The sequence below is a fragment of the Streptomyces sp. NPDC048825 genome (assembly GCF_043198355.1).
GTDB classification, from domain to species: Bacteria; Actinomycetota; Actinomycetes; order Streptomycetales; family Streptomycetaceae; genus Streptomyces; species Streptomyces xiangluensis.
This window is the reverse complement of record NZ_JBICUR010000011.1, coordinates 170,727-227,578: the sequence shown is the minus strand read 5'-3', so window position 1 is coordinate 227,578 and position 56,852 is coordinate 170,727. Positions and strand designations below refer to the sequence as shown.

The window sequence follows — 56,852 nt, the reverse complement described above, 5'->3', positions numbered from 1 at the left end:
CAGCGAGACGATCGGCCCAGCCAGTACCTCGCTGACATCGGGCAGTGGTCCGCCCGCGGAGACGGCGGCGACCGCGGAGTCGACCCCGGGACGCAGTGCGAAGACTGTGGCGGTCATCGTGGCCAGAGTCAGCCAGAACTTCGTGTAGACCCATCGATGCCTCGTCAGACCCCACGAGGTGCCCAGGGACAGCACCAGACCGCTGAGGAACGTAAGGAACGCCAGGGGAAGCAGGAGCCAGTCGGCGAAGAGCTTCATGGCACGGACGGAAGCCTCCACGGTCACTGCGGAACCGGTGGTGGTCGCAGTGATCCCGAGCACGAGCAGGCCGAGCGTGAGCCCGAGCCAGCATGCGGAGGCGGCTACATGGACAACGAGGGTGGCCCGGCGTGCGGGGCGACTTAGTTTCACGTGAAACACCGTGCCGGGCCGGATCGGCGAGGACGTCTGACAGCGGGAGTAACCCCACGTACTAGCCTCGGCGTACATGGCGAGACTTCATCTCTTCGATCTGGACGGGACGTTGCTGCATGGCAGCTCGGCACCCGTGGAGATCTCCCGGCAACTCGGACTGGAAGCCCAGACGGTGGCCCTCGACAAGGCGCTCGGCGAGGGGCGCATAAGCCCGCCGGAGTACGCGTCTCATGTGCATACCCTCTGGGCGGAACTCACGGAGGCCCATGTGGCGGCGGCCTTCGCGGGGGCTCCCTGGCTGTCCGGCATTGAAGACGTCTGGGCGGAGATCAGGGGGAGCGGCGATTACTGCGCCGTCGTCTCGCTTTCGCCGTCGTTCTTCGTGGAGCGGTTGACGGAATGGGGCGCGCATGCGGCGTACGGTTCACGCTTCCCTGCCGTGCCGTTCACCGAGCCCGTGGATCCGGCGGGGATTCTGAGCGCCGCCGCCAAAGTGCAGATCGCGGACCGACTCTGCGCGGAGTACGGGTTGGGGCGTGCGGACTGTGTTGCGTACGGCGACTCGATGTCGGACAAGGACCTGTTCGAGGCGGTTCCGGTATCCGTAGCCGTCAATGCGGATCAGCATCTGACGGGTCTGGCCACGCACTCCTATGTGGGGCGTGATCTGGTGGATGCCTATCAACTGACTCGGGATTCCCGTTAATTGAAGGAATTGACGGTTCGTTCCCGCGCAATTCTGAGCGCAGTGAGCTGGGGACTTGTGCGGCGGACCGTGACCGGTAGGGTCGACTCCGGTTCCGGTGTGATGTGTGCGTGTGTCGCGTACGCGTCCCGCAGGGAACGAGCGCAGGTCAACGCAGCCTAACGGGACGGAGAGATCGAAGACCCGCATTCTCCGTAATGCGGCCAGGGTGTTGGTGAAGGGTGGGACGCTGCCATGGCGGTGGTGCGGCCATTGTCACATTCTTGCCTTACTTGTCCGTAGGGGGCGGGATTTCGGGTTTCAATGTGCCCGAATTGGCCGACGGGACAGAACGGAAAAACAAGCCGTCTGCGGGGGAAAGCAGGCATCTTCCGACCGAGGAAGTGCGCAGACCGACCGAAAGATGTTCGAGGCGAGGCACACCATGGACGCTCCGACCACCACGTCGGCCGACAACGGCACTTCAGGGGGCAGCGGCGAGGGCGGCTGGTTCACGCCGCGCAGGCAGCCGGAGCCGCCCGCGGGCGGCGAGCAGGAGACGACCGAGGGCAGCCGTCTGGCCGCGTTGCGCCCCGTGGGCAGGCCCGCGAGGAATGGCGGCGAGGCAGCGCAGAAACGAATATCTCCCGTCGCGAAAGCCGGCCCGGCCGACGTCGGCACCACCGAGGCCAGAGCCGACACGGTCAGCGCCTCTCCGAGCGACACCTCCACCCCACCGCAGCCGGATTCCCAACCCCGCGTCCCCGAACAGAGGTCAGCCCCCTCCCGGCCGGCGTCCCCCGACGCCGTCCGTGTCCGCCGCACCATGGCCGAGGTGGCCCCCATAGCCGACAAGGTCACCTCGTACTTTTACGCCTTGCTCTTCGTGCGCCACCCCGACCTGCGCCCGCTGTTTCCGGCCGCGATGGACACCCAGCGGGACCGGCTGCTCAAGGCGCTGCTGACCGCGGCCGAGCACATCGACAACACCGAGGTCCTGGTCGCGTATCTGCAGAACCTCGGCCGCGGGCACCGCAAGTACGGCACCCGCCCCGAGCACTACCCGGCCGTCGGCGAGTGCCTCATCGGCTCCCTGAGCCGGTACGCCTCGGCGGTGTGGGACGAGGAGACCGAGGCCGCCTGGGTCCGGACGTATACGACGATCTCGCAGATCATGATCGATGCCGCGGCCGCGGACGAGCTGCTCGCGCCGGCCTGGTGGCACGCCGAGGTCGTCTCGCACGACCTCAGAATCTCCGACGTCGCCGTCATCACGGTCCGCCCCGACCAGCCGTACCCCTTCCTCGCCGGGCAGTACACCAGCCTGGAGACGCCCTGGTGGCCGCGGATCTGGCGGCACTACTCCTTCGCCTCGGCACCCCGCTCCGACGGGCTGCTGTCCTTCCATGTGAAGGCGGTCCCGGCGGGCTGGGTCTCCAACGCGCTCGTGCATCATGCGCGGCCCGGCGACATTGTCCGGCTCGGCCCGCCGGCGGGCTCGATGACCGTCGACCACACCACCGACAGCGGGCTGCTCTGCCTGGGCGGTGGCACCGGGATCGCCCCGATCAAGGCACTCGTCGAGGACGTCGCCGAGCACGGCGAGCGGCGCCCGGTCGAGGTTTTCTACGGTGCCCGCACCGATCACGACCTGTACGACATCGACACGATGCTGCGGCTCCAGCAGATCCACCCCTGGCTCGCGGTCCGCCCGATCGTCGACGAGCAGGCGCATGTCCAGCTCCCCGACGCCATACGGGAATACGGGCCGTGGAACGAATTCGACGCGTATCTCTCGGGCCCACCCGGCATGATCCGCAGCGGTGTGCACACGCTGAGAGACATCGGCATCCCGTCGGAGCGGATACGCCACGACTCGGTGGAGGAACTCGTCGCCGCCGTGGACTGACCCCGCTGCTCACCCGACGAGCGGAGCGTCAGCCCAGGTCAGGCGCGTGCATTGCCAGTACGCCCTCGATGTTGCCGTCCAGATAGTGCCGTAGCGACAGCGGTACGAGATGGACGGAGGCGATCCCCACCCGGGTGAAGGGAATGCGTACGATCTCGTACTCGCCGCTCGGCTCGTCGATCTCGGGGCCATGGCGCTGGGAGGGGTCCATCGACTCCAGCCGGCACACGAAGAAGTGCTGGACTTTCACGCCGGTCGCGCCGCCGTCCTCGCCGATGTGCTCGACGGTGTCGACGAAGCAGGGCACCACGTCGGTGATCTTGGCGCCGAGCTCCTCGTGCACTTCACGGTGGAGTGCGTCGACGACGGTTGTGTCCTCCGGCTCGACCCCTCCGCCGGGCGTCAGCCAGTAAGGATCCATGCCGGGCTTGGTTCGCTTGATCAAGATCAGGTCATCGCCGTCCAGCAGGACGGCGCGGGCGGTGCGCTTGACCACGGGTCGGACGGTCATGGGAGGAATGTGGCCCAGCTGGTTCCACGTGAAACATCTCCCTCAGGACCAGTCGGTGGCGACCTGAAGCAACCATTCGTGCGCCCGCGCTATATGCGGCATGGCGAGCGTGCCGGTGCGTACCACCAGGAAGTACGTACGCAGCGGGGGCACCGGGGGTTCGAGCAGTGCCACCACGTCGCCGCACTCCAGCGCCGTTGCGCACAGATAGCGGGGCAGTACTGCGAGCCCCGCGCCGTTGATCGCGCAGGCGAGGACCGCGCGCAGGTCAGGGACGATGACGGTGCCCGACGCTGCCGGGCGCGAGTCGAAGACGGCGGCCCAGTAGCGGGCGACGAACGGCAGCGACTCGTGCACCTCCACCACGGGGAAGTTCTCCAGGGCGGGCGCACCTTCGCACAGCAGCTTGTCGGAGGCGATACGGGCCTCCCAGCGCGGCGAGGCGACCAGGACGTGCTCCTCGTCGCAGAGCGGAGTCGCCGTGAGCAGGGCACCGCGCGGACGGGCCGTACTGATGGCCAGATCGTGATGCCCGGCGGCGAGTCCCTCCAGTGTCTCCTCGGCATTGCCGAAGGAGGCCCGCAAAGCAAGGCCCTGGCCATCCTCTCCGGCCAGCTCCGTCAGCGCGGGCAGGGCGAGCTCGGCGGTGAACTCCGGCGGCCCGGCCAAGTGAAGGGTGCGCACAGAAGAGGCTTCGTCGAGGCCGGTCTCGGCGATCTCCACAAGAGCGTCCAGATGCGGGGCTGCCTTGTGGGCGAGTTCGTCGCCGATGGTCGTGGGGGTCACGCCGCGGGCCTGGCGCAGGAAGAGGGGCCGCCCCAGCTGACGTTCCAGGGTGCGGATCTGGGAGGTGACGGCCGGCTGCGAAAGGCCGAGCAGCGCGGCGGCGCGGGTGAAGGAGCCGGCCCTGTGCACGGTCACGAAGGTCCGTAGTAAGGCCAGATCCATGGTGTGTCGCCCCTCTCTCCAGCCCCACGGCAGCGCTCAACTATAAATAAGTCGATAGGTCTCTGTCGCTACTGTGATTGGACACTGACACAGAGTCAACTAGCCTTGTTGGCGCGGTTCTTCGCGCGCAGAACCGGGACGGTCCGAGCCACGAGGGGGGAGGTTCGGGCCGTCCGCCGTCCGTATCCGTGTTACTGACCGGTTGCTCAGGAAGCCGTCACCGCGCCGACTCATCGAGGGCACGCAGCACATCCGCCACCAGGTCCCCGGGATCCTCGGCGCCGACCGAGAACCGGATGAAGCCCTCCCCGACCGCGTCCCCGCCCCACCGGCCGCGCCGCTCAGCCGTGGACCGTACCCCGCCGAAGCTCGTCGCCTCGTCCACCAGGCGCAGCGCCTCGAGAAAACGGTCGGCACGCGCGCGCGTGGGCAACGAAAACGACACCACACACCCGTAGCGCCTCATCTGTTGCGAGGCGATCTTGTACGAGGGGTCGTCGGGCAGCCCCGGATAGCGCAGCTGCGTCAGCTCGTCCCGGTCGCGCAGCGCCTCGGCCAGGGCCAGGGCAGTGGCGTTCTGCCGGTCGACGCGCAGCTGGAGCGTGGCGATGGAGCGGTGTGCGAGCCAGGCCTCCATCGGCCCGGGAATCGCGCCGACGATCTTGCGCCATCGCCTTACGGCTGCCATGGCCGAGGCGTCGCCACCAGTGACGTACCCCAGGAGGATGTCCCCGTGCCCGGTGAGCTGCTTGGTGCCGCTGGCCACCGAGAAGTCGGTGCCGAGTTCCAGCGGGCGCTGTCCGAGCGGGGTCGCCAGCGTGTTGTCGACGGCGACCAGGCAGCCACGCGCGTGTGCCGCCGCAGCGAGCCGCTGGATGTCGCACACATCGAGTCCTGGATTCGACGGGGTTTCGAGCCACAGCAGCTTCGCGCCGTCGAGCGCATCGAGCTGGGCGTTGCCGCCGGTCGGCGCGGTGCGCACCTCGATGCCGTACTCCTCGAGCTGCTCGCGGACGAGTGGCAGCACCTGGTAGCCGTCGCTGGGCAGGACGACCGCGTCACCCGCGCGCAGCTGTGAGAAGAGGACCGCCGAGATGGCCGCCATACCGGAGGCGAAGACGAGCGTTTCGGCGCCGTCCTGTCCAGGCGCCTCCAGCTCGCCGATGGCGCGCTCAAGGCTGGTCCAGGTCGGGTTCTCGTCGCGGCCGTAGGTGTACGGGCCCGTGGGGTCGCCCGGCAGGTGGTAGTAAGCGGCGAAGACCGGCCCCGGGAGGGTCGGCTCGTGCTTGACAGGGTCGGGCAGCCCGGCCCGCACCGCGCGCGTGCCGTCGCCCGGCCCCGTAACGGCATCCGTCATGCCGCCTCTCCCTCCAGGTGGTCCTGAACCGCGGCGAGCAGACCGACGCTCGCCGCCTCCACCATCTCAAGGCACTCCTCGAAGCCGTCCATGCCTCCGTAGTAGGGGTCCGGTACGTCGAGGTCGTGGCCTGCGGATTCAGCAGGGGCGTGCGAAGTACCCGTTGAGGGGTGGTGGTCGGGCGACGGGCGGACGTACGACCGCAGGAGCTGGACCTTCTCCGCGTCCGCCGAGGTCGGCGCGAGGCGTCGCAGGGCCTCCAGGTGGCCGCGGTCGAGTGCGATGACCAGGTCGAGCCGGGAGAACCACGAGGCCCGGAACTGGCGGGCCGTGTGGTCGCTGTCGTAGCCGTTCGCCTCCAGGACGGAGACGGTACGCGGGTCGGCGGCGTCCCCCTCGTGCCAACCGCCGGTGCCGGCACTGTCCACCTCGATCAGTCCGTCGAGCCCGGCCTCCGCCACGCGCGCGCGGAAGACGGATTCGGCCATCGGGGAGCGGCAGATGTTGCCGGTGCAGACGAAGCACACGCGATAGGGCATCAGGTTCGCTCAGTCCTTGTCGGGGAGGACGACGTTCAGCGCCCAGGAAACGACCGAGATGATCAGGCCGCCCAGGACGGCGGTCCAGAAACCCTCGACATGGAAGCTCAGGTCTAGCTTGTCCGCGAGCCATGAGGTGAGCAGCAGCATCAGGGCGTTGATCACCAGAGTGATCAGGCCGAGTGTGAGGATGAACAACGGGAAGGTGAGCACCTTCACAATCGGCTTGACCAGGAAGTTCACCAGGCCGAAGAGCAGCGCCACGACAAGCAGTGTGCCGATCTCCTTGCCCGTGCTGTCGCCGGTCAGGGTGATCTTGTCGAGTATCCAAACGGCGACGGCGAGAGCGCCCGCGTTGGCGATCGTCTTGACTACGAAATTCTTCATGTGTCTGATCGTGGCAGACGAGATCGGTAACGAGTGCGGACGAGGGCGATGAAGGCATTCCGGCTGGACGAACTGGAGGCGGAGCGCGCCGCCAACGACGGTGCGTATCTCCAGTTTCTACGCGAGAAGAACATGTCGGTCGGCCTGTACGCGCTGAACGCGGGCACGCAGGACCCGCAGCAGCCCCACCGCCAGGACGAGGTGTACTTCGTCGTGAGCGGCCGTGCTGCCATCACGGTAGGCATGGAGACGACCCAGGTGGCGCGCGGCAGTGTCATCTATGTGCCCGCGGGGGTGGCCCACAAGTTTCACCACATCAGCGAGGATCTGCGGGTTCTGGTGGTCTTCTCTCCGCCCGAGAGCTGAGGTCCCGCCTCAGGGTTCCCTAGGGGAACGATCAGGGGAGGACAAGGGGTGCCGGGCCCCCGTCGGGACCCCTGCCGCGCCTAGCATCGAAGGCAGGACATTCGAGACTCGTCGGCCCCTCAGCAGAGGGGCGGCGGGCAGAGAGACAAGGAACAAGGGCGATGCGTGAAATCTTCGCGGGGATGCCGTGGTGGGTGAAGTGGGTCGCGGTGCCGGTCATCGCTCTGGTCGTGTTCGGCGGCGTGATAGCGAGCGTTGTCGGGTTCGTGATCGGCCTGCTCTTCAAGGTGCTGGTGTTTGTGGCCCTGGTCGGCGGAGTCATGTACGTCGTACGGAAGTTCATGGCGAGCTCGTCGTCACGAAGCGACTGGTAGAGCGCTTGGTGGAGCAGGTCGTACGCGGCGGAAGCGGGCGGAGGGGCTTCCGCCGGGGGTTGCCGACAACGGGTCGGCAATAACAGGAATCAACCATTCCCTCGGGGGAGGGAAGTTTCGGAGCAGGCCGTCCGCGAGCGGTGGCGGACGGTTAAAGTCCGGAACTCGACGCGGGGTTGATCCCCGCGGGCGGCGCACAGACCCCTCCCGTGACACCCCTGCACGGGTGGCCCCCTCGCGCTTAGGGAGTGACCCTTGGCCACTGCTGACACCGCAACCCCAGGACCGAACGCCCCCTCGACCGAGCCGCACCCCACGACACTCATCGGATCCGTGCAGCGTGCGCTGCGCCTCCTGGAATCCGCCGCCCGGCACGAGCACGGGGCGCCCGCCAAGCAGCTGGCCCGCGAGGCCCAACTCGCGCTGCCCACGGCGTACCACCTGCTGCGCACCCTGGCGCACGAAGGGTATCTGCGCCGCGAGAAGGGCCTGTTCTTCCTCGGCGAGGCGGCCGAGCGACTCAGCAGCAGCGCTGCCCGGCAGAAACGTCGCAGCACGGTCGTCGACGCGCTCGCCCAGTGGCGCGATTCCATCGGTGTGCCCGTGTACTACGCCGTCTACCGAGAGGGCGAGATCGACGTCCAGTGTGTCGCCGACACCCCGGCCAATCCGGCGGTCGAGGAATGGGCCGACTTCCGCGAGACCGGACACGCCCACGCGATCGGCCAGTGCCTGCTGTCCCAGCTCGACGAGGAGGCCCGCCGCGACCACCTCGACCGGTATCCCGTGCAATCGATCACTCCGTACACGGTGCGTGACGATCACATTCTGTTGCGGCGCCTCGAAGGGACCAAACGCATGAAGCCCGTGATCGAGCGTCAGGAATACGCGTTGGGGACGGTCTGCGCCGCCATCCCGATCATCGCGGGCAACACGGTCGGCTCAATGGCCATCTCACTGCCCGCCCACCACGCGGACCGACTGCTGCCCGCGGCGCGGCAGTTGCAGAAGGAGATCGGCAGGCTGCCAGGGACGCTCGCCGTCTCTATCAGCATCTGAAAACTCACTCCTTGTGATCTGGTGTGTACGTTCAGCAAGATGCCAGCAGTGTCAGGTGGATGGTTCCTGGCCAGTCGACGGCAGACGGCGGGGTAGGCGATGCGCGAGTCAGTAGTACAGGCAGAGATCATGATGAGCTTTCTCGTGTCGGAGGAGCTCTCCTTCCGCATTCCGGTGGAGCTTCGATACGAGACATGTGATCCCTATGCCGTGCGTCTGACCTTCCACCTGCCCGGCGATGCCCCGGTGACCTGGGCCTTCGGCCGGGAGCTGCTGATCGATGGGGTGGGGCGGCCGTGTGGGGTCGGCGATGTGCACATTTCGCCCGCCGGCTCCGAGGGGTTCGGCGATGTGCTGATCCGGCTCCAAGTGGGCGCCGACCAGGCGCTGTTCCGCTGCGGAGCGGTGCCGCTCGTGGCGTTCCTCGACCGCACGGACAAGCTGGTGCCACTAGGCCAGGAGCACTCCCTTGCCGACTTCGACACACATCTCGACGAGGCCCTGGACCGCATCCTGGCGGAGGAACAGAGTGCGGGCTGAATCGTACGGTGCTCAGGGTGCCGTAACGCTTCAGCGCTTGCGGCGGCGGCCCCTCCCCCCGAGTACCGGCGTCCTGACGCCCGCCTGGGGCTGCTCCGGTGGTGGCGTCTGAGCCGCAGACGCGGATCCGGGGCGGTCCGCCGAGACCACGAGAGCGGCCAGGGCCGTAGTGACCGGTACGGAGGCGACCAGGCCGATCGAGCCGACGAGCGTACGCACGATCTCCACGGCGACCAGCTCACTGTTGGCCACCGTCCCCACGCTGCTCTGAGCGATCGAGAACAGCAGCAACAGGGGCAGCGCGGCGCCCGCATACGCGAGGACGAGCGTGTTGACGACGGACGCGATGTGGTCCCGGCCGATACGGATGCCCGCCCGGTACAACCCGCGCCGGCCCATCGACGGATTGGCCGCGTGCAACTCCCAGACCGCCGATGTCTGCGTCACCGTCACATCGTCGAGCACACCGAGCGAACCGATGATGACGCCCGCGAGCAGCAGACCGCTCATGTCGATGCTCGGATACAGGCCATGGATCAGACCGGTGTTGTCATCCGTGTTGCCGGTGAGCGCGGACCAGCCGATGAACAGTGAGCCGAGCACCCCGATCAGCAGCAGCGAGAGCAGTGTTCCGAGCACCGCGACCGATGTTCGGGCGGACAGTCCATGGCAGGCGTAGAGCGCGATCAGCATGATCGCGCTCGCCCCGACGACCGCGACGACCAAGGGGTTCGAGCCCTGCAGGATCGCAGGCAGGATAAAGAATGTCAGGAGGAGGAAGCTGACGGCCAGCGAGATCAGCGCCATGACACCGCGCATCCGGCCCACCACGACCACGGCGAGCGCGAAGATCCCTGCGAGCAGCGCCATCGGGAGCCTGCGGTTCACATCGGTGACCGAGTACTGGAGGTCCCTGGGAGCGTCGGGCGCGTACGCCACGATCACATCCTGCCCCTGGCTCAGCTGCCGAGACGAGTCCGGCTGGACGATCTCCGTGAAGGTACGGCCCTTGTCCTTGCCGGTGTCGACCCGGACCGTCGCCTTCTTGCAGGTGCCGGTCGCCTGCTGCTGAGCGGACGAGCCCTCCGCGGTCGAGGTGTCGCCGGTCGGGGTGCCCCCGGAGGCGTTGACGGACTTGCAGTCCACCTCGTCGACCTTGGTCACCGTGGCCTCTTGCGTCTGCCGGTCGAAGCCGACGCCGGTGCGTTCGTGGGGTGGGGCGCCTCCTGGCCACAGCACGGCCAGGCCTACGACGACCGCCGTGGCGAAGGGAATCAGCACCGCGGCGATGACCTTGCGCAAGTGTTTGGACACGGGGGCTGGAGGGCCATGGCCATGGCTATGCGCATGGCTGTGGCCATGACCGTCACCAGAGCCGTGGTTGTCACCGGGGCCGGGCCCGTGCGGCGGTTCGGACGGGGGAAGCGGGGGCTGATGCGTTGTAGTCACCGACCGATCATCGCAAGAACGAAAGGGGCCCACTGTTCAGCGCGCCCAGTATGACGCTAGCGTGGAGGGACCTTTTGCACACGCGGGAGCTCGGAGCACCGGGCTGAGAGGGCGCTGACCTCCGTCCCAGCGATGTTTCACGTGGAACATCGCCGTACGGAAACCGCTGCGTCGACCGCTGAACCTGTTACCGGGTAATGCCGGCGTAGGGAGTAGGTCTCATGACCAACAAGGACGTACGTACGCCTGCCTCCAGCCAGACGGACGAGGACTCAGCCTCGTCCGGGAACGGCGAGGCCGGGAAATCCATCGGCTGGCACAAGGCTTATGTCGAGGGCTCGCGCCCCGACCTACGGGTGCCGGTCCGTCAGGTGCACCTCACCAACGGCCAGTCGGTCACCCTGTACGACACCTCCGGCCCGTACACCGATCCAACTATCGACACCGATGTCCGCAGGGGCCTGGCGCCGCTGCGCGAGAACTGGATCATCGCCCGCGGCGACACCGAGGAGTACGCGGGCCGTCCCATCCGCCCCGAGGACGACGGGATCAAGCACACCTCGCCGCGTGGCGGACTGCGCAACCTCGACGCCGTCTTCCCGGGACGTCCGCGCCAGCCGCGCCGGGGCATCGGCGGTACGGCCGTCACGCAACTCGCGTACGCACGACGTGGCGAGATCACACCGGAAATGGAGTTCGTGGCAGTCCGCGAGAACGTCGACCCCGAGGTCGTACGTGAGGAGATCGCCGCGGGGCGGGCCGTGCTGCCCGCGAACGTCAACCACCCGGAGATCGAGCCGATGATCATCGGCAAGCGGTTCCTGGTGAAGGTCAACGCCAACATCGGTAATTCGGCGGTGACTTCCTCCATCGAGGAGGAGGTCGAGAAGATGACCTGGGCGACCCGTTGGGGTGCCGACACGGTCATGGACCTGTCCACCGGCCGGAACATCCACACCACCCGGGAGTGGGTGCTGCGCAACTCCCCCGTCCCCATCGGCACGGTGCCGCTCTACCAGGCGCTGGAGAAGGTCGACGGCCGTGCCGAGGAGCTGACCTGGGAGATCTACAAAGACACGGTCATCGAGCAGGCCGAACAGGGCGTGGACTACATGACCGTCCACGCGGGCGTGCGCCTGCCGTACGTACCGCTCACCGCGAACCGCAAGACCGGCATCGTCTCGCGTGGCGGCTCGATCATGGCGGCCTGGTGCCTGGCGCACCACAAGGAGTCGTTCCTCTACGAGAACTTCGAAGAGCTGTGCGAGATCCTGGCCGCCTACGACGTCACGTACTCGCTCGGTGACGGGCTGCGGCCCGGCTCGATCGCGGACGCCAACGACGAAGCCCAGTTCGCGGAGTTGAGGACGCTGGGGGAACTCAACACGATCGCCAAGCGTTTCAACGTACAGACCATGATCGAGGGCCCGGGACATGTCCCGATGCACAAGATCAAGGAGAACATCGACCTTCAGCAGGAGATCTGCGATGAAGCTCCGTTCTATACGCTCGGCCCGCTGACGACGGACGTCGCGCCGGCGTACGACCACATCACCTCCGGCATCGGTGCCGCGATGATCGCCTGGTGGGGCACGGCCATGCTCTGCTATGTCACGCCCAAGGAACACTTGGGCCTGCCCAACCGTGACGACGTCAAGACCGGCGTCATCACCTACAAGATCGCCGCCCACGCAGCCGACCTCGCCAAGGGGCACCCAGGCGCGCAGGAATGGGACGACGCGCTGTCCGACGCCCGCTTCGAGTTCCGCTGGGAGGACCAGTTCAACCTGGCCCTCGACCCCGACACGGCCCGAGAGTTCCATGACGAAACCCTCCCGGCCGAGCCCGCCAAGACGGCCCACTTCTGCTCGATGTGCGGGCCGAAGTTCTGCTCGATGAAAATCTCTCAAGACATCCGCCGCGAACACGGCGGTACGCAGACGGAGATCGAGGAAGGCATGGCGCAGAAGTCGCAGGAGTTCGCAGCTGCGGGTAACCGGGTGTATCTGCCGCTCGCCGATTGACCTGATCCGGGCGCGGCAGCAGTGCACCGCTCCGGGCTCCGGCCCTCGACTTCGTCGTCGTGGGCCGGAGCGGCCGTGCGGCTTGTCCGTCCGGCCGGGACTCGGGGTCCCGGCTCGGCTGCTTCTGGTCTTGCCTCGGCCGCGCCCCTACTCCGGCTGATGCTCCGGGCCCCCGAAGTCCGGGCTTGAGAAGTCCGGGCTCGAGTAGCTGGGGCGGGGGCCTGCCGCGGGGCCGCCGTCGGGGCTGCTGAAGCCCGGGCGGTTGTAGCCGAGATGGGGGATTCGGCTGGTCGGCTGCGGCGATGTCGTACGGTCGAGGGCCGCTGAGCCCGGGTCGGCGAGTGCCTCTCGGAGGAACGGCATGATGCCGCGCTCCAGGAGGGCCTCGCGCCAGGCTTCCCTCGCCCGGCTCAGTTCCTCGCTCTGCTCACCCCGCGTGCCGGCCTGGAGCGAGCTCTCTCCGTTGCGCAGGGCGGTGAGCAGCAGACCGACCGCGGCGATCAGGATCGCGGCCGCGGTCACCGCGCCGAAGACCCACCCAGTGGTGAGGAGGGTCCGGGCGAACGCCGGCTCGGGGTTGAGCATCTTCAGGAGGTAGCCGACGAGCAGGAAGATTGCCGAGGCGGTGCCGGCGAGGACCGGAGTGAGTACCGCGGCGACGGCGACGGCGCCCGCCCCGGCGGGCTCGGTGGCCTCCCCCACCGTGGCGGCGAGCCCCACCGCGCTCGTGCCCGGGTCCGTGGATCCGGATCCTTCGTGGACGCGTGGCGTGGGCGGCGCCGGCCGGCGCAGTTGCTCGCGGACCTTTACGTAGTGCTGGTATTCGGTCGCCGCGGCCGCCGTGATGAGAGCGGAGGCGTTGAGCGCCATGGTGCGCAGTTGTTCGGGGTTGAGCCGCTGGCCGACAGCGGCGAGTTCCGGACGGTGTGGTGCGGAGCGCAGCGCCTCATCGAGGACCCGCTCGTACTCTTGGCGGTCCTCACTCAACAGGTGCTGCGGAACGCTGTTCATGTGCATCCCCCGATGCTCCGTAGGGCTTGGGGCTCGGCATGCTGACGAGCCGTCGGGCAGAAACGGAGGGGAGCCTGCTACGGATAAGCCGATGGTAGAGCGGGGACGGTACGAGGTGACAGGGGGTTTCCAGAAATTGCCCCTCGATAGGCCCCGTTCTCGGTGGAAGAACGCCTGCCCGGAAAAGGGTCAGCTATCCAGGGGCAGTTGCTGGACCAGTAGCTTTCCGGCCATGGTCACGCCGCCGTCCATCGCGATGGCCAGCCCGTCCGCGTACACATGCGGTCCTTCGACCACAGGGCCCGCGGCATCGTCGCTGTCCTCGGAGCCGACCTCGCCGAGGAGGTACGGAATGGGGCTGTGACCATGGACGATGCGAGAGCCACCGTACATGTCAAGGAGTTCGCGCACGGCTTGTGCGCCCCCGTCGTCGCGGAACGCGAATCGCTTGGTGAACTTGCGGAAGAGGTCCCAGCATTCGTCCGCGTCGTTGCGCGTGAGGGCTTCACGGACGGTGTCGTTGACCGCTTCGATGGAGTCGCCGTAGTCGAGATAGGCGGTGGTGTCGGAGTGCACCAGCAGGTGCCCGTCCGCCAGCTCCATCGCGTCGAGGCGGGCCATCCACTGCAGATGGTGATCCTCGAGGCGCTCCATATCGGTCTTCTGGCCGCCGTTGAGCAGCCAGGCGGCCTGGAAAGTGGCCGTACCGGCACCGGAGTTGACGGGAGTGTCGCCGAATCGCTTGGCGCCGAGCAGCAGCAGCTCGTGATTGCCCATCAGCGCCTTGCAGTAGCCGCCGGCCGCGGCGGCCTCGGCGGACAACCGCATCACGAGGTCGATGACGCCGATGCCGTCGGGCCCTCGGTCGGTGAAGTCCCCGAGGAACCACAGTCGTGCGGTGCCCGCCGACCAGTGGCCGTCGATGTCGATGAGGCCCTTCTCGCGCAGTGCGGCGACGAGTTCGTCGAGGTAGCCGTGTACGTCGCCCACGACGTACAGCGGGCCCGGCCCGGCGGTGGACTGCGGGACGGTCGTGGCTTCGGGGCTGACCGGCACCTGAAGGGTGTCACCGCGGTTGATGACGGGCAGATCGCGCTGCGTCGGCGTGTAGCCCTCGGCGTCCTCGACCGGTCTGGTGCCCTCACCGGGAGGCATCTGCTGCGCATGAGGGCGCTGTTGCGGATGAGGTCCGGGCTGGGCGTACGGGCCGGGCTGCGCATACGGATCGGCTTCGTGGACGTACGCGGGCACGCGGAAGTCGCGCACCGTCGGCGTCCGCACCTCGGGTCCCTGACCGGCCCCCTGAGTCATCGACCCCTCCACCACCATCGCGCCGCATCTGCACCGCACTGGACTGCCTGGTCGCAGCGGCCCGCGGTGTCGTGCGCCCATCATAGGAATGCGGATCGCGCCATGTGATGACCCAGGGGTGGTGAATCGGGGCAGGACCCCAGTTCATCGTGGTTTTCTCCCGAATTGGGAGCAGCTTTCTCACCTGATGCCACCGCCTGACGTCACCTCTCCTCGGGTGATCGGGGCGGGCTGACGGTCGTACGGGGCGGCCGTCGATCGGAGGAGGTCCGCACGATCAACTCCGTCGGTATCACCTGCTCGACCGGTTGGTCCGATTCGACCCCTTCGATGGCGTCGATGAGGAGCTGGACCACGGCCGTGCCGATGTGGCGCGGCTTGAGTGAAAGCGTGGTGAGGGGTGGCTCGGTGTTGGCGTACACCGCGGACTCGCTGCAGCACACGAGCAGCAGATCCTCCGGTACGCGCAGACCGTAGCGGCGGGCGGCCGTGAGGAGGTCGGTGCCGTTCGGGTCGAACAGTCCGTACACGGCGTCAGGCCGGTCGGGCCGGGCGAGCAGCCGGTCGGCGGCGGCGGATCCCGCGCAGGGATCGTGCGCGGGGTAGGCCTCGTACACCGGTTCCTGGCCGACGCGCTCGCACCAGTGCAGGTACGCGGTCGTCGACAGATGCGTGTACGTGTCCGTCGAGGTCCCGGTGAGCAGGCCGATCCGGCGGGCGCCCGCGTCAGCCAGGTGGTCGAGGATGCCCAGGACCGCGGCTTCGTGGTCGTTGTCCACCCAGGCGGTCACCGGCAGCGAGCCGGCCGGGCGGCCGTCGGAGACCACCGGCAAACCCTGGCGGACCAGTTCGCTGACGACGGGGTCCTGGTCGGAGGGGTCGATGACCACGGTTCCGTCCAGGGCCACGTTCGACCACACGTCGTGGCGCGAGGTGGCGGGAAGGATGACCAGGGCGTAGCCACGGGCGAGCGCGGCCGAGGTGGCGGCTCTGGCCATCTCCGCGAAGTACGCGAACTCCGTGAAGGTGAAAGGTTCATCCCCGTAGGTCGTCACGGTCAGGCCGATGAGGCCCGACTTTCCGGTACGGAGCGTGCGGGCCGCGGCGGAGGGGCGATAGCCCAGCCGGTCGGCGACCTCGCGGACATGGCGTCGGGTGGCGTCCGGGAGCCGGCCCTTGCCGTTGAGTGCGTCGGACACGGTCGTGATGGAGACCCCGGCGGCGGCGGCTACGTCTCTGATGCCCGCCCGGCCCGGCCGACTGCCTCGACGGGAGGTCTCCGCCCGGCTCACCTGGTGCTTCCCTGCTGCTGTCATGGCGAGCCGATAGTAGGGCTCATGCGGTGGGGTAGTGCGGACGCATATTCACTCGTTGACAGGCACGTTTCTGCATGGTCGATAGTGCTCAATTTCCTTGGAACATAAGGTAGTTGAGCGATTCAATGACAGTACGTCACTTGTGGGGGCGCATGAGCCTGCCGAATGGGTCATGTTTCGAAGAGGTCTCAACTCACCTGCATGGGGGATGCGCGCCACGGCGTGAGCCACCGGCGCTTGAACCGGACAGCGGCGCGCCCCCCGCTTCGTACGCCTCCGTCGGCCCGATGCCAGGGGCCGCCTACGCGGTCGGTCCCGGGCCATACGCAGCGGCGCCGAATCCTCATAAGGTGAGGAGTATTGGAAGCCGGTGGTGGTCATGAGGAGGACTGCGGTGAGCGAGACGAGCCCCAAGCTGCGTGCCGAGCTGGAGGGTATCCCCACGTACAAGCCGGGGAAGCCCGCCGCGGCCGGCGGTCGGGTGGCGTACAAGCTGTCCTCCAACGAGAACCCGTATCCGCCGCTGCCCGGGGTGATGGAAACCGTGGCCGCCGCGGCGGGGTCCTTCAACCGTTACCCGGACATGGCGTGCACGGCGCTGATGAGTGAGCTGGCGGACCGGTTCGCGGTGCCGCTCACGCATCTGTCCACCGGCACGGGCTCGGTCGGCGTCGCCCAGCAGCTGTTGCAGGCCACGAGCGGTCCCGGTGACGAGGTCATATACGCCTGGCGGTCCTTCGAGGCGTACCCGATCATCACGCAGATCAGCGGTGCGACGTCGGTGCGGGTGCCGCTCACGTCGGGGGACGTGCACGATCTTGACGCGATGGCGGACGCGGTCACCGAGCGGACGCGGCTGATCTTCGTCTGCAACCCCAACAACCCCACCGGCACCGTGGTGCGCCGGGCCGAGCTGGAACGCTTCCTCGACCGGGTGCCGAGCGACGTCCTCGTGGTCCTCGACGAGGCGTACCGCGAGTTCATCCGCGACCCCCAGGTGCCGGACGGCGTCGAGATCTACCGCGCGCGGCCGAACGTCTGCGTACTGCGTACGTTCTCCAAGGCGTACGGACTCGCCGGACTGCGGGTCGGCTTCGCTATCGCCCATGAGCCGGTGGCCGCGGCGTTGCGCAAGACCGCCGTGCCCTTCGGTGTGAGCCAGCTCGCGCAGGACGCGGCGGTCGCCTCGCTGCGCGCCGAGGACGAGCTCCTCGGCCGGGTGGGCTCGCTGGTGTGCGAGCGAATTCGCGTCGTCGAGGCCCTGCGTGCGCAGGGCTGGACGGTGCCGGAGACCCAGGCGAACTTCGTCTGGCTGCGGCTCGGCGAGCGTACGGTCGACTTCGCGGCGACCTGTGAGCAGGCCGGGGTCGTCGTGCGGCCTTTCCCGGGGGAGGGCGTGCGCGTGACGATCGGCGAGACCGAGGCGAACGACATCTTTCTGAAGACGACGGAGGGGTTCCGCAAGGAGCTCTAGCCTCCCGCGGCCGGCAGGGTTCCGTCGGGGACGGGGCTCTGCCGGCGGGTCTCCTGCCCTCTCTTCGCGTCACAACGCTCTGACCTGCGCTTCCGCGCCAGAGGCCGGATGGTCCAACCTTAGGGACCCCCCACCTCTCACGCCTCGAACGGTCATGCGTCATAATTGCTTGTGAATGTGAACGCGTTCACAAGCTTGCCCGGTTGGTCCCGTGATGTCTGCGACAAGCTGGGCAAACTGCCGCTGTGACCACGGCGACGTAAGGAGACTGACGACGTGGACCTGGCTCTGGCGCCGGAGACCCTGGCGCGATGGCAGTTCGGCATCACCACCGTCTACCACTTCCTCTTCGTCCCCCTGACCATCTCACTCGCCGCGCTCACGGCCGGCCTGGAGACCGCCTGGGTGCGTACGGGGAACGAGAAGTACCTCAGGGCGACGAAGTTCTGGGGGAAGCTCTTCCTGATCAACATCGCGATGGGTGTCGTGACAGGCATCGTGCAGGAGTTCCAGTTCGGCATGAACTGGTCCGACTACTCGCGCTTCGTCGGTGATGTCTTCGGTGCCCCGCTCGCCTTCGAGGCGCTGATCGCGTTCTTTTTCGAGTCCACGTTCATCGGCCTGTGGATCTTCGGCTGGGACAAGCTGCCGAAGAAGATCCACCTCGCCTGCATGTGGATGGTCTCGATCGGCACAATCCTGTCGGCGTACTTCATCCTCGCCGCCAACTCCTGGATGCAGCACCCCGTCGGCTACCGGATCAACGAGCAGCGGGGCCGTGCCGAGCTCACCGACTTCTGGCTGGTCCTGACGCAGAACACCGCGCTCGCCCAGGCCTTCCACACCCTCTCCGCGGCCTTCCTCACCGGTGGCGCCTTCATGGTCGGCATCGCAGCCTTCCACCTGGCCCGCAAAAAGCACATCCCCGTGATGAAGACCTCGCTGCGGCTCGGCCTGGTCACCGTGGTCATCGGCGGTATGTTCACCGCGATCAGCGGCGATGTCCTCGGCAAGATCATGTACGAGCAGCAGCCGATGAAGATGGCGGCGGCCGAGGCGCTGTGGGACGGCGAGGCGCCCGCGCCCTTCTCGGTCTTCGCCTACGGGGACGTCGAAAAGGGCCACAACAAGGTGGCCATCGAGATTCCGGGACTGCTGTCCTTCCTCGCCAAGGACGACTTCAGCTCGTACGTCCCCGGCATCAACGACGTCAACAAGGCCGAACAGGAGAAGTACGGCCCGGGTGACTACCGGCCCAACATCCCGGTCGCGTACTGGGGCTTCCGCTGGATGATCGGCTTTGGCATGACGTCCTTCGCCATCGGTCTGGCCGGGCTCTGGCTGACGCGGAAGAAGTTCTTGCTACCGCAGCACCTGCGCGTGGGTGACGACGAGGTGCCGCATCTGGTGCTGCTGCCCAAGAAGGCACTCGGCCCGACGCTCACCAAGTGGTACTGGCGCATCGCGATCCTGACCCTGGGCTTCCCGCTGATCGCCAACTCCTGGGGCTGGATCTTCACCGAGATGGGCCGCCAGCCGTGGGTCGTGTACGGCGTGCTGCAGACCCGCGACGCGGTCTCCCCCGGCGTCTCGCAGGGTGAGGTCCTCACTTCGATGATCGTCTTCACGGCTCTGTACGCGATCCTCGCCGTCATCGAGGTCAAGTTGCTCTCGAAGTACATCAAAGCCGGGCCGCCCGAACTCACCGAGGCCGACCTCAATCCGCCCACCAAGATCGGCGGCGACTCCCGTGACGCCGACAAGCCGATGGCCTTCTCCTACTAGGCCCAGGGAGCTGCAGAGTCATGGAACTTCACGACGTCTGGTTCGTCCTCATCGCCGTTCTGTGGATCGGCTACTTCTTCCTGGAGGGCTTCGACTTCGGGATCGGCGTCCTCACCCGGCTGCTCGCCCGTGACCGGGCCGAGAAGCGGGTGCTGATCAACACCATCGGGCCGGTCTGGGACGGCAACGAGGTCTGGCTGCTCTCCGCGGGCGGCGCGACCTTCGCCGCCTTCCCCGAGTGGTACGCCACGCTCTTCTCCGGCTTCTATCTGCCGCTGCTTCTCATCCTGGTCTGCCTGATCGTCCGTGGAGTCGCTTTCGAGTACCGGGCAAAGCGGCCCGAGGATAGCTGGCAGCGCAACTGGGAGAGTGCGATCTTCTGGAGCTCGCTGCTCCCCGCGTTCCTGTGGGGCGTGGCCTTCGGCAACATCGTGCGGGGCGTGAAGATCGACCGGGACATGGAGTACGTCGGCAACCTGTGGGACCTGCTCAACCCGTACGCCATCCTGGGCGGCCTGGTCACGCTGACGCTGTTCACCTTCCATGGGGCGGTGTTCGCCGCGCTCAAGACGCTGGGCGACATCCGGGAGCGGGCGCGGAATCTGGCGTTGCGGCTCGGTGTGGTGACGGCTGTGCTCGCGTTGATCTTCCTGGGCTGGACCCAGGCCGACAAGGGCGACAGCACGAGCCTCGCCGCACTGATCGTCGCGGTGGTCGCGCTGGTCGCGGCGATCGGGGCGAACCAGGCCGGGCGTGAGGGCTGGGCATTCGCTCTGTCCGGCATCACCATCGTGGCCGCCGTGGCGATGCTCTTCCTGACCCTCTTCCCGAATGTCATGCCGTCCTCGCTCAATGACGACTGGAGCCTGACGGTCACCAACGCCTCGTCGAGTCCGTACACGCTGAAGATCATGACCTGGTGCGCGGTGATTGCGACACCGATCGTGGTGGTCTACCAGGCGTGGACGTACTGGGTCTTCCGGAAGCGGATCGGTACGCAGCACATCGCTGAGGCTGTGCACTGAGTTCGATCGCCACTGAATCCAGGGGCATGTTTCACGTGAAACGTGCCTGTTGAGGAGAAGGTGTGTTTCACGTCAAACACACCTGCTTGACCCGAGGGTGTGTTTCACGTGAAACCAATCGACCCGCGACTGCTCCGGTACGCCCGCGCCACTCGCCACTTCCTGGTGGCGGTCGTGGTGCTGGGCGCTGCCGGGGCGGCGTTGGTCATCGCCCAGGCGATGCTCATCGCCGAGATAGTGGTCGGCGCTTTCCAGCACGGGCTGGAGGCCGCCGAACTCCGCGCCCCGCTCCTGCTATTGGTGGCGGTCGCGGGTGGTCGGGCGCTCGTCTCCTGGCTCACGGAACTCGCCGCGCACCGGGCCGGGGCAGCGGTCAAGTCGGAGTTGCGGGGGCGGCTGCTGGAGCGCGCGGGCGCGCTGGGCCCGGGGTGGCTGAGCGGGCAGCGGACGGGGTCGCTGGTCGCACTCGCCACCCGCGGAATCGATGCGCTCGACGACTACTTCTCGCGCTACCTCCCGCAGTTGGGGCTCGCAGTGGTCGTGCCAGTGGCGGTTCTGGCGCGGATCGTCACGGAGGACTGGGTCTCGGCGGCGATCATCGTCGGCACACTGCCCCTCATCCCGATCTTCATGATCCTCATCGGCTGGGTCACCCAGTCCCAGATGGACCGCCAGTGGCGGCTGCTGTCGCGACTCTCGGGGCATTTCCTGGACGTGATCGCGGGTCTGCCCACGCTCAAGGTGTTCGGGCGGGCCAAGGCGCAGGCAGAGTCGATCCGGCGGATCACCGGTGAGTACCGGCGGGCGACCATGCGAACCCTGCGGATCGCCTTCATCTCGTCCTTCGCGCTGGAGCTGCTCGCCACGATCTCGGTCGCCCTGGTCGCGGTGACCATCGGGATGCGGCTCGTCCATGGCGAGATGGATCTGTACGTGGGGCTGGTCATCCTCGTTCTCGCGCCCGAGGCGTATCTGCCGCTGCGGCAGGTGGGGGCGCAGTACCACGCTGCGGCGGAGGGGCTCGCCGCAGCAGAGGAGATCTTCTCGGTGCTGGAGATGCAGGTGCCGGACTCCGGGACCGCGATCGTGCCGCCCTCCGGCGGGATTCGCTTCGAGGGGGTGACGGTCCGGTACCCAGAGCGGTCGTCCGACGCCGTGTCGGATGTGTCCTTCGCGGTCGAACCCGGCGAGACGGTGGCGCTCGTCGGGCCCAGTGGCGCGGGCAAGTCGTCGCTGCTGAACGCGCTGCTGGGGTTTGTGAAGCCCACGTCGGGCCGGGTCCGGATCGGGGGAGTCGACCTTGCCGAGGCCGACTTGGCCAAGTGGCGTTCGCAGGTGGCCTGGGTGCCGCAGCGTCCCCATCTGTACGCGGGGTCCATCGCCGAGAACGTACGGCTGGCACGGCCGGACGCGGACGACGCCGATGTGGCCAGGGCGCTGGGTGACGCCGGCGCGCTCGAGTTCGTGGACGCGCTGCCCGACGGGATGCGGACCGTACTCGGGGAGGAGGGGGCCGGACTGTCCGCGGGGCAGCGGCAACGGCTCGCGCTGGCCCGGGCGTTCCTCGCGGACCGACCCGTGCTGCTGCTCGACGAGCCGACGGCTTCGCTGGACGGGGAGACCGAGGCCGAGGTGGTGGAGGCCGTCCGGCGCCTGGCGGTGGGGCGGACGGTGCTGCTCGTGGTGCACCGGCCGGCGTTGCTGGGGGTGGCGGATCGGGTGGTGCGGCTGGAGTCCGCAGTGCCCGTCGCGGGAGCCGGATCCGCGCACCCTGGTGGTACGGAAGCGCGCCGCACAGAAGCGGCGGTGTCCACAGCCGACCAGGACGAGCTGCCACTCTCCACTCAGGAGCGAGACAGCGTCCTCGCCCGCGTCCGCGCCATGGCCGGACCTCGGCGAGGTCGGCTCGCGATCGCTCTCGCGCTGGGCAGCCTCGCGCTCGGCAGTGCCGTGGGGCTGATGGCCACCTCGGGGTGGCTGATCTCGCGGGCCTCGCAGCAGCCCCCCGTGCTCTATCTGATGGTCGCCGTCACGGCCACGCGGGCGTTCGGGATCGGGCGGGCCGTCTTCCGGTACGCCGAGCGGCTGGTGTCGCACGATGCCGTGCTGCGGATGCTGGCCGACACCCGCGTCGCCGTGTACCGGCGACTTGAGCGGCTCGCTCCCGCGGGGCTGCGGACCGCCCGGCGCGGAGACCTGCTCTCGCGGCTGGTCGCCGATGTCGACGCACTCCAGGACTACTGGCTGCGCTGGCTGCTGCCCGCCTCGGCCGCGGTCGTCGTTTCCGCCGCATCCGTGGGATTCACGGCATGGCTGCTGCCTGAGGCCGGGGCCGCCCTCGCTCTCGGGCTGCTCGCCGCCGGAGCCGGTGTCCCACTGGTGACCGGCGCATTCGCGCACCGCGCGGAGCGCAGGCTGGCCCCCGCCCGCGGCGTCCTGGCGACCCGCGTGGCCGACCTCCTCACAGGGACGGCCGAGTTGACGGTCGCCGGTGCGCTGCCCGCGCGCACCGCCGAAGCGCGGCAGGCCGATGCCGCGCTGACTCGCATCGCGTCGCGCACCGCGACCGCCGCCGCGCTCGGCAACGGGCTCATCGCGCTCGTCTCCGGACTCACCGTGGCGGTCACCGCGCTCGTCGGCGCCCGGGCGGTCGCCGACGGCCGCCTCAGCGGCGTGCTGATGGCCGTCGTCGTCCTCACCCCGCTCGCCGCGTTCGAGGCCGTCCTGGGGCTTCCGCTCGCGGTCCAGTACCGGCAGCGGGTGCGTAAGAGCGCGGAGCGCGTGTACGAGGTCCTGGACGCCCCCGATCCCGTACGCGAACCGGAGAGGCCGCGAGAGGCACCGGCGTCGCCGTTCCCGCTCGTTCTCCAAGCGATGTCCGCCCGCCACCATGGGCAGGACCGGGACGCGCTGGCCGGGATCGACCTGACGCTCGCACGCGGGCAGAGGATCGCCGTCGTGGGGCAGTCCGGGTCCGGCAAGACGACCCTCGCGCAGGTGCTGCTGCGGTTCCTGGACGCGGGGGCGGGGACGTACATGCTGGGCGGCGTGGACGCGTACGACCTGAGTAGTGACGACGTACGACGCCTGGTCGGGCTGTGTGCGCAGGACGCGCATCTCTTCGACAGCTCGGTACGCGAGAACCTGCTGCTCGCGCGGAAGGACGCGACCGAGGACGAACTGCGTGACGCGCTCGGACGGGCCCGGTTGCTCGACTGGGCCGACGGTCTGCCCGAGGGGCTCGACACGCTGATCGGCGAGCACGGGGCGCGGCTGTCCGGTGGGCAGCGGCAGCGGCTGGCGTTGGCCCGTGCGCTGCTCGCCGACTTCCCGGTCCTCGTCCTCGACGAGCCCGCGGAGCACCTCGACCTTCCGACGGCCGACGCGCTGACCGCCGATCTGCTAGCCGCGACCGAGGGCCGTACGACGCTGCTGATCACCCACCGGCTGGCGGGTGTGGAGGCCGTGGACGAGGTGATCGTGCTGGCGGACGGACGTGTCGTGCAGCGGGGCCCGTACGGCGAACTGGCTGCCGTGGACGGTCCACTGCGGGAGATGCGGGAGCGGGAGGAGGCGTCGGAGCTGCTGGCAGCGGTTCGCTGACCCCACTGAGCCGCCCTACGCAGCAGCTCCGCTGACGATCCACTCAAGTGCCGTGGACCAGGCCGCTGTTCGGAGCAGCAGAATGGTCCGTCCGAGGCATTCGATCCCCCAGGCGTACGACTTGAACAGGACCGCGGCCCGGGCGCGGGACACGATCCGTTGTATGCGCCCACTTCGCCGCCATCCCCTGCTCGTACCGGCGCTGCTGTGCGCGCTGGCCCTTCTGGCGGCCGGGCCCACGGCGGCCAAGGGGGACGCGGGCGATCCCGGTGGCCTGAGCACCGAGGTGGTGCGGCTCTTCGAAGAGGCGTCCGCCGCGACGCGGCGATACGAGGAAGGGCGCAAGGAGGCCGAGGTGCAGCGGGCCCGGGCACAGCGGCTGGAGCGGCTTCTCGCGCGGGAGCAGCGGAGCATTGCCGCACTGCACGGGGACCTCGGCCGGATCGCGCGCGCCCAGTACCGCAGCGGTGGGGGGCTTCCGCACACCGCGCAGTTGCTGCTCGCGGACAGCCCCGAGGAGTTGATGCGCGGTCAGCGTGCGGTGTGGCAGGCGGACCTGGCGGTCAACAACGCCGTCACCAAGAGCCGCCGCGCCGAGGCACGGCTCGCCGCCGACGAGGCGAAGGCCGCGAAGGCCTGGCAGACGCTGGAACGGCGCAATGCCCGACTCGCCGAGATGAAGCAGGGGATCGAGCAGAGGCTCGAAGCGGCGCAGTCGACGCTTCAGGGGCAGGCGGACGCCTCGGTCGCAGCGGGTGCGTGCCGGGGCGCGGTCCGGCTCGACCAGTCGGAGCCAGGCTTCGCGGCTGCGTGGGTCGCGCCATTGGAGACGTACGAACTCTCCGCGGGCTTCGGGAGCGGTGGTGAGCGCTGGGCGAGTCGGCACACGGGGCAGGACTTCGCGGTGGACATCGGCGCGCCGGTGCGCTCAGTGGGCGAGGGGCGCGTGGTCAAGGTGTCGTGCGGCGGTCCGTTCGGTGTCGAGGTCGTTGTGCGGCACCCCGGGGGCTACTACACGCAGTACGCGCATCTCGCGTCGGTCGCTGTTGACAAGGGGGAGCGGGTGGCGGCCGGGCAGTGGGTCGGCCAGTCGGGCACGAGCGGCAACTCGACTGGACCGCATCTGCACTTCGAGGTGCGTCTGACGCCGTATCACGGCTCGGGCGTCGATCCGATGGGGTGGCTGGCCGAGCGCGGGGTGCAGGTCTCCTAGGAGAGAGCCAGCATCCGTTCGATCACGACTGCCACACCGTCCTCGTTGTTGGCGACCGTGCGTCCGGAGGCCGCGGCGATCACGTCGGGGTGTGCGTTGCCCATCGCGTACGACGTGCCTGCCCAGGTGAGCATTTCCACGTCGTTCGGCATGTCCCCGAAGGCGACGACCTCCTCGTGCGAGATGCCGCGCTCGGCGCAGCACAGCGCGAGCGTGCTGGCCTTGGAGACGCCGGGGCCGCTGATCTCCAGCAGTGCGCTGGGGCTGGAGCGGGTCACGCCTGCGCGGTCGCCGATGGCCAGGCGGGCGGTCATCAGGAAGTCGTCCGGGTCGATCTCGTGGTGGAACGCGAGAATCTTGAGCACCGGCTCGTCGGCACCGGGGCCGTCCGGCGCCAGGAGTTTCTCGGCGGGCGCGAGAGTGTCCGGGATCTCCATGTGCATCTTCGGGTACGACGGCTCCTGGTAGAAGCCGTACGTCTGCTCAATGGCGAACACGGTCCCCGGCGCGGCCTCGCGGAGCAGCCGCACGGCATCGAGCGCGTTCTCCCGTGCCAACTCCCGGACCTTGACGAAACGGTGGTTGCCGGCGCCGCCGTGCAGGTCGACCACGGCGGCGCCGTTCCCGCAGATGGCGAGGCCGTGGCCGTGGACATGGTCGCTGACGACATCCATCCAGCGGGCGGGGCGGCCGGTCACGAAGAAGACCTCGATGCCCGCCTCCTCCGCGGCGGCCAGAGCGGCGACCGTGCGCTGCGAGACGGAATGGTCGTCGCGCAGCAGGGTGCCGTCCAGATCCGTTGCGATCAGCCGGGGCGGAAGGGTGGAGGCCGGAGTCTGGGGCCGGCGGGTCGCTGAGGTCACGCCGCCATTGTCCCGCAGATGCCCGCACGACCGTGCGACGGCCCGCACACACGGGCCCACGCCAGCCCAAACCCGCCGAGGCCGCAGGTCAGTGCGGCTCGGGAAACCGCAGGTAGCGCGGCGGCACGGCGGCAGTGAGCCAGACGTCGTTGGCGCTGACCCGGAAGACGTGGCTGTCGCGGTGCATGGCGGCGGCGTCCACGGAGAGTACGACGGGACGGCCGCGGCGGGCACCGACGCGGGTCGCGGTCTCGCGGTCCGCTGAGAGGTGCACATCGTGGCGGTTCATGGGCCGGAGGCCCTCGGCGCGGATCGCGTCCAGGTTGCGGGCGACGGTCCCGTGGTAGAGGTACGCGGGCGGCGTCGCCGGGGACAGACCGAGGTCCACCTCGATGGAATGGCCCTGGCTGGCGCGGATCCGGGTGCCCTCGATCGCGAAGCGCCGCTTGTCGTTGGTGGCCACCACGTGGTCGAGCTCGGCCCGCGTGAACCGGAAGCCGTGGGCTGCCGTCGCGGCCATCAGCGTCTCGATCTCGACCCAGCCGCCTTCGTCGAGCGTCAGCCCGATCAGCTCGGGCTGATGCCGCAGGTGTTTCGAGAGGTACTTCGACACCTTCACGGTGCGGCGTTCATCGATCTCGGAGAGTGTCCTGGAATCGATCTCGGCATCCGTCTCGGATTCGTTCATGACGCCAGAGTGCCTGGCGAGACGCTGATCACGCATTTTATTTGAGTGCGGAGGTTTGATCCACAGCCAAGTGCGTTATCCACAGGGCAAGTTGACGTTACCTGTGGACAACTCTCCGTCCCTTTCGTTGTTTTCCTCCGGCATGTCCTTACAGCGGTGGCTCTATCCGTCCGATCGCGCGCAGCGCCCTGGGCGTGAAGCGGGCCATGAGGTGGGCACCACGGGCCTCGGGGGTCACAGGCACCACGGGCTGGTTGCGGACCACCGCGCGCAGGACGGCGTCGGCGACCTTCTCCGGTGGGTAATTGCGCAGCCCGTACAGCCGCGCGGCCTTCTTCCGGCGCTGCTTTTCCTCCTCGGCGTCGACGCCCGCGAAGTGCGCGGTTGAGGTGATGTTGGTGTTGACGAAGCCGGGGCAGATCGCCGAGACGCCGATGCCCTGGTCCGCCAGCTCCGCGCGCAGGCATTCGCTGAGCATCAGCACCGCCGTCTTGGAGGTGCTGTAGGCGGGCAGCGCCTTCGAGGGCAGATATGCCGCCGCCGACGCGGTGTTGACGATATGGCCGCCCTGTCCGCGCTCGACCATCTGCTTGCCGAAGAGCCGACAGCCGTGGATCACACCCCACAGGTTGACGTCGAGGATCTTCTTCCAGTCCTCCGTCGTGGTGTCGAAGAAGGAGCCGGAGAGTCCGATCCCGGCGTTGTTCACCAGTACGTCGACCACCCCGTACTCGGCGGCGACCTTGTCGGCGAACTTCTCCATGGCCTGTTCGTCACCGACGTCGACCGTCTCGGCCCACGCTTCGCGCGCCCCGCCCTGACGTGACAGCTCCGCGGTGCGGGCCACGCTCTGTGCGTCCCGGTCGACAGCCACCACGCGTGCGCCGGCCTCGGCGAACGCCAGGGCGGTGGCCCGCCCGATGCCGCTGCCTGCCCCGGTGACCAGCACGAGCTGCCCACCGAAGCGGTCCGCGTACTTGCCGGTCGCCATCGGTGCGGGCCTTCCACTGTCGATCGAGGTCACGAACTCGGTGATCCAGGCGGCCAGTTGATCCGGCCGGGTGCGCGGGATCCAGTGCTTGGCAGGGAGCGTGCGGCGGACCAGCTGCGGGGCCCATTGCTCCAGGTCGTCGTAGAGCCGTTCGGACAGGAAGGCATCGTCCAGGGGAGTGATGAGCTGCACGGGCGCGTGTGCGTACGCGTCCGGGCGCGGATTGCGCAGCCGCGGCCGCATGTTGTCCCGATACAGCCATACGCCGTGTGCCGCGTCCGAGGGCAGCGATGCGGTCGGGTACTCGTCCGTGGGGATCTTCTCGATCCGCCGAAGGATCTTCGGCCACTGCTTGCCGAGTGGGCCGCGGCAGAGAAGTTCGGGCAGGACGGGGATGTGCAGCGCGTAGATGTACCAGGACTTGGTTCCCTGGCCGAGGAGTTGACCGAGCCTGCGCGGGGTCGGGCGTGACCTGCGCTTCTTGATCCAGTGCCCGAAGTGGTCCACGGAAGGCCCGGACATCGACGTGAAGGAGGCGATCCGCCCTTCGGTGCGCCCGACCGTGACGAATTCCCAGCCCTGGCCCGAGCCCCAGTCATGCCCGACCAGATGCACCGGCCGGTCAGGGCTGACCGCGTCCGCGACCGCCAGGAAGTCGTCCGTCAGCTTCTCCAGAGTGAACCCGCCGCGCAGCGGCTGCGGCGCGGTCGACCTGCCGTGGCCCCGGACGTCGTACAGCACCACGTGGAATCCGCGCTCGACGAGGCGTGGAGCGACCTCGGACCACACCTCCTTGGTGTCCGGATAGCCGTGGACGAGCAGGACGGTGGGCTGCGAGGGGTCCCCCAGTTCGGCGACGCACAACTCGACCCCGCCCGTCCGCACCCAGCGTTCGCGCGCGCCCTTGAGCAGACCTTCGCCTGTCACGCGGTCCCCCTTGCTCATACGGTCTCGCTTGCTCACACGCCCCGCTTACTCATGCCGGTCAGACCCGTCAGCGATCGCATGCCGGGCCCTGTCGAATGTTCCAATTGTTGGAAGCCGCGTCAACGGGCAGGCGCGGGGCCTGTGGACAACTCGCCCAATGGGGAAAACAGCCGGGTGCGGACGACCGCCCTCGGTTGTTCGACTTCAGGGTGACCCTTACGGGCCCGTAATACCGGAGAGTGACACCGATACAGCTCCCTGGGGTGACGTCCCATTGTGGCCTGCGCCACTACCTTCGAATCGTGACTGTGATCGCGACCGAAAGCCTGAGCAAGCGGTTCCCGAGGGTGACCGCTCTTGACCGGCTCTCCGTGGATGTCGGGCCCGGTGTGACGGGACTCGTCGGAGCCAACGGAGCCGGCAAGTCCACACTGATCAAGATCCTGCTGGGTCTGTCCCCCGCCACCGAGGGCCGCGCCGAAGTGCTCGGCCTCGATGTCGCCACGAAAGGCGGTGACATCCGCGAGCGGGTCGGGTACATGCCCGAGCACGACTGCCTGCCGCCCGATGTCTCGGCCACCGAGTTCGTCGTCCACATGGCGCGCATGTCCGGCCTGCCCCCGGCGGCGGCCCGCGAGCGCACCGCGGACACGCTGCGCCACGTCGGTCTCTACGAGGAGCGCTACCGCCCCATCGGCGGCTACTCGACCGGCATGAAGCAGCGCGTGAAGCTCGCGCAGGCCCTCGTCCACGACCCCCAGCTGGTCTTCCTCGACGAGCCGACCAACGGCCTCGACCCGGTCGGCCGCGACGAGATGCTGGGCCTGATCCGCCGCATCCACACCGACTTCGGCATCTCTGTCCTCGTCACCTCGCACCTGCTGGGCGAGCTGGAGCGCACCTGCGACCACGTCGTCGTCGTCGACGGCGGCAAGCTCCTGCGCTCCAGCTCCACCACGGACTTCACCCAGACCACGACGACCCTCGCGATCGAGGTCACCGACACCGACGACCACCCGGACGGCACGCGTGCAGTGCGCGAGGTGCTGCAAGCGCGCGGGATCGACACTCACGACGGCAGCGGACTGCCGGGTGCCGGTCACATCCTGCTGCTCACGGCGGACGGCGAGGAGACGTACGACCTCGTGCGTGACGTCGTCGCCGACCTCGGCCTCGGCCTGGTCCGTATGGAACAGCGCAGGCACCACATCTCGGAGGTCTTCAAGGACGCCGACGACGCGCGGGACGAAGAGCGGAAGGAGGCGGTCGGCCATGGCGGTTGAGCAGACCCCGGCCCGGGCCGGCGAGCAGACCCGGATCCACAACATCGGCTACCGCAACTACGACGGCCCACGCCTGGGCCGCGCCTACGCCCGCCGCTCGCTCTACTCGCAGTCCCTGCGCGGCTCGTACGGCCTCGGCCGCTCGGCCAAGTCCAAGGTCCTGCCGATGCTGCTCTTCGTGGTGATGTGCGTACCCGCGGCCATCATGGTGGCAGTCGCGGTCGCCACCACGGCGAAGGACCTGCCGGTCGACTACACGCGCTATGCGATCTTCCTGCAGGCGGTCATCGGCCTGTACGTGGCCTCGCAGGCGCCGCAGTCCGTCTCGCGCGACCTGCGCTTCAAGACCGTACCGCTGTACTTCTCGCGCCCCATCGAGACCGCCGACTACGTCCGCGCCAAGTACGCGGCGCTGGCCTCGGCGATGTTCATCCTCACCGCCGCACCCTTGCTCGTGCTCTACGTGGGCGCACTGCTCGCCAAACTTGACTTCACCGACCAGACCAAGGGATTCGCACAAGGGCTCGTCTCCGTTGCACTGCTTTCACTGCTCTTCGCCGGTATCGGCCTGGTCATCTCGGCGGTCACCCCGCGCCGCGGCTTCGGCATCGCGGCCGTCATCGCCACGCTGACCATCTCCTACGGGGCGGTATCCACCGTCCAGGCCATCGCGTACGAGCAGAACAGCACCGATGCGATCGCCTGGCTCGGCCTCTTCTCGCCCATCACGCTCATCGACGGAGTACAGACCGCCTTCCTCGGCGCCTCGTCCTCCTTCCCCGGAGAAGTGGGCCCGTCGAACGGCGAGGGCGTCGTCTACCTCCTTGTCGTCCTGGGCCTCATCGCGGGCTGCTACGGCCTCCTGATGCGCCGCTACCGAAAGGTCGGACTGTGACCACGCTCAACATCGACCACGTATCGCGCTGGTTCGGCAACGTGGTGGCCGTCAACGACATCACGATGACGGTCGGTCCGGGAGTCACCGGCCTGCTCGGCCCGAACGGCGCCGGAAAGTCCACCCTCATCAACATGATGGCCGGCTTCCTCGCCCCCTCCACGGGCTCCGTCACACTCGACGGCGAGCCGACCTGGCGTAACGAACAGATCTACAAGAAGATCGGCATCGTCCCGGAGCGCGAGGCGATGTACGACTTCCTCACCGGCCGCGAATTCGTCGTCGCCAACGCCGAGTTGCACGGCCTCGGCAAGAAGGCCGCTCAGAAGGCCCTCGCCACGGTCGAGATGGAGTACGCGCAGGACCGGAAGATCTCGACGTACTCCAAGGGCATGCGGCAGCGCGTGAAAATGGCCTCCGCGCTCGTCCACGGGCCGTCACTGCTGCTGCTCGACGAGCCCTTCAACGGCATGGACCCACGCCAGCGCATGCAACTGATGGATCTGCTCCGCCGCATGGGCGACGAGGGCCGTACGGTGCTGTTCTCGTCGCACATCCTCGAAGAGGTCGAGCAACTCGCCTCACACATCGAGGTGATCGTCGCCGGACGGCACGCCGCGAGCGGCGACTTCCGGCGCATCCGGCGCCTGATGACCGACCGCCCGCACCGCTACCTCGTGCGCTCCAGCGACGACCGCGCGCTCGCGGCCGCGCTCATCGCCGACCCGTCGACCTCCGGCATCGAAGTGGACCTCCAGGAGGGCGCGTTGCGCATCCAGGCGGTCGACTTCGGGCGCTTCACGGCACTGCTGCCGCGGGTGGCCAGGGACCACGGCATCCGGCTGCTGACTGTCTCGCCTTCGGACGAGTCCCTCGAGTCCGTCTTCTCGTATCTCGTCGCGGCGTAGGAGGCCAAGATGTACGACCCCACAGTCGCCCGGCTCACCTACCGGGCCCTGCTCGGCCGCCGCCGGGCCCTCATCCTGGGCGCGCTGCCCTTGCTGCTGATCGTGATCTCCGTGGCGGTCCGTGCCTTCACCGGCACCGACGACCAGGTGGCCGCCAACCTCCTGGGCGGGTTCGCGCTCGCCACCATGGTGCCGATCATCGGCGTCATCGCCGGTACGGGCGCGATCGGGCCGGAGATCGACGACGGCTCGGTGGTGTACCTGCTCGCCAAGCCGATCAAGCGGCCCACGATCATCTTCACCAAGCTGATCGTCGCGATCGCCGTGACCATGGCGTTCTCCGCGATCCCGACGTTCCTCGCCGGGATGATCCTCAACGGCAACGGTCAGCAGATCGCCGTCGCATACACCGTGGCCGCGCTGGTCGCCTCCATCGCGTACGCCGCCCTCTTCCTGCTGCTCGGCACGGTGACCCGGCACGCGGTGGTCTTCGGGCTCGTCTACGCCCTCGTCTGGGAGGCCCTCTTCGGGTCCCTCGTGTCCGGGGCGCGCACGCTCAGCGTTCAGCAGTGGTCGCTGGCCGTGGCCCACGAGGTCACGGGCGGGGACCTTGTCACCTCCGATGTGGGCCTTGCGACGGGCACGGTGCTGCTGATCGTGGTGACTGTGGCCGCTACATGGTTCGCGGGGCAGAAGTTGCGGTCGCTGACGCTGGCCGGCGAGGAGTAGGCACTCCGGGGAGTCGGGGCGGCCCCACGCGCGCGTACTTGCTGTTGGGGTGCACGCGCGTGGGGCCTCTTTTGATCTTGAGATCGGTTTTACGCGCGCAACGGCACACTTGTCCAAAGGGATGCACGGCAAGGAGGAACGGGGATGGCACGGCAGGCACCGCGAAGCGACGGTCAGGGGGAGTCCGAGGACAGCTGGGACGACCTCGTCCTGGACGAGGACTTCATACGGTCCGCAGAGACGGCCGAGCCGTCGGCACGCGCCCGTATGCTCGCGGCCCGCTGGCGCAATGGAGGTCCCGAACCGCAGCCCTGGCGGTCCGACGAACCGCCCGCGGGCTGGTTCTTCAGCAAGGCGCGACGACGCAGGTGGCGCCGCAACCGGTAGCCGCTCCCGGGCCTCCCGCCGCGGAGCGCACTTTTTATTCGGTGGCGCCCAACTCGGTACGGGCAGAGTAGTTATGTCCAGGTCGCCGGGTTTCCTCCGGCGCCGCATTCTGGGAGAGGAGCGCGACGATGCCCATCAGTAGCAGTCCGTCGAGCTCCCGACAGGGCAGCCCGCGGCGCACTCCGGAGTAGCTACCGCTCCGTCGAGTCCGCCCCGCACGGGGAGCTGCCCGGGGCGGCCGCTTCGAGCGCGCGTCTTGCGCGGGCCGCCCCTCCCGACGTTGCCGGAACGCTGTCGCTGTGACATGCCCAATACCAGGTCACAGCGGCAGCGTTGCGCGCTCAGCTCAGCAACCGCTCCAGCACCACCGCGATCCCGTCCTCTTCATTGGACAGGGTCATCTCGTCGGCGACCGCCTTGAGTTCTTCATGGGCGTTGGCCATGGCCACGCCGTGGGCGGACCAGCCGAACATCGGGATGTCGTTGGGCATGTCGCCGAACGCGATCGTCTCGGCCGCCTTGACGCCCAGACGGCGGGCCGCGAGCGAGAGCCCCGTGGCCTTGGAAAGACCGAGGGGGAGGATCTCGACGATGCCCTCGCCCGCCATGGTGACGGACACCAGACCACCCGCCGCCTGACGTGCCGCGTCCGCGAGTTCGTCGTCGGTCAGACGCGGGTGCTGGATGTACAGCTTCGTCAGCGGCTCGGCCCACAGTTCCGCGAGGTCGGTGAACGGGACGGCCTGCAGCAGTCCCTGGACCTGATAGCCGGGGCCGATCAGGACGTCGCCGTCGAGGCCGTCACGGCTCGCGGCCAGGGCCAGCGCGCCGACCTCCGCCTCGATCTTGGCGAGCGCCAGGCCGGCCAGCTGCCGGTCGAGAGTCAGCGTGGTGAGCAGCCGGTGCGCCCCCGCGTCGTACACCTGCGCGCCCTGAGCGCACACCGCGATCCCGTCGTACCCGAGTTCGTCCAGGATGTGGCGGGTCCACGGCACCGCCCGCCCAGTGACGACGATGTGCGCAGCGCCCGCCGCGGTGGCCGCGGCCAGCGCCTCACGTGTGCGCTCCGAGACCGTGTCGTCGGAGCGCAGCAGCGTTCCGTCGAGATCGGTCGCGACGAGTTTGTAGGGGAAGGCGGGAGCGGAGTCGCTCACTTGGCGGCCTTCGCGACCGGCTCCAGGATCTCCCGGCCACCCAGGAACGGCCGCAGCACCTCGGGCACGCGTACGGAGCCGTCGGCCTGCTGATGGTTCTCCAGGATTGCCACGATCGTGCGCGGTACGGCGCACAGCGTTCCGTTCAGCGTCGCGAGCGGCTTCACCTGCTTGCCGTCCCGCATACGGATCGCCAGACGGCGCGACTGGAACTCCGTGCAGTCCGAGGTCGACGTCAGCTCGCGGTACTTGCCCTGGGTCGGGATCCACGCCTCGCAGTCGAACTTACGGGCCGCCGAGGACCCCAGGTCCGCCGAAGCCACGTCGATCACCCGGAACGGCAGCTCCAGCGAGGTCAGCCACTGCTTCTCCCAGTCCAGCAGGCGCTGGTGCTCGGCCTGCGAGTCCGCCGGGTCGACGTACGAGAACATCTCGACCTTGTCGAACTGGTGCACCCGGAAGATGCCGCGCGTGTCCTTGCCATGCGAACCGGCCTCGCGGCGGAAGCACGGCGAGAAGCCCGCGTAGCGCAGCGGGAGGCGGTCGCCGTCGATGATCTCGTCCATGTGGTACGCGGCGAGCGCCACTTCGGAGGTGCCGACCAAGTACAGGTCGTCATTGTCCAGGTGGTACACGTCCTGCGCGGCCTGGCCGAGGAAGCCCGTGCCGGCCATGGCCTGCGGGCGGACCAGCGCCGGAGTCAGCATCGGCGTGAAGCCGGCGGCCGTGGCCTGCGCCATCGCCGCGTTCACCAGCGCGAGTTCCAGCAGGGCGCCCACGCCGGTGAGGAAGTAGAAGCGCGAGCCGGAGACCTTGGCGCCGCGCTCGACATCGATCGCGCCGAGCGTCGTACCGAGCTCCAGGTGGTCCTTCGGCTCGAAGCCCTCCGCCGCGAAATCACGGATCGTGCCGTGCGTCTCCAGGGTGACGAAGTCCTCCTCGCCGCCGACCGGGACGTCGGGGTGCACGAGGTTGCTCAGCTGGAGCAGCAGCTCCTGGGCCTCGGCCGCGGCCTCGTCCTTCGAGGCATCGGCAGCCTTGACGTCGGCGGCGAGCTGGCCCGCCTTCTTCAGGAGCTCGGCCTTCTCGTCGCCGGAAGCCTTGGGGATGAGCTTGCCGAGGGCCTTCTGCTCGGCGCGCAGCTCGTCGAAGCGGACGCCGGACGACCTGCGCCGCTCGTCGGCGGAGAGCAGGGCGTCGACGAGCGCGACGTCCTCTCCACGGGCGCGCTGCGACGCACGCACACGGTCGGGGTCCTCACGGAGCAGGCGAAGGTCAATCACCCCTCAAGGCTACCGGTGCGGTGTTCTGGCCCACGACCCGGTATTCCGATCTGTCGCTGCTGACCGCTATGCGGAAATTGATCAGCTCTGTCAACAAAAGAAGCGCAACTCCCCGGAATGGGATAGTCGGGATACCGCGAGTTGACCCGATTCCCTTGCGGGAAAAGAGATTTGGAGAGTGGGTTGTCCACAGGGGCTCACACCCTTCGAAGAGTTATCCACAGGCTGTGCGAAAGATCTGTGGACTTCGCAGGTGATCGACTCGAACGCGGCATGCCGGGACGAAAAACCCCCAAGCTTGACGCCCTCTCCGCCCACTTTTGGGTGGAAATGGTTCACTCCAAAGGGTTGACGGAGGGAAACGGGTGGACGAAGCACGACCTGCTGTGCTGTGGGCTCAGTTGGGGCCGTAGGGTGATTTGTCGACTGCATCACGCCCCGTTGTCGACTTGTCCCCAGGTCGAGAACAGGTCCTGTGGATAACTTCTGTGGATGAAGAAGAGCGGCTGGTAGGACCGGCTTGGACGGGCTAGAACCGGCCGTCCTGGCAGCGGGCCAGCCAGTCGGAGGCCGCCGCGAACTCGCCGTCGGACGTGCCCGCCCCCGGTGCGCGTACCTCCCTGGCGTCGACCTCGGCCCGCGGATAGGACCCGAGGAACCGCACCTGCGGACACCTCCGCTTGAGGCCCATCAGCGCCTCGCCCACCCGGCGGTCAGCGATATGACCCTCGGCGTCGATGGCGAAGCAGTAGTTGCCGATGCCCTCACCGGTCGGCCGGGACTGCAGCAGCATCAGGTTGACGCCGCGTACGGCGAACTCCTGGAGCAGTTCGAGCAGGGCGCCCGGGTGGTCGTCGCGCTGCCAGACGACCACGGACGTCTTGTCCGCGCCGGTCGGTGCCGCGGGCCGGGCGGGCTTGCCCACCAGCACGAACCGGGTCTGCGCGTTCTCCGCGTCGTGGATCCCGGTCTCCAGCGGCTCCAGGCCGTACCGCTGGGCCGCGAACTCACCTGCGAAGGCCGCGTCGTAGCGTCCCTCCTGCACCAGGCGCGCGCCGTCAGCGTTCGAGGCCGCCGACTCCCAGATCACGTCCGGGAGGTTGTTCTTCATCCAGATGCGCACCTGCGGCTGGGCGGCCGGGTGCGCGGTCACCGTCTTGATCTCCGAGAGCTTTGTGCCCGGCCTGACCAGCAGTGCGAAGGTGATCGAGAGCAGCACTTCGCGATAGATCATCAGCGGTTCGCCGGCGACCAGTTCGTCGAGCGTCGTGGTGATACCGCCCTCGACGGAGTTCTCGATCGGTACGAAAGCCGCCTCGGCCTCGCCGCCTCGGACTGCGTCGAGTGCGGCGGGTACGGACACCATCGGGACGAGTTCCCGGGTGGCGGTCTCCGGGAGTGTGCGCAGGGCGACTTCGGTGAAGGTGCCCTCGGGGCCGAGATACGCGTAGCTGGCTGGCATGGCTTCACCCTAATGCGCCGTAGGCAGCCAGGGCTCACGCCTCTGGCCCCGGCCGCCCCAGGCGGTTTTCTCACCCCTCCAGCAACCGTTGGCCCACGTACTCCCCCTCCGCCGCCCCGCCCGGCACCGCGAACAGTCCGCTTGCCTCGTGCCGGATGAACGCCGACAGCGCGTCTCCCCGGTCGAGCTTGCGTTGCACCGGTACGAAGCCGCGCAGCGGGTCGGCCTGCCAGCAGACGAAGAGCAGGCCCGCGTCCGGTACGCCGTCCGTGTCGAAGCCGTCGTGGAAGGAGAACGGCCGGCGCAGCATGGCGGCGCCGCCGTTCTGGTCGGGCCGCGTGATGCGCGCATGTGCGTTGATCGGGATGACGAGCTTGCCGGAGGCGTCTGTCTTCTCCAGCTTCGGCTCGGTGGTCTCGGTGCCGCCGGTCAGCGGTGCCCCGTCCGACTTGCGTCGCCCGATGACGTCCTCTTGGTCCTTGAGCGAGAGGTTCTCCCAGTCGTCGAGGAGCATGCGGATACGGCGTACGACGGCGTAGGAGCCCCCGGCCATCCACGGGGGCTCGCCCGAGTCGGGTACGAAGATCCGTTGGTCGAAGTCTGCTTCGGACGGCTTCGGATTGCGCGTGCCGTCGATCTGGCCCATCAGGTTGCGGGCCGTCATTGGCTGTGCGGTGGCGCCCGGAGAGCGGTTGAAGCCGTTCATCTGCCAGCGGATCCGGGCGGCGGAGCCGGCGTCCTTCTGGATCGCGCGCAGGGCGTGGTAGGCGACAAGGGCGTCGTTCGCGCCGATCTGCACCCACAGGTCGCCGTCGCTGCGCGCCTTGTCGAGGTGGTCCGAGGAGAAGTCGGGCAGCGGGTCGAGGGCGATGGGGCGCTGCTTCTCCAGTCCCGTACGGGCGAAGAAGCTGTGCCCGAAACCGAGGGTGACGGTCAGGGACGACGGGCCCGCGTCGCGAGCGACATCCGTGTCCTTGCTGTCGGCCGGTTCGCCCGTCATCAGCCGCTGGGCCGTGGCGGACCAGCGGCGCAGCAGCGCGGCGGCCTCCTTGCGGCCCGCGCCCGCCGCCAGGTCGAAGGCGACGAGGTGGCCGCGTGCTTGGAGGGCGGTGGTGATGCCGGGCTGATGTTTCCCGTGAAACATCACCTCGTCCGCGCCGAGCGAGCTGAGGGGCATGGCCCGGTCGGCGGAGGGCGCCGCGGCATAACCGGCGGCCCCGCCCGCCGCGCCGAGCGCGAGCCCGCTGGCACCGGCGGTACCGAGCAGCCGCCGCCGCGAAATGATCCCCTTGGGAGAGGTCTCCGGAGTGGACTGTTCAGCCATGGTGTCGTTCAGCCGATCTGCGCGTTCTTGTCGACGGTCACCTGGTCGATGTCGGAGGTTCGCACGGTGACTGCGATGTTCCAGTTGCCCGTCATGGGGATCTGCACCCCGCGCGCCGTCCAGTGCCCGGTGGCGATGCGGTCGGGGACCACGGGCAGGGGTCCGATGTCCTTCGCCTCGAGGGTAAGGGCGACCTTGACCTCGGGGATGTCGAAGGCCTTGCCGTTGGGCCGCTCTACGTAGACATGCATGTCGTTGCCGCCGACGCGGGCCGGGTCGAGTTCCAGCCGTGCGATGCCCTTGCCGTCCTGGCCGCCCGTGTCGAACGGCATCTCCAGGGACAGCGCTGCGGACTCCGGCTGTGAGGCGGCGGTGGCGGCCTTGGCGTCCTCCACCGTGCGACCGGGTTCGGTGGACGTCAGTACGGTTGTCACGGCGAGCACGACCACGGCGACACCCGCCTCGGCGAGCACCGAGCGGCGCAGCCCCGAGCGACGCGGATCGGCGTCGCGGGCGCGCTTCTCGCGTGCGGTGGCCACGGCGGCCCGCTGCCGGGCCAGTTGGGCCGCACGCTTGCTGTCCCCGCCGCCCACGTGTGCGGCGGCCGGTTCCTTCTCGTCCGTACGCTCCTCGGCGTCTTCAGTGTCTGCGGGGTCTTCGGTTTCCATCTCGGCTTCAGGAGCCGATGTCAGCCGGGCGGTCCAGCGCCGGGAGATCCACGCGACGCCGACGAGCACGGCCACCAGCCCGATCTTGACGAGGAGCAGCTGCCCGTACGACGTTCCGGTGAGCGCCGACCAGGAGCCGAGCTGCCGCCACGACTGGTAGATCCCGGTGGCGGCGAGGACGGCCACGCTGCCGAACGCGACGCCGGAGAAGCGGCGTACGGCGGACGAGTCGATCGACGGCGCGCGGTAGAGCGCCACCAGGAGCGCCGACAGGCCACCCAGCCAGGCGGCGACGGCCAGCAGATGCAGGACGTCCACGGGCATCGCGATCCCGGTCTGGATGCCGGTCGAGGCGTGCTCGGCAAGCGCCCAGGTTCCGGCCAGGCCCGCCGCCACGACGGACCCGCCGATGGCCAGTCCGAAGGTGAGGTCCTGCTTCTCCTTCTCGTCCTCGCGCTTCTCGAAGGCCCCGAAGAGTACGGCGATGAACAGCGCGCCCGCGGCGAGCAGCAGCAACCGCGAGACCAGCGCCGCGCCCGTCTTGGTCTGCAGCACCTGGCTGAGCAGACTCAGGTCGAAGATGTCCCCGACCTTCCCGGAGCCGGCGTAGGAGCCGCGCAACAGCAACATGGCGAGCGTGGCCGCGGTGAGAGCGAGCCACCCGGAGACCACAAGCCGCTGCATCGGCCGCACGCCGGCACCGCGCTGCCAGCAGGCGAGCACGAAGGCCGCGCCGCCGACGAAGAGTACGAATCCCGCGTACGCCACATAGCGTGCGAAACCGTAGAGCCCGCCCACGACTCCGCCGCCCGCCTCCTGGTCCGACAGCGAGACGGTGGTCTTCGAGGGCGCACCCACGGAGAAGGTGAAGGCCCCCGAGACGGGGTGGCTGTCCGCCGACACCACCTGGTAGGTGACGGTGAACGTGCCGTCGGGCAGGCCCTCGTGCAGATTCACGGCGTACGTGTTGCTGCCCAGGTCGGTGGTCTTGCCCGTGTCGACCTGCTTGCCCTTCGGGTCGAGGACGCGCACCGAGCCGTCGGACATCGCGACCTTCTCGGAGAAGGTCAGCGACACCTGGGAGGGCGCCTGGTCGACCACCGCTCCCTGCTGCGGGTCGCTCCCGGTCAGCGCGGCGTGTGCCGAGACGGGTGCGGCCTGGGCGAACAGCGCGCCGGTGACGGCGAGGAACAGCAACAACAGGAGCCGTACGCGGGGAGCGATGGCCTGCCTCACGGTGATCCCTCCCTCAGTGATGCGAACTCGAGGACGTCGACGACGACTTCGAGGACGTGGGCTGGTACGTGACGGACTTCACCGGCATCTCGACCGTGATCGGGTCGGTCTTGGTGAAGCGCAGCTCCACGGACACCGTCTCGCCCTCCTTGGGCCTGCGCTTCAGCTTCTCGAACATCAGGTGGTTGCCGCCGCTTCCGAGGACGAGCCGGCCGCCCGCGGGGATCTCCAGCGAGCTGGCCTCCTTCATCTTCTGACCGGACGTTTCATGGACGGTGACGTCTTCGGCGATGTCGCTGGTGGCGGAGACGAGGTCGTCGGAGCTGTCGCTCTTATTGACGACGGTCAGGTAACCGGCCGCCAGGGAGTCCGTGACCGGCTGGCGCATGTAGGCGGACTGGACCGACAGGTCGGGTGCCGCGTCGCCACCGTCGGCCGAACCGCCGCAGCCCGTAAGGGCCAGACAGCCTGCCATGAGGACGGCCGGCGCGATGGGACGCCTCACGGTGTCTGCCCCTTGATCAGCTTGGGGAGGTCCTTGGTGTAGTCGTCGACGGTGGCGTCCTCCCCGTACAGCACATAGCCCGCGTCGGTCTTCGGTGAGAAAGCGACGACCTGGGTGCCGTGCATCGAGGTGACCTTGCCGTCCTTGTCCTTCGTCGGCGGCTCTATGGAGATGCCGAGCTGCCGGGCGCCCCCCTGGATCGTGGAGAAGGAGCCGGTGAGGCCGACGACGGCGGGGTCGATGCCCTTGAGCCACTTGCCGAGCTCGGAGGACGTGTCCCGCTCCGGGTCGGTGGTGACGAACACGATGCGGAGCTTGTCCTGCTCGGCCTTGGGCAGCTGCTTCTTGGCGACGGCGATGTTGTTCATCGTCAGCGGGCAGACGTCGGGGCAGTTGGTGTAGCCGAAGTAGATCAGCGTCGGCTGCCCCTGGGTCTCCTTGCGGAGGTCGTACGGCTTGCCCTGGGTGTCATTGAGGACGAGGTCCGGCTTCTCGAACGGCTTGTCGAGGACCGTCGCGGCCTTCTGTGAGCCGGTCTCGGCGGAAACCTCGGCTACCGGCGAGCTGTCGCTGTTGTCGCTGCTGCCGCAGGCGGTCAGGGTCAGTGCGGTCGCGGCGACCAGGGCGGCGGCGAACGTCTTCTTGCGCATAGAAAAATGTCCCAGATGTGAGAGCTGCGGCCCACAGCGGGGTCGTACGGCGATGTACGACCCCGAGGGCACGCAACTGAGGTGTGTTGGTCCTCAGGCGTCGGAACGCCGACGGCTGGCCAGAACGCCGTATGCGACGCCCGCCACACCGACGACGATGCCCACGATGCCCAGGACGCGGGCTGTGGTGTCGCTGGTGTCGGAGGAGGCGGCGGCCTGCTCGGTCGACTCGTTGACGACGGCTTCGGCGTCACCGGAGTCGGTGTCGGAGGCGGCCGAGCCGTGGTGGCCGTCCTCGGCGGCGGACAGCGCGAGCACCGGCGCCGGCGCCTCGGGCTCCTCCTGACCCTCCTGCGGGACCTCGATCCAGCGCACGACCTCCTTGTTGGAGTACGTCTGGAGCGCCTTGAACACCAGCTCGTCGGTGTTCTCGGGCAGCGCACCGATGGACAGCGGGAACTTCTGGAAGTAGCCGGGCTCGATGCCCTTGCCGTCGGCGGTCCAGGTGACCTTGCTGACGGCCTCGTCGATCTTCTCGCCGTGCAGTTCGACGGGCTTGGCGAGCTTGGACTTGGTGACCTGGATCTTCCAGCCGTCGACGGGCGCCGGCATGACGGAGGCGAGCGGGTGCTCGGTCGGGAAGTTCACTTCGAGCTTGGTGGTCGAGGCGTCGTCGCGCTCGTTCGGCACCTTGAAGTTGACCGTCGCGTATCCGCCCTTGGCGGCCGTGCCTTCCGGATTCACGGTGACGTGCGCGTAGGCCGGGGCGGACAGAACGAGGACGGCCGACGCGGCGAGTACACCGGCGGCGATATAGGAGGCCTTCATGGCAGGGAGCACTCCACTTTCGACAGTGGTTCGTTGAAAGAACGGGGTTGCGCATGCGAAAAGACGGGCAGGCGCGTGCCGCATGACGGCACCCCTAGGAGTGGTGGTGCGTCGCGTCAGGCGGCGAGGAGGAGGTCCGCGTCCGACGGCGGCCCGCGTCTGATCACCGAGTGCTGGAGAACGGTCGCACGCGGGACCGGCGGCCCGGGCTGAGTGGCGCGCGCTGCGCACATCGCCGCCTCGGGCGTACTCGGAAGTCCCGCCAACAGGACCCGTACGAGCGCGAGTGCCCGGCGCAGCGCGCGGACCGGGCCCTCGCCGTGCGCCGACAGCTGCATCAGGCGCCGCAGCGCGCGGTCCCCGTGGCGCAGCAGCCACCCGGCGGCGACGCCCGCGAGAACGTGGCCGAGCAGCATGGGCAGGGAGGGCAGCACCGACATCGAGGGGTCCCCGGCGGCCGTGACGGCCTCCGCGGAGTGTTGGTGCGCCAGGCGCCCCGCGCCGGTGCTCGCACCGGCCCCTGTACCTGTCCCCGGGTCGATTCCCGCGTTGATGAGGATCCGCTGGGCCTGCGCTGGGCTGATTGCCGCGACGGACGTGCCGCACACGAGTCGCGCGGCCCGCGCCACGAGCGAGGCGTCCACGCTCCCGGGCTGCACAGCCGTGGCGTGTTGCCCGAGCCCGAAGAGGGTGTGCAGCACGGTCTGTGCGACCGTCAGCAGCGCGGCGATGCCCGGCAGCGAGCGCTCACGCCCGGCGAGCGGCGCCGCGACGGCGAAGACGGCGAGAAATCCGGTCCCCAGCGACCACAGGGGAATGCCCTCGCAGGAGGCGACCGCGTGCCCGGCCCCGGCCAGCACGACGCAGACCGCGGCGAACATCGCGGCCCTCGGAACCCGGAGATCACCTCCGGTGCGTGCACGTAGTCGGGGGGCACTCATTGCGGGCTCATCATCGCACTGGGCCCACCCGCTCCATACGGCAGGTCCGCAAGGTTCCGTACGGCCCGGAAGATCACGTTCTGGCGGGAGGTGCCCGCATCTACACCGATCGCAGCCGGCGGAACATCCGCCGTATGGGCGGCATCACGTCAATCTCGCGCTTACAGTCCGCCCCTTGGGGGCAATACGTAACGGTATGTCGAGCCGCGGCCAGGAGGCTGGAGCATGAGCATCTGGTGGTCCCTCCATCTCCGGCGCGAAGCCGCGAGCATCCCGCTCGCCCGACGTCTCCTGATGGGCACCATGGAGACAGCAGGGGTGGATCCGGATATCTCGTACGACCTCTCCGTCGCCCTGAGCGAGGCCTGCGCCAATGCCGTCGAGCATGGCGGCGAATCCGCCGCAGGGCGGTCGGCCGAGGCCTTCCGGGTCACCGCCTATCTCGATGGCGAGAAGTGCCGCATCGAAGTGACCGATTCCGGCCCGGGCTTTCCCACTGGCCGCAGGCGCGCCCCCCTCCGTCCCGCGCCCAGCGACGCCGAGCACGGCCGGGGCCTGTGCCTGATCGAGGAGCTCGCCGACCACGTCCAGATCGGCAACAAGCCGGGGCGAGGCGGCGCGGTGGTCAGCTTCGACAAGATCCTCAAGTGGAGGAAGGACACTCCGCTCGTGGCGGTGTAGTGCTGCTGAGGGTGAGGCCGGGCCGCTGTTTCACGTGAAACAGCGGCCCGGCCTCACCTATGCGGGAAGGTCACTCGGTGGCTCAGAGGGTGGCGCGCAGGTGGCTGACGGTGACGAAGTGGTAGCCCTGGGCGGTCAGTGCGCGCAGGATCTGCGGGACCGCTGCGACCGAGGTGGGGTGGATGTCGTGCATGAGGACGACGCCGTTGCGCTGCGTCTGGTCGATGACGGTCTGGGCGACCTTGGCCGCGTCGCGGTACTTCCAGTCCTCGGTGTCCACGTCCCACATCACCGGCGAGAGCGTGGTCGCGGCCTTCACCTTGGCGTCCATCGCGCCGTACGGCGGGCGGAAGGCAGAGGGAGCCTTGCCGGTGGCGGTCTTGATGGCGTCGCTGGTGCGGTTGAGCTGGGAGGCGATCTGCTCGGGGGTGAGGTTGGTGAGATCGGGGTGGTTCCAGGAGTGGTTGGCGACCTCGTGTCCGGCTTTCGCTTCGGCGCGCACCAGTTGGGGGTGGGCGGCGACGTTCTGGCCGGTGGTGAAGAAGGTGGCACGAGCCTCGTACTCCGCGAGGTAGGTCAGCAGGGTCCCGGTCTCCGGCGCCGCCGGTCCGTCGTCGAAGGTCAGCGCAATGCACTTGACCTTCTTGCAGTCGGTGTCGTTGTCGCCGGTGGCGGTGTGGGTCGGGACGGCCGGCTCGGGGACGTGGGCCGCACCCAGGTCGAGCGAACGGCTGGGCTTCACGGTCTGCCGCTGGACACGCTTTCCGAACCCTGACAGCCAGGGGGTGATCGTCTCCCTGGGCAGGGCCACGATGTAGGTCCCGGCGGGCGGGACGCCCACCTCGCCGCGATCGAAGGTCACCCGCAGTCCGCCGTCGGCGGTGAAGGCCATGTCGTCCAGGGCGGCGGTGATGGAGTCCTCGGAGAGCGTGGCGTCGAAGAGGTCGGGGTCGAAGCCTTCGCGGCCCTTGAGCTGATCCTTCAAGGCGGCGACAAAGGCGGCCCGGGAGTCTTCGGTGATGAGCCCGAGGGCCGTTTGGTACTCGCCGGCCTTGCCGTCGTACCAGTACGTCCTGGTCGACAGCCCGGGCCCGGCGCCGTCGGTGATCACCTCGCGCAGCTCGTCCGGGCTCATAGGCCCGACCAGCAGATTGGCCCGGGAGACGGCCTCGGCCAGCTCACGTCGGCCGGCGCAGTGCCCGTAGAAGTCACCACGAACCGCGATCACCACGTGCAGCCGGCTCTCCGGCCGTCGCGCGGCGAGCAGCAGATCCAGGAACCGGTCCCGTTCCTCGCGGTCGTGACACAGGGTGAACAGTTCCTCGAACTGATCGACGATCACCCAGGTTTCCCCGTCGCCATCCAGCGGGACGAGCGCCTTCTCATGCGTACGCGCGGGCCGCTCGCCCGGGGTGAGCACACGGATCATCGCCGGCCGCTCCGCCCCCGCCGCCTGTCGCAGTCTCGGAATCAGCCCCGCCCGCAGCAGCGACGACTTGCCGCTGCCGGACGGCCCGAACACCGCCGCGAACCGGTGCTCCTGCACCAGCTCCACCAGTCCGGCGACGAGCGCCTCCCGACCGAAGAACAGATCACTGTCACCCGGTTCGAAGCGGGCAAGCCCCCGATACGGCGGCCTCTCATCCGGCGAGGGTGCCCGGACTTCTGCGTCCGCCTCCCGCCAGCGCCGTTGCCACTCGTCGGGGTCGGCATCCAGTGCCTCGGCGTACGCCCGCACCACCGCCGGCGACGGCAGCTGCTCACCGGCCGCCGCCTGGGACAGTGCGGTAGGGGAGTAGCCCGCGCGCTTGGCCATCTCCCGGTACGGCGGCTTTCCGCCCTTCTCCCTAAGGACACGCAGCTCGTGGGCGAGCCGCTGTATGGGACCGGCATCGGGATCGACCGGCTTCTCGCGTCGTCCCACCGGGAGCACCTTTCACGCCTGACTCGAACAGCAGGCGTACAAGCTATGTCATCGACACTGATGCGTCGGCCATGCCACACAGCGGGACGGAGTGCTCGCAGGCCTTGCAACGGGCCTGCTGGCTTGGCCGCAGTTTCACGTGAAACATGAGGGCGCGAGATTCGAACCTGCAACGCCGGGACGGAGTGCCCGCCGGCACGGGCCGGCGGGCACTCCGGGTCTTCGGGCGCTCTGTGTGTCTTCGGCGCGGCAGCGTCTCAGCGCGGGCAATCAGCCGGTGTGAACGTGCGGCTCTCAGGGTCCTCACAGCCGCCCATCAGCTCTCTGACGGCTGCCCTCCCTAGGCTCCCCGCATGACGGGAAGCCACAGGAAGAAGACGATCACCCGGCGGCGTGCGCTCGCGGTCACCGGAGGCGGGGCAGCGGTCGGCGGGATCGCGATCGCCGGCTACCAGAGCGCGTTCGCCGGAGAGGCGACCACCGCTCAGACGGCCGCCGCGAGCGGGAGCGCGAGTGCGGACTCCAGCAGCGGTACGTGTGTCCTCATGTCCAGCGTCACGGAGGGGCCGTACTACCTGGACGGCGCCCTCGTACGGAAGGACATCAGCGAGGGCAAGAGCGGCGTCCCGCTCACCCTCCGCATCACCGTCCAGGACACCACCGAGTCCTGCGCCCCGGTCGCGGGCGCGGCGGTGGAGATCTGGCACTGCGACGCCTGGGGCTACTACTCCGGCTACACGACCGCCAACCCCGGCGGTTCCGCGCCCGCCGAGAGCGAGGACGGCTCGAGCGCCAACGACAAGACGTATCTGCGCGGCTACCAGATCGCGAACGCCAACGGGGTCGTCAAGTTCGAGACGATCTTCCCCGGCTGGTACACCCCGCGTACCTGCCACATCCACGTCAAGGTGCACACGGGTGGTGAGAAGGAGGACGGCATCTACGAGGGCGGCACGGTCAACTTCACCGGCCAGCTCTTCTTCGACGACGACATCGCCCAGCAGATCTTCGAGCTGGAGCCGTACTCCCAGCACTCCGGCAGCTACACAGGGCTCGACGACGACATGGTGTACGACGGCGGTGGCGCGTCCAGCGGCCTGCTCACCCTGGAGCCCGCGCAGAAGAAGGACGCCTCCAAGGGCTACAAGGGATACATCAGGCTGGGCATCGACCCGGACGCCGAGAACACCGGCGCAGGCGGTGGCGAGGGTGGCGGCGGTACGCCTCCGGGTGACGCGCCCAGCGACGCTCCGAGCGCTTCCGCGTCCTCCGCCACCTCCTCGTAAACGCTTACGCAAAGGCTTACGTCAATGAGCAACTCCCCGGACGAAACGCTGGCGCAGGCCGCCGTGACCGCCCTGACCAGGCAACTCGCGCTGGCCCCCAAGCCCGGACTGCCCGACCCACGCGATCTCGGGGCCCGCGCCACCGGACAGGACCACAGCTCCCTGCGCTGGTCGGCCAAGGCGCTGGCGCCCGGTCTGGCGGCGATGGCGGCCGCCGCCCGCCGCACCGGCTCGGCGACGCCCGGACTCCGCGCCGAACTGGGCGCGATCGGGCGGTCCACCGAGCACTCGGTGGGGCTTGCGGGCGGCGGCCACCGAGGGGCGCTGTGGGTGCTCGGCCTGCTGGTCGCCGCGGCCGCCCTGGAACCCCGGGCCACCGGCCGCGACCTCGCCGCGACCGCCAAGCGGCTCGCGGCACACCCCGACCGGAAGGCGCCGCGACGCCCCTCCCGCGGCTCCTCGGTCTCGGCGAAGTACGGGGCTCCTGGGGCGCGAGGCGAGGCTCGGGCCGGGTTCCCGCACGTACGGCGGGCGTTGGACGCGCTGGCCACGGCCCGCTCGGCGGGCGCCCCCGAGCAGTACGCCCGCCTCGACGCCCTGCTCACCGTCATGTCCACCCTTCAGGACACGGAGTTGCTGTACACGGCGGGCCCGCACGGCCTGCGGCACGTCCAGGCGGGCGCTCGTGGCGTCCTGGAAGCGGGCGGTACGTCCACGGAGGCCGGCCGCGCGGCCCTCGCCGCCTTCGACGACGACCTCCACGCGCGCGCGTGGAGCCCCCGCGGCAGCAGCGGGCTGCTCGCGGGGGCCCTGTTCCTGGACTCTCCCCTCACTCTCGGCTTCTCCCCCACTCTCGACTTCGCTCGCGCGGGGGGACCCCCATGAGCGGGTGACCCCTTCCGGTGGGGGTCAGTTCACCGACACGGGTTGCCTTACCTGCGGGGCGGTGGCCCGCCTTCCGGCCGCCCACCGCACCGCGGGCCCCATCCCGTACGAAGCCGCCAGCATGAGTCCGCCGAGGACCAGCCAGCCCGGCGGCCCCCACCCCACGAGCAGCGCCGTCAGCACCAGCGGGCCCGCCGTGCGCGCCATGGTTACGCCCGTACCGAAGAAGCCCTGGTACTCGCCGGTCCGGTCGGCCGGGGCGAGATCGAAGGAGAGCTGCCAGGAGCCCGCCGACTGCTGCATCTCGGCGACGACTTGAAGCACCGCGCCCGCGACCAGCACGCCCACCGTCACCCAGGTCGAGACGCCGGCCGACAGCGCGAACACCGCGCACGACCCCATCATCACCAGCCCCGAACGCCGCACCGCGCGCGTGGCCGACGCGAGGCCCGTCACCCCGCGTGCCATCCGCACCTGGAAGAGCATCACGGCACCGGTGTTGAGCACGAACAGTGCGGAGACCAGCCAGGCCGGGGCGTCGGTCCGCTCGGCGATCCACAGCGGGATGCCGAGGCTGAGCAGCGGCATCCGCAGCAGCAGCACGGTGTTGAGCAGCGTGACGAGCGCGTACGGGCGGTCGCGCAGCACTCCGAGGGCGTCGCCCCGGTCGCCCTGTCCGCGGCCCTGATCGGCACCCACGCGCACGTGCACGGGCTTCACGACCGGCAGCCGGAGCAGCACCCCCGCGCACAGCAGGAAGCTCACCGCGTCCAGCGCGAACACCCCGAGGTAGGCCTCCCTGGTCCCCACATGCAGCGCGAGCCCGCCGAGCCCCGCCCCCACCGCCAGGCCTGCGTTGAGCGTCGACTGGAGATGCGCAAGCAGCCCGGTCCGCTCCTCCCGGGACACCACCCCGGCTAGCAGCGCCTGCCGCGCCGCCGCGAGCCCCGACTGCGCCGCCGCGTAGCCGCACGCCGCGAGCACGAACGGCACAAAGCCACGAACGACGAGGAAGGAAGCCACCGCGAGGCCGGTCCCCAGCGCCAGCAGCACCGCCGCGCCACGCGGCCCGCGCCGGTCGGCGAGCCGCCCCAGGGGCACGCCCGCCAGTGACCCGGCCGCCCACGCGATGGTGAGCCCGAGGCCCACGCGCGCGGGGGCGAGTCCGACGACGTGGGTGAAATACAGGGCGGAGGTGACGTAGAAGGCGCCGTCTCCGACGGAGTTGCTCAACTGGGCCAGGGCCAGGACACGCTGCGGGCCCGCGGGCGGGAGAAGCGAGTTGGTCATGGGGACGACGCTATGGACGCAGTGGATCCCTCAACAGAACCAATCAGCTTGATACTTCGTGACCCAATTCCAGCGACCGCGTGCCCAGGCTCAGCCCTCCAGAACTCGCATGCCCGCCGCCTCAGCCTCCCAGCACGTGCGTGCCCCGCCTCAACTCCCCAGCACCCGCCCCAACACCTCCAACGCTTCCGGATAGACCCGCTCCCGAGGCGTCCCGTACCCGACCACCAACCCTTGTGGCCGCCCTTCCCGAGCCTCGTGCCAGTGCTCCCCGAGGCTCCCCACCGCGAGCCCTTCCTCGGCGGCCCGTGCGTGTACCGCACCCTCGTCCGCAACGTCCACCAGTGCGTGCAGCCCGGCCGCGATCCCGCGCACATTCCGACGCGCCCCCAGCCGGTCCAGCAGCTGATCCCTCCGCCGCCGGTACCGCAGTCGGCAGGCGCGTATGTGCCGGTCGTAGGCGTGGCTGGTGATCAGCTCGGCGAGGGCCAACTGGCCGATGGACTCGGTGTGATGATCGCTGTGCAGCTTGGCGTCGGCGACGGCGTCGACCAGGTGCGGCGGCAGCACCATCCAGCCGAGCCGCAGCGCGGGCCCGAGCGTCTTGGAGGCCGTCCCCAGGTAGACGACCTGTCCCGGTGCCATCCCTTGGAGTGCGCCCACGGGCTGTCTGTCGTAGCGGAACTCCCCGTCGTAGTCGTCTTCGACGATCAGCCCTCCACGCGCGCGTGCCCAGTCCGTGAGCGCTCGCCGCCGCTCCGGTTGAAGGGTCACTCCGGTCGGGTACTGGTGCGCGGGCGTGACGACGGCGGCTGCCGCGTCGCCCAACTCCTCGGCGCGGGCGCCCCGTTCGTCGACGCTCACAGGGGCCACGGATCCGCCGTTGTGCCGCACCACGTCCCGGTGGAAGGGCAGCCCGGGGTCCTCCATGGCGATCACCCCGGACCCCAGCACGCGCGTGAGGAGCGCGAGCCCCTGAACGTAACCGGACGTGATCACGATCCGCTCGGGCGGCGCGATCACCCCGCGCGCCCGCCCCAGATACCCCGACAAGGCGGTCCGCAGCTCGATGCGGCCGCGCGGATCGCCGTATTCGTAGGCCATGGAGGGCGCCGCCGCGATGGCCCGCCGCAACGCCCGCAGCCAGGCCGCCGCCGGGAACGTACCGACGTCCGGACTGCCGGGCCGCAGATCAAAACGGGGCGCACGCGCGCGTGCACCGTTCCCGGACGCGTCAAGGGACGTCGTGGGCAGCGCCGCCACTTCCGTCCCCGACCCCTGCCGAGCCGTCAGATAGCCCTCGGCGACCAGCTGGTCGTACGCCGCCTTCGCGGTCCCCCGCGAGACGCCCAGTTCGGCCGCCAGCCGCCGGGTCGCAGGCAGCCGCATCCCCGGAGCAAGCCGTCCGTCGCGTACGGCATCCCGCAGAGCCCGCTCGAGACCCGCCCGGCGCCCTGCCCGCGCGTCCGGCTCCAGATGCAGATCAACACCGACGCCCGACCAGAAGTCGTTCACCAAAGCCGCCCCCCTAGGCACACCAAAAGGCCGGGTACCCAGAAGGGCACCCGGCCATCGCTCTCGTATCAGCCCTTATAGGGAGGCCATTTCGGCCCCGCCTGACGTACTCGTGCGGTACTCGGGAAAAGTCAGCCCTTCAGGGACGCCATCCACGCCTCGACCTCGTCGGAGCGGCGCGGCAGCCCCGCCGAGAGGTTCTTGTTGCCGTCCTCGGTGACCAGGATGTCGTCCTCGATGCGGACACCGATGCCGCGGTACTCCTCGGGCACGGTCAGGTCGTCCGCCTGGAAGTACAGGCCCGGCTCGACCGTCAGGCACATGCCCGGCTCCAGCGTGCCGTCCACGTACGTCTCCGTCCGCGCCGCCGCGCAGTCGTGGACGTCCAAGCCGAGCATGTGACCGGTGCCGTGCAGCGTCCAGCGGCGCTGCAGCCCAAGCTCCAGCACGCGCTCCACGGGCCCCTCGACCAGGCCCCACTCGACGAGCTTCCCGGTCAGCACGCGCTGCGCGGCGTCGTGGAAGTCGCGGTACTTGCCGCCCGGCTTCACGGCCGCGATACCGGCCTCCTGGGCTTCGTACACGGCGTCGTAGATCTTCCTCTGGATCTCGCTGTACGTCCCGTTGATCGGCAGCGTGCGCGTCACGTCGGCCGTGTAGAGCGAGTGGGTCTCCACGCCCGCGTCCAGCAGCAGCAGGTCCCCGGAGCGAACGGGACCGTCGTTGCGCACCCAGTGCAGCGTGCAGGCGTGCGCGCCGGCCGCGCAGATGGATCCGTAACCGATGTCGTTGCCCTCGACCCGCGCGCGCAGGAAGAAGGTGCCCTCGATGTAGCGCTCGCTGGTCGCCTCGGCCTTGTCGAGAACCCGTACGACGTCCTCGAAGCCGCGCACGGTCGAGTCGACGGCCTTCTGCAGCTCGCCGGCCTCGAACGCGTCCTTGACCAGCCGGGCCTCCGAGAGGAAGACCCGCAGCTCCTCGTCGCGCTCGGCGGTCACCTTGTCGGTGAGCGCCGCCTCGATCCCGGCGTCGTAGCTGCGCACGACACGGACCGGTCCGGCCGCCTCGCGCAGCTTGTCGGGCAGCTCGCGGACGTCGGCGGCGGGGATGCCGTACAGCTGCCCGGCCTCGGCCAGGGAGTGGCGGCGGCCGACCCAGAGCTCGCCGTGCCCGGAGAGCCAGAACTCGCCGTTCTCCCGGTCCGAGCGCGGCAGCAGGTAGATCGTCGCCTTGTGGCCGTCGCCCTTGGGCTCCAGGACGAGGACGCCGTCCTCGGTGAGGTTGCCGGTGAGGTACGCGTACTCGACGGAGGCGCGGAAGGGGTACTCCGTGTCGTTCGAGCGCGTCTTCAGGTTGCCTGCGGGAATGACCAGCCGCTCGCCCGGGAAGCGCGCTGAAAGCGCGGCGCGGCGGGCGGCGGTGTACTCGGCCTGGGGGATGCGCTCCAGGCCGTGCAGCTCGGTGTCGGCCCAGCCGGATTTCATGTTCTCGGCGAGTTCGTCGGACACGCCGGGGTACAGACCGTTCTTGCGCTGCTTGATCGGCTCTTCAGACTCGTCCCCAGTCTCCGGAGTGAGCTCTTCGGCCACGATCATCCTCCTAGATACGGCACTGGACCCCCTCCATCGTACGGTCGTACGGGAGGGGGCCCAGGGGGCGGAAGTCCTTTTGCGTGGCCTACGGGCACTCACTCGAAGCATGCCGCCAGCAGCACGACGTCCTCCCGTCCGTCAGCCGCGTCGAGCTCCTGCGGCAGCACCGTCCGCAGCACATGGTCAGCGAGTGCCCCCGGATCCGCACGCATCGCCCTGGGCACGCTTGCCGCCGCCGCGTGCAGTCGCGCGAAGGCCCGGTCCGTGGGGTCGCCGGTGCGCTGGAGCAGACCGTCCGTGTACAGCAGAACCGTCTCTCCTGGCGCTGCCCGGAACTCCACGCTCGGCGCCTCCCAGCAGGCGAGCATGCCCAGCGGCGCCGACAGCGACGTCTCCACGAACTCCGTGCGCCGCTCACCGATCACCAGCGGCGGGCAGTGCCCGGCACCGGCCATCGTGATCTTGCGCGAGGCGGGCTCGCAGTACGCGAACAGGGCGGTGGCGCTACGGGCGGGCTCGGTCAGCCTGAGGAGCAGTTCCAGATCGGACAGGACGGCGACGGGGTCCTCGCCCTCCATCACGGCGTACGCCCGCAGGGACGCCCTCAGCCGTCCCATGGCGGCCACCGCGCTGGGCCCCGACCCCGTGACGGACCCGACCGCGAGACCGAGCGCGGCGTCCGGCAGGGGCAGTGCGTCGAACCAGTCGCCGCCGCCGCGCGGACCGGTGCGATGCCGGGCGGCGAGCTGGACGCCGAAGACCCGGGGCAGCCGCGAGGGCAGCAGCTCCTCGGTGATCGTCGTCATGGACGCGCGCGTGCGTTCCAGTTCGACCAGCCGGGCCAGGTGCTCGGCCGCGTACCGGGCGTACAGACCCACGAGGTGCCGCTGCCGCTCGACCGGCTCGGCGGGCTCGTCGTACAGCCAGACGGCGGCGCCAAGGCGGCCCGCCGTCTCGGTGGACAGTGGGAGCGCGTAACTCGCGGCATAGCCGAGGCGGGCGGCCACCTCGCGGTGACGAGGGTCGAGCCCGTCCTCGGAGAGCAGATCGGGCTGCGCGATCTCGCCCTCGCCACCGGGCAGTCCGTCCAGGATCTTCCCGTACGACATACAGCTGCGCGGGACCGTCTCGATGTGACCGAGATCGGCGCGGGCGAGGCCCAGGCCGATGGTCGCGTCCGGGCCGAGGCCGTCACCCGGCTCCATGACGACGAGTCCGCGCCGGGCACCCACGAGGGCGGCTCCCGCGCGCAGAAGTTCATGAAGTGCGTCACTCAGGCATGCCGTGCGAACCATCCGCTCGGTCAGCTCGTGCAGTGTCGTGAGATCGGACACCCAGCCGGCGAGACGGTCCTGGAGAACGGCTCCTGGGGGGTTTGGAGAAGGGGCCGAAGAGGTACCCGGGGCGGCAGACGCGGGCGCGACAGTGTGTGTGGGTGCCGGAACAGTTGAATCGATTCCGGCCACTTTCGGAAGGTGAGGGGCGTTCATGGCGTCCGGCTTTCCGACCGGTGCGTATTGCTCAAAAGCATCGCAAACCCCCATGTCATTCTGCGCCGCTAGCAGTGTCTCCACATGTACACGTACTCGTGAGGGGATGTCCAGCATTGTCCTGCTGGGATTCCTGGTGTCCGATGGGGAGCTTGAGAAAAGCAAAGTTGGCTTAAAACTGCCTCGGGTTACGGTGTATTGCGGTCGACTGGCCTTGTTCGACGGAGCGTCACAGCGGTCGTGATGGGTACGTACTCGGTGAAGGCCAGGGGTGGTTGGGATCGTCCCGGAACCTGGCGACGGACCCGGGCGTCTTAACCACCGACGACCGTGCCCCATCCTCCCGTGGCGGAGGCGGCAAGCAACACGCGGGACAGCAAGCGCCAGGCGCCGCCACCCCCACGCCATGCCCATGCTGTTGATAGGCGCAGTATGGACGCGGACGCACTCAAGGCTTGACCCATAGGGGTTCCCCTTGTCCTGGACAGGGGTGTGATGCGCCAGTAGGTACGCACAGTGAAGTGATCGACACATGGTGTGATGTGGTCCTCGGTGTTGCCAGGCGTGCAACGGAAAGGAACGAGCGCTCATGCGCGAGATCCTCGGAAGGCGACGCAGGCTCCTTTCCAGGCGAAACAATGGAAGGCCTGAGATGCTCGGCGCGGCCCTGACATTCGCGACCGCATGGCAGTGGCCCGTACTCCCCGGCGTCGCGCCGGACCCGCAGGGGCGGGCCCGCTGCGGGTGCCCCGATCCGGAGTGCACAGTTCCAGGTGCTCACCCCTTCGACCCCGCTCTCCTCGCGGCGACCACCGACGAGCGCATGGTGCGCTGGTGGTGGACGAACCGCCCCGCGGCGCCGATCGTCCTCGCCACCGGCGGCCAGGCACCCTGCGCGGTGAGCCTGCCGGCGCTCGCCGCCTCCCGCGCGCTCGGGGCGCTCGACCACATGGGCATGCGCCTCGGCCCGGTGATCGCTTCCCCCACCCGTTGGGCGCTGCTCGTGAAGCCGTACTCCTTCGAGCAGCTGGGTGAGTTGCTGTACGCCAAGGACTTCGTACCCGGCTCACTGCGCTTCCACGGAGAGGGCGGCTATCTCGCGCTTCCCCCGTCCGAGACCGGACAGGGCCAGATCCGCTGGGAGCGGGCGCCGCTGCCCGGCTCGGCGGCGCCCTGGGTGCCCGATGTGGAGGCCGTCGTGGACGCCGTGGTGGAGGCCCTCACTCGTCCGGGTGTGAGCGCACCCGAGTTGTAGGGGAATCGGGCGCGCGGCGAACCGAGCGCCCCCTCTTGGTCGTTATCGTCCCTTTCATGCTGCGTTTCTCCGGAGGGCGACCCCCGGGCTTCCGAAGAGTTCGTCTGCCGGCGCTGACGGGCGTCGTCGCGCTCGCGGCCACGCTGCCGCTGGCCGTGGCCTCCGCCGGGCCCGCGGGTAAGGAGAGTCCCGCAGTCGTACGTACATCCGAACACGTCGACGACAAGGCGGCCGCATCGCGCAGCGGCCCCGCCGAGAGTCCGCAGTGGCTCGGCCTGGATCCCGCGAGCACCTCCCGCTGCGGGCCCGAACTCGCCTCCCCCGACGGCATCGAGGCGCAGACCTGCGTGTTGACCCGGGGGCGGGACACCTGGGCGCGTACGTACTACCGCAACGCGACCGGCGACGACCTCGCCGCCGTACTGACCCTCATGGCACCCGGCAGCCGTACCGTCCGGATGCACTGTGCGGTGGGCGCGGACGACGAGCCGGGGGCGTGCGAGACGCCTCGGGAGCGCACAGTGGGGGACGCGCGGGCGTACGCGGCGGTCGTGGAATTCGCGGCAAGTACCGACGGGCCTCTGTTGCTGCGCTCGGGGAGCGACTCGGCTGCATAGGGATCAACTCGCCTGTGGGGAGGGCGGGTTGGGGCGCTCGCAGAAGGCGGGCCGGAAGCCGGAAACAGAAAGACCCGGTTGCTGGCGACGGGGGATGCACCAGCAACCGGGCTATTGAACGGTAACAAGAGATCGGCGGTTCGCAAATTCGATCTCGGCTATTCGGACACCGAATTTCCTGTCGCGACAGGGGGGTGTGACAGGAGTCACCGGTTCCGCGAGATCTCTGGCGGCTGACCGGTCGGTCAGCCGCAGACGGGGTGTCGAACGGGCGTCAACTCAGCGTGACCTGGCGGTTGGTGAGGCCGCCACGCGCCCGGCGCTCGTCCGCGGTGAGCGGTGCTTCGGTGGCCAGTGCGGCGGCGAGCCGCTCGGCGAATTCGGCGGCCGGCTTCTCGATGTCCTCCGCGGTGACACCGGTCGGCAGATCCCAGACCGGCACCGTGAGGCCGTGCGCTCGGAAGGAACCCACGAGACGGGTGCCTTCTCCGAGGTTCGACCGGCCGGCCGCGTGCAGCCGCGCGAGCGCGTCCAGAAGCTGCTCCTCGGCGTGCGGCATGACCCAGCGCAGATGGTTCTTGTCCGGGGTCTCGCACCAGTACGCGGCGTCGACGCCCGACAGCTTCACCGTCGGGATGGCGGCGGCGTTGGCGCGCTCCAGGGACGCGGTCACGTCCGGGGTCGCGTTCTCCGCTTCCGGGACCCAGAACTCGAAGCCCGAGTGCACCACGGGATCGAACGCGCCCTTGGGGTCGAGGAGATCCTGCAGCCGCGGCCCGTCCGCCGGGGCACGCCGGCCCTGGACGGGAGTGCCGGGCTCGGCGGTCAGCGCTCGCTGAAGGGTGTCGGCGAGGTCGCGGCTGATGTCGCCGGAAAAGGTGTCGTTCTGGAGGCCGATCATCACGGAGCCGTCGTCGCGGCGCAGCGCGGGCCACGCCATTGGCAGAACGGTCGCGAGCGTGACCGAAGGAACACCCTCCGGTAGGGACCCCTTGAGCGTCAGCTCGACCGTGGCCGCGGGCACCAGCTCGCGCAACGCGACCCAGTCGCACTCGCCCGGCAGCCCCTCGAACGGGCGCTGCACCAGCTCGGTCACGGCATGCGACGCGCTCCGCCCGTGACACGCCTTGTAGCGGCGGCCACTGCCACAGGGGCAGGGCTCACGGGCTCCCACAACCGGGATGTCGCCGTCCTGCTGCTGCGGCTGCCTGGCCTTCGTCTGGGATCGCTTCTTGGCCATCGTGGGTTTCTCCCGGTTACGGCTTGTCTCGTACGGGCGCGAGCCTAGCCGCTCG

Annotated in this window: 50 protein-coding genes and 1 riboswitch (1 of these 51 only partly in view); of the genes, 22 read left to right on the top strand and 28 right to left on the bottom strand. The window is 69.1% G+C overall.

Annotation, left to right across the window (positions count from 1 at the left end; genetic code table 11):
* A protein-coding gene (locus tag ACGFNK_RS26330; protein ID WP_393419755.1) for a DUF2269 domain-containing protein crosses the window boundary here: on the bottom strand, window positions 1-411 show its 5' portion. The gene continues 126 nt to the left of window position 1, outside the view; 411 of the gene's 537 nt are visible here — the first part of the coding sequence; its start codon is at window positions 409-411; its stop codon lies beyond the left edge, outside the window.
* Window positions 412-487: 76 nt separating this feature from the next.
* On the opposite strand from ACGFNK_RS26330, the gene ACGFNK_RS26325 reads away from it, so the two are divergent.
* Complete coding sequence (locus tag ACGFNK_RS26325) at window positions 488-1,120, top strand: HAD family hydrolase (protein WP_393419753.1); 633 nt, start codon at window positions 488-490, stop codon at window positions 1,118-1,120.
* Window positions 1,121-1,544: 424 nt separating this feature from the next.
* Window positions 1,545-3,008 (top strand): globin domain-containing protein, encoded by a 1,464-nt coding sequence (locus tag ACGFNK_RS26320; RefSeq protein ID WP_393419751.1) that lies wholly within the window; start codon window positions 1,545-1,547, stop codon window positions 3,006-3,008.
* A 28-nt stretch (window positions 3,009-3,036) separates the two neighbouring features.
* Here the strand turns inward: ACGFNK_RS26320 and ACGFNK_RS26315 are convergent, their stop codons facing one another.
* From ACGFNK_RS26315 to ACGFNK_RS26295, 5 genes are all read right to left on the bottom strand, one after another.
* The gene (locus tag ACGFNK_RS26315; RefSeq protein WP_393419749.1) at window positions 3,037-3,519 is read right to left on the bottom strand and encodes an NUDIX domain-containing protein; all 483 of its coding nucleotides are present in this window, start codon (window positions 3,517-3,519) and stop codon (window positions 3,037-3,039) included.
* A 42-nt stretch (window positions 3,520-3,561) separates the two neighbouring features.
* On the bottom strand, window positions 3,562-4,467 hold the full coding sequence (locus ACGFNK_RS26310; protein ID WP_393419747.1) for a LysR family transcriptional regulator: 906 nt from the start codon (window positions 4,465-4,467) through the stop codon (window positions 3,562-3,564).
* A gap of 217 nt (window positions 4,468-4,684) precedes the next feature.
* A complete protein-coding gene (locus ACGFNK_RS26305; RefSeq protein ID WP_393419745.1) occupies window positions 4,685-5,824 on the bottom strand; it encodes a cystathionine gamma-lyase in 1,140 nt (379 codons plus the stop codon).
* Window positions 5,821-6,363: a low molecular weight protein-tyrosine-phosphatase gene (locus ACGFNK_RS26300; protein ID WP_393419743.1), complete on the bottom strand. Its 543-nt coding sequence runs from the start codon at window positions 6,361-6,363 to the stop codon at window positions 5,821-5,823. The genes ACGFNK_RS26305 and ACGFNK_RS26300 overlap by 4 nt, the downstream gene beginning before the upstream one ends.
* Window positions 6,364-6,372: 9 nt before the next feature.
* Entirely contained in the window at window positions 6,373-6,750 is a 378-nt protein-coding gene (locus ACGFNK_RS26295; protein ID WP_393419741.1) for a phage holin family protein, read from the bottom strand.
* A 48-nt stretch (window positions 6,751-6,798) separates the two neighbouring features.
* Between ACGFNK_RS26295 and ACGFNK_RS26290 the strand changes: the two genes are divergently transcribed.
* The 4 genes from ACGFNK_RS26290 to ACGFNK_RS26275 all read left to right on the top strand — a co-directional run bounded on the left by ACGFNK_RS26290 (window position 6,799) and on the right by ACGFNK_RS26275 (window position 9,089).
* Entirely contained in the window at window positions 6,799-7,116 is a 318-nt protein-coding gene (locus ACGFNK_RS26290) for a cupin domain-containing protein (RefSeq protein WP_386340163.1), read from the top strand.
* Between the two features lie 161 nt (window positions 7,117-7,277).
* Window positions 7,278-7,490: a DUF5326 family protein gene (locus ACGFNK_RS26285; protein WP_386340166.1), complete on the top strand. Its 213-nt coding sequence runs from the start codon at window positions 7,278-7,280 to the stop codon at window positions 7,488-7,490.
* Window positions 7,491-7,745: 255 nt separating this feature from the next.
* The gene (locus ACGFNK_RS26280; protein WP_393419739.1) at window positions 7,746-8,549 is read left to right on the top strand and encodes an IclR family transcriptional regulator; all 804 of its coding nucleotides are present in this window, start codon (window positions 7,746-7,748) and stop codon (window positions 8,547-8,549) included.
* A 99-nt stretch (window positions 8,550-8,648) separates the two neighbouring features.
* Window positions 8,649-9,089, top strand: coding sequence for an SsgA family sporulation/cell division regulator (locus tag ACGFNK_RS26275; RefSeq protein ID WP_393419737.1), 441 nt, complete (start codon window positions 8,649-8,651; stop codon window positions 9,087-9,089).
* 30 nt (window positions 9,090-9,119) lie between these two features.
* On the opposite strand, the gene ACGFNK_RS26270 is transcribed toward ACGFNK_RS26275, so the two are convergent.
* Window positions 9,120-10,538, bottom strand: a complete 1,419-nt coding sequence (locus ACGFNK_RS26270) for a YibE/F family protein (RefSeq protein WP_393419735.1) — start codon at window positions 10,536-10,538, stop codon at window positions 9,120-9,122.
* 72 nt (window positions 10,539-10,610) lie between these two features.
* A riboswitch (TPP riboswitch) is annotated at window positions 10,611-10,767 on the top strand.
* Here ACGFNK_RS26270 and thiC point away from each other — a divergent pair.
* The gene (gene thiC / locus ACGFNK_RS26265; protein ID WP_393419733.1) at window positions 10,760-12,562 is read left to right on the top strand and encodes a phosphomethylpyrimidine synthase ThiC; all 1,803 of its coding nucleotides are present in this window, start codon (window positions 10,760-10,762) and stop codon (window positions 12,560-12,562) included. Its footprint overlaps the riboswitch before it by 8 nt.
* A 147-nt stretch (window positions 12,563-12,709) precedes the next feature.
* On the opposite strand, the gene ACGFNK_RS26260 is transcribed toward thiC, so the two are convergent.
* From ACGFNK_RS26260 to ACGFNK_RS26250, 3 genes are all read right to left on the bottom strand, one after another.
* The gene (locus tag ACGFNK_RS26260; RefSeq protein WP_393419731.1) at window positions 12,710-13,579 is read right to left on the bottom strand and encodes a hypothetical protein; all 870 of its coding nucleotides are present in this window, start codon (window positions 13,577-13,579) and stop codon (window positions 12,710-12,712) included.
* A 183-nt stretch (window positions 13,580-13,762) separates the two neighbouring features.
* The gene (locus ACGFNK_RS26255; protein WP_393419914.1) at window positions 13,763-14,899 is read right to left on the bottom strand and encodes a metallophosphoesterase; all 1,137 of its coding nucleotides are present in this window, start codon (window positions 14,897-14,899) and stop codon (window positions 13,763-13,765) included.
* 188 nt (window positions 14,900-15,087) lie between these two features.
* A complete protein-coding gene (locus ACGFNK_RS26250; RefSeq protein WP_386340186.1) occupies window positions 15,088-16,200 on the bottom strand; it encodes a LacI family DNA-binding transcriptional regulator in 1,113 nt (370 codons plus the stop codon).
* A 394-nt stretch (window positions 16,201-16,594) separates the two neighbouring features.
* On the opposite strand from ACGFNK_RS26250, the gene hisC reads away from it, so the two are divergent.
* The 5 genes from hisC to ACGFNK_RS26225 all read left to right on the top strand — a co-directional run bounded on the left by hisC (window position 16,595) and on the right by ACGFNK_RS26225 (window position 25,300).
* Window positions 16,595-17,674, top strand: coding sequence for a histidinol-phosphate transaminase (gene hisC, locus ACGFNK_RS26245; RefSeq protein WP_393419729.1), 1,080 nt, complete (start codon window positions 16,595-16,597; stop codon window positions 17,672-17,674).
* Between the two features lie 276 nt (window positions 17,675-17,950).
* Window positions 17,951-19,459, top strand: coding sequence for a cytochrome ubiquinol oxidase subunit I (locus ACGFNK_RS26240; protein ID WP_393419727.1), 1,509 nt, complete (start codon window positions 17,951-17,953; stop codon window positions 19,457-19,459).
* A gap of 20 nt (window positions 19,460-19,479) precedes the next feature.
* Entirely contained in the window at window positions 19,480-20,484 is a 1,005-nt protein-coding gene (gene cydB, locus ACGFNK_RS26235; RefSeq protein ID WP_393419725.1) for a cytochrome d ubiquinol oxidase subunit II, read from the top strand.
* 108 nt (window positions 20,485-20,592) lie between these two features.
* Complete coding sequence (gene cydD / locus ACGFNK_RS26230; RefSeq protein ID WP_393419723.1) at window positions 20,593-24,087, top strand: thiol reductant ABC exporter subunit CydD; 3,495 nt, start codon at window positions 20,593-20,595, stop codon at window positions 24,085-24,087.
* Window positions 24,088-24,250: 163 nt separating this feature from the next.
* On the top strand, window positions 24,251-25,300 hold the full coding sequence (locus ACGFNK_RS26225) for a peptidoglycan DD-metalloendopeptidase family protein (protein WP_393419721.1): 1,050 nt from the start codon (window positions 24,251-24,253) through the stop codon (window positions 25,298-25,300).
* Here ACGFNK_RS26225 and ACGFNK_RS26220 read toward each other — a convergent pair.
* The 3 genes from ACGFNK_RS26220 to ACGFNK_RS26210 form a co-directional block, all read right to left on the bottom strand.
* The gene (locus tag ACGFNK_RS26220; protein WP_393419719.1) at window positions 25,297-26,163 is read right to left on the bottom strand and encodes a Cof-type HAD-IIB family hydrolase; all 867 of its coding nucleotides are present in this window, start codon (window positions 26,161-26,163) and stop codon (window positions 25,297-25,299) included. The genes ACGFNK_RS26225 and ACGFNK_RS26220 overlap by 4 nt on opposite strands.
* An 88-nt stretch (window positions 26,164-26,251) precedes the next feature.
* Window positions 26,252-26,851, bottom strand: coding sequence for an RNA 2'-phosphotransferase (locus ACGFNK_RS26215; RefSeq protein ID WP_393419717.1), 600 nt, complete (start codon window positions 26,849-26,851; stop codon window positions 26,252-26,254).
* Window positions 26,852-26,999: 148 nt separating this feature from the next.
* Window positions 27,000-28,787 carry an SDR family oxidoreductase gene (locus tag ACGFNK_RS26210; RefSeq protein WP_393419912.1) on the bottom strand — a complete coding sequence of 596 codons (1,788 nt, stop codon included), beginning with the start codon at window positions 28,785-28,787 and terminating at the stop codon, window positions 27,000-27,002.
* A gap of 290 nt (window positions 28,788-29,077) precedes the next feature.
* Here ACGFNK_RS26210 and ACGFNK_RS26205 point away from each other — a divergent pair, with 290 nt between their 5' ends.
* The 5 genes from ACGFNK_RS26205 to ACGFNK_RS26185 all read left to right on the top strand — a co-directional run bounded on the left by ACGFNK_RS26205 (window position 29,078) and on the right by ACGFNK_RS26185 (window position 32,971).
* Window positions 29,078-30,052 (top strand): ABC transporter ATP-binding protein, encoded by a 975-nt coding sequence (locus tag ACGFNK_RS26205; protein ID WP_386340545.1) that lies wholly within the window; start codon window positions 29,078-29,080, stop codon window positions 30,050-30,052.
* Window positions 30,042-30,947 (top strand): ABC transporter permease, encoded by a 906-nt coding sequence (locus tag ACGFNK_RS26200; protein ID WP_393419715.1) that lies wholly within the window; start codon window positions 30,042-30,044, stop codon window positions 30,945-30,947. Before ACGFNK_RS26205 ends, ACGFNK_RS26200 begins: the two co-directional genes overlap by 11 nt.
* Window positions 30,944-31,855 (top strand): ABC transporter ATP-binding protein, encoded by a 912-nt coding sequence (locus ACGFNK_RS26195; protein ID WP_393419713.1) that lies wholly within the window; start codon window positions 30,944-30,946, stop codon window positions 31,853-31,855. Before ACGFNK_RS26200 ends, ACGFNK_RS26195 begins: the two co-directional genes overlap by 4 nt.
* Window positions 31,856-31,864: 9 nt before the next feature.
* Entirely contained in the window at window positions 31,865-32,584 is a 720-nt protein-coding gene (locus tag ACGFNK_RS26190) for an ABC transporter permease subunit (protein WP_393419711.1), read from the top strand.
* Window positions 32,585-32,728: 144 nt separating this feature from the next.
* A complete protein-coding gene (locus ACGFNK_RS26185) occupies window positions 32,729-32,971 on the top strand; it encodes a hypothetical protein (RefSeq protein ID WP_393419709.1) in 243 nt (80 codons plus the stop codon).
* Between the two features lie 341 nt (window positions 32,972-33,312).
* On the opposite strand, the gene ACGFNK_RS26180 is transcribed toward ACGFNK_RS26185, so the two are convergent.
* From ACGFNK_RS26180 to ACGFNK_RS26140, 9 genes are all read right to left on the bottom strand, one after another.
* On the bottom strand, window positions 33,313-34,125 hold the full coding sequence (locus tag ACGFNK_RS26180) for an HAD family hydrolase (RefSeq protein ID WP_393419707.1): 813 nt from the start codon (window positions 34,123-34,125) through the stop codon (window positions 33,313-33,315).
* On the bottom strand, window positions 34,122-35,408 hold the full coding sequence (gene serS, locus ACGFNK_RS26175) for a serine--tRNA ligase (protein WP_393419705.1): 1,287 nt from the start codon (window positions 35,406-35,408) through the stop codon (window positions 34,122-34,124). The genes ACGFNK_RS26180 and serS overlap by 4 nt, the downstream gene beginning before the upstream one ends.
* Before the next feature lie 529 nt (window positions 35,409-35,937).
* A complete protein-coding gene (gene pheA / locus ACGFNK_RS26170; RefSeq protein WP_386340224.1) occupies window positions 35,938-36,870 on the bottom strand; it encodes a prephenate dehydratase in 933 nt (310 codons plus the stop codon).
* 70 nt (window positions 36,871-36,940) lie between these two features.
* On the bottom strand, window positions 36,941-38,194 hold the full coding sequence (efeB, locus tag ACGFNK_RS26165; RefSeq protein WP_393419703.1) for an iron uptake transporter deferrochelatase/peroxidase subunit: 1,254 nt from the start codon (window positions 38,192-38,194) through the stop codon (window positions 36,941-36,943).
* 8 nt (window positions 38,195-38,202) lie between these two features.
* Window positions 38,203-40,098 carry a copper resistance CopC/CopD family protein gene (locus ACGFNK_RS26160; protein WP_393419701.1) on the bottom strand — a complete coding sequence of 632 codons (1,896 nt, stop codon included), beginning with the start codon at window positions 40,096-40,098 and terminating at the stop codon, window positions 38,203-38,205.
* Between the two features lie 13 nt (window positions 40,099-40,111).
* Complete coding sequence (locus ACGFNK_RS26155; RefSeq protein ID WP_393419699.1) at window positions 40,112-40,603, bottom strand: copper chaperone PCu(A)C; 492 nt, start codon at window positions 40,601-40,603, stop codon at window positions 40,112-40,114.
* Entirely contained in the window at window positions 40,600-41,253 is a 654-nt protein-coding gene (locus ACGFNK_RS26150; RefSeq protein ID WP_393419697.1) for an SCO family protein, read from the bottom strand. Before ACGFNK_RS26150 ends, ACGFNK_RS26155 begins: the two co-directional genes overlap by 4 nt.
* A 93-nt stretch (window positions 41,254-41,346) precedes the next feature.
* Entirely contained in the window at window positions 41,347-42,081 is a 735-nt protein-coding gene (locus ACGFNK_RS26145; RefSeq protein ID WP_393419695.1) for a YcnI family protein, read from the bottom strand.
* Window positions 42,082-42,197: 116 nt separating this feature from the next.
* Window positions 42,198-43,022: a hypothetical protein gene (locus ACGFNK_RS26140; protein ID WP_393419693.1), complete on the bottom strand. Its 825-nt coding sequence runs from the start codon at window positions 43,020-43,022 to the stop codon at window positions 42,198-42,200.
* Between the two features lie 225 nt (window positions 43,023-43,247).
* Between ACGFNK_RS26140 and ACGFNK_RS26135 the strand changes: the two genes are divergently transcribed.
* The gene (locus ACGFNK_RS26135) at window positions 43,248-43,703 is read left to right on the top strand and encodes an ATP-binding protein (RefSeq protein WP_393419691.1); all 456 of its coding nucleotides are present in this window, start codon (window positions 43,248-43,250) and stop codon (window positions 43,701-43,703) included.
* Between the two features lie 82 nt (window positions 43,704-43,785).
* Here ACGFNK_RS26135 and ACGFNK_RS26130 read toward each other — a convergent pair whose 3' ends face one another.
* A complete protein-coding gene (locus tag ACGFNK_RS26130; protein ID WP_393419689.1) occupies window positions 43,786-45,627 on the bottom strand; it encodes a polysaccharide deacetylase family protein in 1,842 nt (613 codons plus the stop codon).
* A 353-nt stretch (window positions 45,628-45,980) separates the two neighbouring features.
* Between ACGFNK_RS26130 and ACGFNK_RS26125 the strand changes: the two genes are divergently transcribed.
* Together ACGFNK_RS26125 and ACGFNK_RS26120 are read left to right on the top strand one after the other, a co-directional pair.
* Entirely contained in the window at window positions 45,981-46,913 is a 933-nt protein-coding gene (locus ACGFNK_RS26125) for an intradiol ring-cleavage dioxygenase (RefSeq protein ID WP_393419687.1), read from the top strand.
* Window positions 46,914-46,937: 24 nt separating this feature from the next.
* Entirely contained in the window at window positions 46,938-47,798 is an 861-nt protein-coding gene (locus tag ACGFNK_RS26120; RefSeq protein ID WP_393419684.1) for a triphosphoribosyl-dephospho-CoA synthase, read from the top strand.
* A 24-nt stretch (window positions 47,799-47,822) separates the two neighbouring features.
* Here the strand turns inward: ACGFNK_RS26120 and ACGFNK_RS26115 are convergent, their stop codons facing one another.
* The 4 genes from ACGFNK_RS26115 to ACGFNK_RS26100 all read right to left on the bottom strand — a co-directional run bounded on the left by ACGFNK_RS26115 (window position 47,823) and on the right by ACGFNK_RS26100 (window position 53,802).
* On the bottom strand, window positions 47,823-49,088 hold the full coding sequence (locus tag ACGFNK_RS26115) for an MFS transporter (protein WP_393419682.1): 1,266 nt from the start codon (window positions 49,086-49,088) through the stop codon (window positions 47,823-47,825).
* 150 nt (window positions 49,089-49,238) lie between these two features.
* Window positions 49,239-50,603: a PLP-dependent aminotransferase family protein gene (locus ACGFNK_RS26110; RefSeq protein WP_393419681.1), complete on the bottom strand. Its 1,365-nt coding sequence runs from the start codon at window positions 50,601-50,603 to the stop codon at window positions 49,239-49,241.
* A 131-nt stretch (window positions 50,604-50,734) separates the two neighbouring features.
* Window positions 50,735-52,192 carry an aminopeptidase P family protein gene (locus ACGFNK_RS26105; RefSeq protein WP_393419679.1) on the bottom strand — a complete coding sequence of 486 codons (1,458 nt, stop codon included), beginning with the start codon at window positions 52,190-52,192 and terminating at the stop codon, window positions 50,735-50,737.
* A gap of 98 nt (window positions 52,193-52,290) precedes the next feature.
* Window positions 52,291-53,802: a PP2C family protein-serine/threonine phosphatase gene (locus ACGFNK_RS26100; RefSeq protein WP_393419677.1), complete on the bottom strand. Its 1,512-nt coding sequence runs from the start codon at window positions 53,800-53,802 to the stop codon at window positions 52,291-52,293.
* Between the two features lie 472 nt (window positions 53,803-54,274).
* Here ACGFNK_RS26100 and ACGFNK_RS26095 point away from each other — a divergent pair, with 472 nt between their 5' ends.
* Together ACGFNK_RS26095 and ACGFNK_RS26090 are read left to right on the top strand one after the other, a co-directional pair.
* Window positions 54,275-54,940: a bifunctional DNA primase/polymerase gene (locus tag ACGFNK_RS26095; RefSeq protein WP_393419675.1), complete on the top strand. Its 666-nt coding sequence runs from the start codon at window positions 54,275-54,277 to the stop codon at window positions 54,938-54,940.
* A 56-nt stretch (window positions 54,941-54,996) separates the two neighbouring features.
* Window positions 54,997-55,557 (top strand): hypothetical protein, encoded by a 561-nt coding sequence (locus tag ACGFNK_RS26090; RefSeq protein WP_393419673.1) that lies wholly within the window; start codon window positions 54,997-54,999, stop codon window positions 55,555-55,557.
* Between the two features lie 274 nt (window positions 55,558-55,831).
* Here ACGFNK_RS26090 and ACGFNK_RS26085 read toward each other — a convergent pair whose 3' ends face one another.
* A complete protein-coding gene (locus ACGFNK_RS26085) occupies window positions 55,832-56,797 on the bottom strand; it encodes a DUF5926 family protein (protein WP_393419670.1) in 966 nt (321 codons plus the stop codon).
* Window positions 56,798-56,852: the final 55 nt, after the last annotated feature.

What these genes read in the sequence shown, in the direction of transcription:
- ACGFNK_RS26185 (WP_393419709.1), top strand. Translation starts at nt 32,729, where the DNA reads ATGGCACGGCAGGCACCGCGAAGCGACGGTCAGGGGGAGTCCGAGGAC.
- ACGFNK_RS26150 (WP_393419697.1), bottom strand. Translation starts at nt 41,253, where the DNA reads ATGCGCAAGAAGACGTTCGCCGCCGCCCTGGTCGCCGCGACCGCACTG.
- ACGFNK_RS26305 (WP_393419745.1), bottom strand. Translation starts at nt 5,824, where the DNA reads ATGACGGATGCCGTTACGGGGCCGGGCGACGGCACGCGCGCGGTGCGG.
- thiC (WP_393419733.1), top strand. Translation starts at nt 10,760, where the DNA reads ATGACCAACAAGGACGTACGTACGCCTGCCTCCAGCCAGACGGACGAG.
- ACGFNK_RS26215 (WP_393419717.1), bottom strand. Translation starts at nt 26,851, where the DNA reads ATGAACGAATCCGAGACGGATGCCGAGATCGATTCCAGGACACTCTCC.
- ACGFNK_RS26325 (WP_393419753.1), top strand. Translation starts at nt 488, where the DNA reads ATGGCGAGACTTCATCTCTTCGATCTGGACGGGACGTTGCTGCATGGC.
- ACGFNK_RS26090 (WP_393419673.1), top strand. Translation starts at nt 54,997, where the DNA reads ATGCTGCGTTTCTCCGGAGGGCGACCCCCGGGCTTCCGAAGAGTTCGT.
- ACGFNK_RS26120 (WP_393419684.1), top strand. Translation starts at nt 46,938, where the DNA reads ATGAGCAACTCCCCGGACGAAACGCTGGCGCAGGCCGCCGTGACCGCC.
- ACGFNK_RS26210 (WP_393419912.1), bottom strand. Translation starts at nt 28,787, where the DNA reads ATGAGCAAGGGGGACCGCGTGACAGGCGAAGGTCTGCTCAAGGGCGCG.
- ACGFNK_RS26145 (WP_393419695.1), bottom strand. Translation starts at nt 42,081, where the DNA reads ATGAAGGCCTCCTATATCGCCGCCGGTGTACTCGCCGCGTCGGCCGTC.
- ACGFNK_RS26140 (WP_393419693.1), bottom strand. Translation starts at nt 43,022, where the DNA reads ATGAGTGCCCCCCGACTACGTGCACGCACCGGAGGTGATCTCCGGGTT.
- ACGFNK_RS26100 (WP_393419677.1), bottom strand. Translation starts at nt 53,802, where the DNA reads ATGCTGGACATCCCCTCACGAGTACGTGTACATGTGGAGACACTGCTA.
- ACGFNK_RS26095 (WP_393419675.1), top strand. Translation starts at nt 54,275, where the DNA reads ATGCGCGAGATCCTCGGAAGGCGACGCAGGCTCCTTTCCAGGCGAAAC.
- ACGFNK_RS26290 (WP_386340163.1), top strand. Translation starts at nt 6,799, where the DNA reads ATGAAGGCATTCCGGCTGGACGAACTGGAGGCGGAGCGCGCCGCCAAC.
- ACGFNK_RS26315 (WP_393419749.1), bottom strand. Translation starts at nt 3,519, where the DNA reads ATGACCGTCCGACCCGTGGTCAAGCGCACCGCCCGCGCCGTCCTGCTG.
- ACGFNK_RS26190 (WP_393419711.1), top strand. Translation starts at nt 31,865, where the DNA reads ATGTACGACCCCACAGTCGCCCGGCTCACCTACCGGGCCCTGCTCGGC.
- ACGFNK_RS26285 (WP_386340166.1), top strand. Translation starts at nt 7,278, where the DNA reads ATGCGTGAAATCTTCGCGGGGATGCCGTGGTGGGTGAAGTGGGTCGCG.
- ACGFNK_RS26125 (WP_393419687.1), top strand. Translation starts at nt 45,981, where the DNA reads ATGACGGGAAGCCACAGGAAGAAGACGATCACCCGGCGGCGTGCGCTC.
- ACGFNK_RS26295 (WP_393419741.1), bottom strand. Translation starts at nt 6,750, where the DNA reads ATGAAGAATTTCGTAGTCAAGACGATCGCCAACGCGGGCGCTCTCGCC.
- ACGFNK_RS26135 (WP_393419691.1), top strand. Translation starts at nt 43,248, where the DNA reads ATGAGCATCTGGTGGTCCCTCCATCTCCGGCGCGAAGCCGCGAGCATC.
- ACGFNK_RS26310 (WP_393419747.1), bottom strand. Translation starts at nt 4,467, where the DNA reads ATGGATCTGGCCTTACTACGGACCTTCGTGACCGTGCACAGGGCCGGC.
- pheA (WP_386340224.1), bottom strand. Translation starts at nt 36,870, where the DNA reads ATGCCAGCCAGCTACGCGTATCTCGGCCCCGAGGGCACCTTCACCGAA.
- ACGFNK_RS26260 (WP_393419731.1), bottom strand. Translation starts at nt 13,579, where the DNA reads ATGCACATGAACAGCGTTCCGCAGCACCTGTTGAGTGAGGACCGCCAA.
- ACGFNK_RS26320 (WP_393419751.1), top strand. Translation starts at nt 1,545, where the DNA reads ATGGACGCTCCGACCACCACGTCGGCCGACAACGGCACTTCAGGGGGC.
- ACGFNK_RS26200 (WP_393419715.1), top strand. Translation starts at nt 30,042, where the DNA reads ATGGCGGTTGAGCAGACCCCGGCCCGGGCCGGCGAGCAGACCCGGATC.
- ACGFNK_RS26250 (WP_386340186.1), bottom strand. Translation starts at nt 16,200, where the DNA reads ATGACAGCAGCAGGGAAGCACCAGGTGAGCCGGGCGGAGACCTCCCGT.
- ACGFNK_RS26300 (WP_393419743.1), bottom strand. Translation starts at nt 6,363, where the DNA reads ATGCCCTATCGCGTGTGCTTCGTCTGCACCGGCAACATCTGCCGCTCC.
- efeB (WP_393419703.1), bottom strand. Translation starts at nt 38,194, where the DNA reads ATGGCTGAACAGTCCACTCCGGAGACCTCTCCCAAGGGGATCATTTCG.
- cydB (WP_393419725.1), top strand. Translation starts at nt 19,480, where the DNA reads ATGGAACTTCACGACGTCTGGTTCGTCCTCATCGCCGTTCTGTGGATC.
- ACGFNK_RS26115 (WP_393419682.1), bottom strand. Translation starts at nt 49,088, where the DNA reads ATGACCAACTCGCTTCTCCCGCCCGCGGGCCCGCAGCGTGTCCTGGCC.
- ACGFNK_RS26225 (WP_393419721.1), top strand. Translation starts at nt 24,251, where the DNA reads ATGCGCCCACTTCGCCGCCATCCCCTGCTCGTACCGGCGCTGCTGTGC.
- ACGFNK_RS26085 (WP_393419670.1), bottom strand. Translation starts at nt 56,797, where the DNA reads ATGGCCAAGAAGCGATCCCAGACGAAGGCCAGGCAGCCGCAGCAGCAG.
- ACGFNK_RS26275 (WP_393419737.1), top strand. Translation starts at nt 8,649, where the DNA reads ATGCGCGAGTCAGTAGTACAGGCAGAGATCATGATGAGCTTTCTCGTG.